Annotated in this window: 55 protein-coding genes, 1 tRNA gene and 1 other RNA gene (1 of these 57 cut by a window edge); 28 read left to right on the top strand and 29 right to left on the bottom strand. The window is 67.5% G+C overall.

The features are described from left to right. The first annotated feature begins 185 nt into the window (after positions 1-185). Entirely contained in the window at positions 186-1,337 is a 1,152-nt protein-coding gene (locus tag K3F48_RS15975) for a PepSY domain-containing protein (protein ID WP_222576430.1), read from the top strand. A 15-nt stretch (positions 1,338-1,352) separates the two neighbouring features. Here the strand turns inward: K3F48_RS15975 and K3F48_RS15980 are convergent, their stop codons facing one another. Both K3F48_RS15980 and K3F48_RS15985 read right to left on the bottom strand, forming a co-directional pair. Beyond that, on the bottom strand, positions 1,353-1,922 hold the full coding sequence (locus tag K3F48_RS15980) for a hypothetical protein (RefSeq protein ID WP_222576431.1): 570 nt from the start codon (positions 1,920-1,922) through the stop codon (positions 1,353-1,355). 106 nt (positions 1,923-2,028) lie between these two features. Then, entirely contained in the window at positions 2,029-2,526 is a 498-nt protein-coding gene (locus K3F48_RS15985) for a copper resistance CopC family protein (RefSeq protein ID WP_255609175.1), read from the bottom strand. Between the two features lie 216 nt (positions 2,527-2,742). Here K3F48_RS15985 and K3F48_RS15990 point away from each other — a divergent pair, with 216 nt between their 5' ends. Continuing rightward, the gene (locus tag K3F48_RS15990; RefSeq protein ID WP_222576432.1) at positions 2,743-3,879 is read left to right on the top strand and encodes a HupE/UreJ family protein; all 1,137 of its coding nucleotides are present in this window, start codon (positions 2,743-2,745) and stop codon (positions 3,877-3,879) included. Positions 3,880-3,899: 20 nt separating this feature from the next. Here K3F48_RS15990 and K3F48_RS15995 read toward each other — a convergent pair whose 3' ends face one another. Beyond that, a complete protein-coding gene (locus K3F48_RS15995; RefSeq protein WP_222576433.1) occupies positions 3,900-4,229 on the bottom strand; it encodes a TfoX/Sxy family protein in 330 nt (109 codons plus the stop codon). Between the two features lie 109 nt (positions 4,230-4,338). Next, positions 4,339-4,428: transfer RNA gene (locus K3F48_RS16000), tRNA-Ser, on the bottom strand. A gap of 221 nt (positions 4,429-4,649) precedes the next feature. On the opposite strand from K3F48_RS16000, the gene K3F48_RS16005 reads away from it, so the two are divergent. The 4 genes from K3F48_RS16005 (at position 4,650) to K3F48_RS16020 (ending at position 10,597) form a co-directional block, all read left to right on the top strand. Further along, positions 4,650-5,990 (top strand): M23 family metallopeptidase, encoded by a 1,341-nt coding sequence (locus K3F48_RS16005; protein WP_222576434.1) that lies wholly within the window; start codon positions 4,650-4,652, stop codon positions 5,988-5,990. A 169-nt stretch (positions 5,991-6,159) separates the two neighbouring features. Further along, a complete protein-coding gene (locus K3F48_RS16010) occupies positions 6,160-7,230 on the top strand; it encodes a hypothetical protein (RefSeq protein ID WP_222576435.1) in 1,071 nt (356 codons plus the stop codon). Positions 7,231-7,506: 276 nt separating this feature from the next. After that, the gene (locus K3F48_RS16015) at positions 7,507-9,315 is read left to right on the top strand and encodes an ABC-F family ATP-binding cassette domain-containing protein (RefSeq protein ID WP_222576436.1); all 1,809 of its coding nucleotides are present in this window, start codon (positions 7,507-7,509) and stop codon (positions 9,313-9,315) included. Positions 9,316-9,457: 142 nt separating this feature from the next. After that, entirely contained in the window at positions 9,458-10,597 is a 1,140-nt protein-coding gene (locus K3F48_RS16020; RefSeq protein ID WP_255609176.1) for an acyltransferase, read from the top strand. Positions 10,598-10,601: 4 nt separating this feature from the next. Here K3F48_RS16020 and K3F48_RS16025 read toward each other — a convergent pair whose 3' ends face one another. After that, positions 10,602-11,372 carry a helix-turn-helix transcriptional regulator gene (locus K3F48_RS16025; protein ID WP_222576438.1) on the bottom strand — a complete coding sequence of 257 codons (771 nt, stop codon included), beginning with the start codon at positions 11,370-11,372 and terminating at the stop codon, positions 10,602-10,604. Between the two features lie 701 nt (positions 11,373-12,073). Between K3F48_RS16025 and K3F48_RS16030 the strand changes: the two genes are divergently transcribed. Next, a complete protein-coding gene (locus K3F48_RS16030; RefSeq protein WP_222576492.1) occupies positions 12,074-12,730 on the top strand; it encodes a DsbA family protein in 657 nt (218 codons plus the stop codon). A gap of 50 nt (positions 12,731-12,780) precedes the next feature. Here K3F48_RS16030 and recR read toward each other — a convergent pair whose 3' ends face one another. The 5 genes from recR to K3F48_RS24435 all read right to left on the bottom strand — a co-directional run bounded on the left by recR (position 12,781) and on the right by K3F48_RS24435 (position 16,037). Continuing rightward, on the bottom strand, positions 12,781-13,386 hold the full coding sequence (gene recR, locus K3F48_RS16035) for a recombination mediator RecR (protein ID WP_222576439.1): 606 nt from the start codon (positions 13,384-13,386) through the stop codon (positions 12,781-12,783). A gap of 90 nt (positions 13,387-13,476) precedes the next feature. Continuing rightward, entirely contained in the window at positions 13,477-13,800 is a 324-nt protein-coding gene (locus tag K3F48_RS16040; protein WP_222576440.1) for a YbaB/EbfC family nucleoid-associated protein, read from the bottom strand. A gap of 28 nt (positions 13,801-13,828) precedes the next feature. Beyond that, positions 13,829-15,640 (bottom strand): DNA polymerase III subunit gamma/tau, encoded by a 1,812-nt coding sequence (locus K3F48_RS16045; protein ID WP_222576441.1) that lies wholly within the window; start codon positions 15,638-15,640, stop codon positions 13,829-13,831. A gap of 54 nt (positions 15,641-15,694) precedes the next feature. Beyond that, an RNA gene (ffs, locus tag K3F48_RS16050) (signal recognition particle sRNA small type) lies at positions 15,695-15,792 on the bottom strand. A 113-nt stretch (positions 15,793-15,905) separates the two neighbouring features. Beyond that, positions 15,906-16,037: a hypothetical protein gene (locus K3F48_RS24435; protein WP_255609177.1), complete on the bottom strand. Its 132-nt coding sequence runs from the start codon at positions 16,035-16,037 to the stop codon at positions 15,906-15,908. Between the two features lie 102 nt (positions 16,038-16,139). On the opposite strand from K3F48_RS24435, the gene K3F48_RS16055 reads away from it, so the two are divergent. Next, entirely contained in the window at positions 16,140-16,796 is a 657-nt protein-coding gene (locus tag K3F48_RS16055; protein WP_222576442.1) for a glutathione S-transferase family protein, read from the top strand. A 130-nt stretch (positions 16,797-16,926) separates the two neighbouring features. Then, positions 16,927-18,087: an AI-2E family transporter gene (locus K3F48_RS16060; RefSeq protein WP_222576443.1), complete on the top strand. Its 1,161-nt coding sequence runs from the start codon at positions 16,927-16,929 to the stop codon at positions 18,085-18,087. Here K3F48_RS16060 and tolB read toward each other — a convergent pair. The 5 genes from tolB to ybgC all read right to left on the bottom strand — a co-directional run bounded on the left by tolB (position 18,078) and on the right by ybgC (position 22,580). Next, positions 18,078-19,394, bottom strand: a complete 1,317-nt coding sequence (gene tolB, locus K3F48_RS16065; protein ID WP_222576444.1) for a Tol-Pal system beta propeller repeat protein TolB — start codon at positions 19,392-19,394, stop codon at positions 18,078-18,080. The genes K3F48_RS16060 and tolB overlap by 10 nt on opposite strands. Positions 19,395-19,435: 41 nt before the next feature. Next, positions 19,436-20,677, bottom strand: coding sequence for a cell envelope biogenesis protein TolA (locus K3F48_RS16070; protein ID WP_305080294.1), 1,242 nt, complete (start codon positions 20,675-20,677; stop codon positions 19,436-19,438). An 18-nt stretch (positions 20,678-20,695) separates the two neighbouring features. After that, positions 20,696-21,145 carry a biopolymer transporter ExbD gene (locus K3F48_RS16075; RefSeq protein WP_222576446.1) on the bottom strand — a complete coding sequence of 150 codons (450 nt, stop codon included), beginning with the start codon at positions 21,143-21,145 and terminating at the stop codon, positions 20,696-20,698. A gap of 12 nt (positions 21,146-21,157) precedes the next feature. Then, positions 21,158-21,895, bottom strand: a complete 738-nt coding sequence (tolQ, locus tag K3F48_RS16080; RefSeq protein WP_222576447.1) for a protein TolQ — start codon at positions 21,893-21,895, stop codon at positions 21,158-21,160. Positions 21,896-22,148: 253 nt separating this feature from the next. Beyond that, positions 22,149-22,580 carry a tol-pal system-associated acyl-CoA thioesterase gene (gene ybgC, locus K3F48_RS16085; protein ID WP_222576448.1) on the bottom strand — a complete coding sequence of 144 codons (432 nt, stop codon included), beginning with the start codon at positions 22,578-22,580 and terminating at the stop codon, positions 22,149-22,151. Between the two features lie 227 nt (positions 22,581-22,807). On the opposite strand from ybgC, the gene K3F48_RS16090 reads away from it, so the two are divergent. Together K3F48_RS16090 and K3F48_RS16095 are read left to right on the top strand one after the other, a co-directional pair. After that, positions 22,808-23,632 carry a hypothetical protein gene (locus K3F48_RS16090; RefSeq protein ID WP_222576449.1) on the top strand — a complete coding sequence of 275 codons (825 nt, stop codon included), beginning with the start codon at positions 22,808-22,810 and terminating at the stop codon, positions 23,630-23,632. Positions 23,633-23,729: 97 nt separating this feature from the next. After that, positions 23,730-23,978, top strand: coding sequence for a hypothetical protein (locus K3F48_RS16095; protein ID WP_222576450.1), 249 nt, complete (start codon positions 23,730-23,732; stop codon positions 23,976-23,978). Positions 23,979-24,290: 312 nt separating this feature from the next. On the opposite strand, the gene K3F48_RS16100 is transcribed toward K3F48_RS16095, so the two are convergent. Together K3F48_RS16100 and K3F48_RS16105 are read right to left on the bottom strand one after the other, a co-directional pair. Then, a complete protein-coding gene (locus tag K3F48_RS16100; protein WP_222576451.1) occupies positions 24,291-25,049 on the bottom strand; it encodes a hypothetical protein in 759 nt (252 codons plus the stop codon). Beyond that, entirely contained in the window at positions 25,046-25,360 is a 315-nt protein-coding gene (locus tag K3F48_RS16105; RefSeq protein WP_222576452.1) for a hypothetical protein, read from the bottom strand. Before K3F48_RS16105 ends, K3F48_RS16100 begins: the two co-directional genes overlap by 4 nt. A 260-nt stretch (positions 25,361-25,620) precedes the next feature. Between K3F48_RS16105 and K3F48_RS16110 the strand changes: the two genes are divergently transcribed. Next, complete coding sequence (locus tag K3F48_RS16110; RefSeq protein WP_222576453.1) at positions 25,621-26,160, top strand: hypothetical protein; 540 nt, start codon at positions 25,621-25,623, stop codon at positions 26,158-26,160. A gap of 145 nt (positions 26,161-26,305) precedes the next feature. Here K3F48_RS16110 and hisG read toward each other — a convergent pair whose 3' ends face one another. The 4 genes from hisG to K3F48_RS16130 form a co-directional block, all read right to left on the bottom strand. Beyond that, on the bottom strand, positions 26,306-27,289 hold the full coding sequence (gene hisG / locus K3F48_RS16115; RefSeq protein WP_222576454.1) for an ATP phosphoribosyltransferase: 984 nt from the start codon (positions 27,287-27,289) through the stop codon (positions 26,306-26,308). Beyond that, on the bottom strand, positions 27,286-28,437 hold the full coding sequence (locus K3F48_RS16120) for an ATP phosphoribosyltransferase regulatory subunit (protein ID WP_222576455.1): 1,152 nt from the start codon (positions 28,435-28,437) through the stop codon (positions 27,286-27,288). The genes hisG and K3F48_RS16120 overlap by 4 nt, the downstream gene beginning before the upstream one ends. Before the next feature lie 102 nt (positions 28,438-28,539). After that, on the bottom strand, positions 28,540-29,112 hold the full coding sequence (locus tag K3F48_RS16125; protein WP_222576456.1) for a hypothetical protein: 573 nt from the start codon (positions 29,110-29,112) through the stop codon (positions 28,540-28,542). A 330-nt stretch (positions 29,113-29,442) separates the two neighbouring features. Beyond that, positions 29,443-31,458, bottom strand: a complete 2,016-nt coding sequence (locus K3F48_RS16130) for a thioredoxin domain-containing protein (protein WP_222576457.1) — start codon at positions 31,456-31,458, stop codon at positions 29,443-29,445. 172 nt (positions 31,459-31,630) lie between these two features. Here K3F48_RS16130 and K3F48_RS16135 point away from each other — a divergent pair, with 172 nt between their 5' ends. Next, on the top strand, positions 31,631-33,250 hold the full coding sequence (locus K3F48_RS16135; protein WP_222576458.1) for an FAD-dependent oxidoreductase: 1,620 nt from the start codon (positions 31,631-31,633) through the stop codon (positions 33,248-33,250). Here K3F48_RS16135 and K3F48_RS16140 read toward each other — a convergent pair. Then, positions 33,226-33,510: a hypothetical protein gene (locus K3F48_RS16140; protein ID WP_222576459.1), complete on the bottom strand. Its 285-nt coding sequence runs from the start codon at positions 33,508-33,510 to the stop codon at positions 33,226-33,228. The two genes, K3F48_RS16135 and K3F48_RS16140, sit on opposite strands and share 25 nt — an antisense overlap. 267 nt (positions 33,511-33,777) lie before the next feature. Between K3F48_RS16140 and K3F48_RS16145 the strand changes: the two genes are divergently transcribed. From K3F48_RS16145 to K3F48_RS16160, 4 genes are all read left to right on the top strand, one after another. After that, positions 33,778-35,316, top strand: coding sequence for a diaminobutyrate--2-oxoglutarate transaminase (locus K3F48_RS16145; RefSeq protein ID WP_222576460.1), 1,539 nt, complete (start codon positions 33,778-33,780; stop codon positions 35,314-35,316). Between the two features lie 82 nt (positions 35,317-35,398). Then, positions 35,399-35,779: a PRC-barrel domain-containing protein gene (locus K3F48_RS16150; RefSeq protein ID WP_222576461.1), complete on the top strand. Its 381-nt coding sequence runs from the start codon at positions 35,399-35,401 to the stop codon at positions 35,777-35,779. A gap of 133 nt (positions 35,780-35,912) precedes the next feature. Then, positions 35,913-36,290 (top strand): hypothetical protein, encoded by a 378-nt coding sequence (locus K3F48_RS16155; protein WP_222576462.1) that lies wholly within the window; start codon positions 35,913-35,915, stop codon positions 36,288-36,290. 222 nt (positions 36,291-36,512) lie between these two features. Continuing rightward, positions 36,513-37,070: a prepilin peptidase gene (locus K3F48_RS16160; RefSeq protein WP_222576463.1), complete on the top strand. Its 558-nt coding sequence runs from the start codon at positions 36,513-36,515 to the stop codon at positions 37,068-37,070. 116 nt (positions 37,071-37,186) lie between these two features. Here the strand turns inward: K3F48_RS16160 and K3F48_RS16165 are convergent, their stop codons facing one another. Genes K3F48_RS16165 through K3F48_RS16185 form a run of 5 tightly spaced genes read right to left on the bottom strand, consistent with a single transcriptional unit; the run spans position 37,187 to position 41,719 of the window. Further along, a complete protein-coding gene (locus K3F48_RS16165) occupies positions 37,187-37,795 on the bottom strand; it encodes a type II secretion system protein J (protein ID WP_222576464.1) in 609 nt (202 codons plus the stop codon). Beyond that, positions 37,792-38,310, bottom strand: a complete 519-nt coding sequence (locus K3F48_RS16170) for a prepilin-type N-terminal cleavage/methylation domain-containing protein (protein WP_222576465.1) — start codon at positions 38,308-38,310, stop codon at positions 37,792-37,794. Before K3F48_RS16170 ends, K3F48_RS16165 begins: the two co-directional genes overlap by 4 nt. Next, positions 38,295-38,759 (bottom strand): GspH/FimT family pseudopilin, encoded by a 465-nt coding sequence (locus K3F48_RS16175; protein WP_222576466.1) that lies wholly within the window; start codon positions 38,757-38,759, stop codon positions 38,295-38,297. The genes K3F48_RS16170 and K3F48_RS16175 overlap by 16 nt, the downstream gene beginning before the upstream one ends. Next, entirely contained in the window at positions 38,756-39,973 is a 1,218-nt protein-coding gene (locus K3F48_RS16180) for a type II secretion system F family protein (protein WP_222576467.1), read from the bottom strand. The genes K3F48_RS16175 and K3F48_RS16180 overlap by 4 nt, the downstream gene beginning before the upstream one ends. A gap of 3 nt (positions 39,974-39,976) precedes the next feature. Further along, positions 39,977-41,719 carry a GspE/PulE family protein gene (locus tag K3F48_RS16185; RefSeq protein ID WP_222576468.1) on the bottom strand — a complete coding sequence of 581 codons (1,743 nt, stop codon included), beginning with the start codon at positions 41,717-41,719 and terminating at the stop codon, positions 39,977-39,979. Between the two features lie 150 nt (positions 41,720-41,869). On the opposite strand from K3F48_RS16185, the gene K3F48_RS16190 reads away from it, so the two are divergent. The 5 genes from K3F48_RS16190 to gspD all read left to right on the top strand — a co-directional run bounded on the left by K3F48_RS16190 (position 41,870) and on the right by gspD (position 47,907). Beyond that, entirely contained in the window at positions 41,870-42,508 is a 639-nt protein-coding gene (locus tag K3F48_RS16190) for a DUF1190 domain-containing protein (RefSeq protein ID WP_222576469.1), read from the top strand. A 501-nt stretch (positions 42,509-43,009) separates the two neighbouring features. Continuing rightward, entirely contained in the window at positions 43,010-44,149 is a 1,140-nt protein-coding gene (locus K3F48_RS16195) for a PilN domain-containing protein (protein ID WP_222576470.1), read from the top strand. Between the two features lie 13 nt (positions 44,150-44,162). Further along, positions 44,163-44,774, top strand: a complete 612-nt coding sequence (gene gspM / locus K3F48_RS16200) for a type II secretion system protein GspM (RefSeq protein ID WP_222576471.1) — start codon at positions 44,163-44,165, stop codon at positions 44,772-44,774. After that, the gene (locus K3F48_RS16205) at positions 44,771-45,424 is read left to right on the top strand and encodes a hypothetical protein (RefSeq protein ID WP_222576472.1); all 654 of its coding nucleotides are present in this window, start codon (positions 44,771-44,773) and stop codon (positions 45,422-45,424) included. The genes gspM and K3F48_RS16205 overlap by 4 nt, the downstream gene beginning before the upstream one ends. Positions 45,425-45,516: 92 nt before the next feature. Further along, positions 45,517-47,907 (top strand): type II secretion system secretin GspD, encoded by a 2,391-nt coding sequence (gspD, locus tag K3F48_RS16210; protein ID WP_222576473.1) that lies wholly within the window; start codon positions 45,517-45,519, stop codon positions 47,905-47,907. Between the two features lie 27 nt (positions 47,908-47,934). Here the strand turns inward: gspD and K3F48_RS16215 are convergent, their stop codons facing one another. Both K3F48_RS16215 and gspG read right to left on the bottom strand, forming a co-directional pair. Next, on the bottom strand, positions 47,935-48,879 hold the full coding sequence (locus K3F48_RS16215) for a general secretion pathway protein GspK (protein ID WP_222576474.1): 945 nt from the start codon (positions 48,877-48,879) through the stop codon (positions 47,935-47,937). 16 nt (positions 48,880-48,895) lie between these two features. Then, positions 48,896-49,396 carry a type II secretion system major pseudopilin GspG gene (gene gspG / locus K3F48_RS16220; RefSeq protein ID WP_222576475.1) on the bottom strand — a complete coding sequence of 167 codons (501 nt, stop codon included), beginning with the start codon at positions 49,394-49,396 and terminating at the stop codon, positions 48,896-48,898. A gap of 520 nt (positions 49,397-49,916) precedes the next feature. Between gspG and K3F48_RS16225 the strand changes: the two genes are divergently transcribed. From K3F48_RS16225 to rseP, 6 genes are all read left to right on the top strand, one after another. Next, positions 49,917-50,783, top strand: coding sequence for a heme-binding protein (locus K3F48_RS16225; RefSeq protein WP_222576476.1), 867 nt, complete (start codon positions 49,917-49,919; stop codon positions 50,781-50,783). A gap of 358 nt (positions 50,784-51,141) precedes the next feature. Next, entirely contained in the window at positions 51,142-51,702 is a 561-nt protein-coding gene (frr, locus tag K3F48_RS16230; protein ID WP_222576477.1) for a ribosome recycling factor, read from the top strand. 118 nt (positions 51,703-51,820) lie between these two features. Further along, positions 51,821-52,600, top strand: coding sequence for an isoprenyl transferase (locus tag K3F48_RS16235; RefSeq protein ID WP_222576493.1), 780 nt, complete (start codon positions 51,821-51,823; stop codon positions 52,598-52,600). Further along, entirely contained in the window at positions 52,597-53,463 is an 867-nt protein-coding gene (locus K3F48_RS16240) for a CDP-archaeol synthase (protein WP_222576478.1), read from the top strand. Before K3F48_RS16235 ends, K3F48_RS16240 begins: the two co-directional genes overlap by 4 nt. A gap of 7 nt (positions 53,464-53,470) precedes the next feature. Then, positions 53,471-54,715, top strand: a complete 1,245-nt coding sequence (gene dxr / locus K3F48_RS16245) for a 1-deoxy-D-xylulose-5-phosphate reductoisomerase (protein WP_222576479.1) — start codon at positions 53,471-53,473, stop codon at positions 54,713-54,715. Between the two features lie 77 nt (positions 54,716-54,792). Then, positions 54,793-55,042 carry the 5' end (the start) of an RIP metalloprotease RseP gene (rseP, locus tag K3F48_RS16250; RefSeq protein WP_222576494.1) on the top strand. The gene runs 893 nt beyond the window's last position, so 250 of the gene's 1,143 nt are visible here — the first part of the coding sequence; it begins with the start codon at positions 54,793-54,795; its stop codon lies beyond the right edge, outside the window.

Raw genomic sequence — 55,042 nt, forward strand, 5'->3', positions numbered from 1 at the left:
TGAACCGGACAGCCGTGCGACAAGCGCGGCCATGACGCTGAAAACTCTCTGCTCGTTAACCCGAATTCGGAGCCCTGGCGTTCGCACGCGGGCAAGTTGACAATGCGAAGCGAAGTCGCTCCCATGGAATGGATCGGCGACGCCCGATGCGATCGGCCGTCCCATGTTGCGGTGGAGTCTCCCTCATGCGTCGGCGCGAGATCGCGCGCAAAATCTTTCTGTCGATCCATCGCTGGATCGGACTGTTCGCCGGCGCGATTTTCGTAGCGATCGCGCTGAGCGGCGGCGTTCTCGCCTTTCGCGAGGACATCGACGAATGGCTGAACGCTCCGCTGATGCAGGTCGATGCGCACGCCGGGGAGTCGGCGCGTCCGCTCGACGAGATTTTCGCAGCGGCGGTCGCCGCAATGCCGCCAGACGCAAAGCCGGAGCGCCTGACGACGCCGCGTCATCCGCGCGCGGCGGCGGCGATCAATTTCATGATCGAGACCGACGATCTCGACACTCGGGCGCATCAGATCTTCGTCGATCCCTATACGGCGAAGGTCACCGGACAAAGGCTCCTTCTTCACGGCGAGGATCAGTTCTCGCAGCCGCTCGTGCCGATCCTCATGGCCTTTCATTGGACGCTGCTGCTCGGCGTCGCCAACGCCTATCTGATCGGCGCGCTCGGCATTCTCGTCTGCGTCTCCATCCTCGTCGGCCTCTATCTGTGGGCGCCGCGCAACGGCGATTGGCGGCCGGGACTGAAGATCAAATGGGGCGCGAGCCGGGAGCGCATCATTTATGATGCGCATCGCAGCGTCGGGATTCACCTCTGCGCCATTCTGCTGGCGCTGCTGCTCACCGGCGTGGCGATGATCTTCAAGCCGGCGACGCGGGCGGCGACGAGCCTCGTGTCCCCGGTGCGCGCCGATCCGGATTTCGGCCGCTCGACCTTTGTTCCCGATCATCCGCCGATCGGACTCGACGCCGTCGCCGCGGCGGCGGATAAGGTGTTTCCCGATGGGCGGCTGCATTGGATCCTGCTGCCGAGCGGACCTGATGGCGTCTATGTCGTCGGCAAGCAATCGGAGGGCGAGCCCAATCGCACGAGGACCTATCGAAACGTCGGCGTCGACCAATACAGCGGCCGCATTCTGCATGTGCAGGATCGCGGCGATTTCAGCGCCGGCGAGCGATTTCTGGAGTGGCTGTATCCGCTGCACACGGGCGAGGCCTTCGGCGAGATCGGCCGGCCGCTGATGCTGCTGATCGGATCGACGCCGCTCGTTCTCTACATCACCGGCTTTCTGCGCTGGCGGCAGAAGCGCCGCGCGCGGCGCCCGGCGGCGTGAACGCGCGGGCTGCGCTCACTCACCGACCGAAATGGGCATCTCGATCTTGTCCTCCGCGCTCTTGCCCTCGTTGAAGGCGAGCTCGAGGAGATATTTGCCCCGATAGGAGACCGGCGAGTCGAGGGTCACGAAGCCGGTCGGATGAGGCTTGGCGGGCAGCGAGGTGAGCAGCGCGCGTGCGCCCTTCTGGTCGAGCTTGTAGAACGACAAGGCGACCGGCATGCCGCGCACGTCCTCCTCAATCAGCGTGACGGAGAAGATCACGCGTCCGGTCCCGGGAACGCGGTCGCAATATTCGGCATATTTGCTCATGTCGTCGATCCGTCCGCCGGCGCTGTCGTCGGAATCGGCGCGGAAATAGGTGGTCAGCCGCGCCGAATAGAAGTCGTTGACCTTCAGGCAGTCGGCCATGGTGCGGTCGCCCGCCTTTGCCGCGGGCCGATAGAAGTGCGCGTTCAGGAAATCATTCCAGAAGAGGTCGAACGAGGAGGCCCAGTACGAATAGGAGAAGGCCGCGACATTGACGCCGATGATCAGCACGACGCCCGCGAGCAATAAGAGATTGAGCCGCAGATTCGAGTTCATCGCCGGTGCTTCCTTCCCCGCTGACGAGCGTTGTCGCTCTCGTTCTATTTTCGTGGCCACTTCAGAGTCGTTTATCCGAAATCGGAGCGCGAAAGCGCATCGCTTCTCAGCGCACCTCGAACTCCCAGGCGCCGCTGACGATATGGCCGTCGGCCGAGAGCGCGCGATAGCGCGCGGTGTATTTGCCGGGCGTCAATCGATCGACGCTCACCAAGACATGGCTCGCATCCGATTTGTCGATCGCGGCGTCGCGCTTGTCCACGCGATCGCCCGAGGCGGCGATGACGGCGAGCGCGGCGAAGGCGTCGCGAATGCCGGCGTCGTACCAGACTTCCACCTTGCCGATGTCGCCGGCGGAGACGCCGTTCTGCGCCGGCGAGGTGCGCACGACGATCGCATGGGCGAGAGCGATCGCGGAATCGGCCGTCGGCGCGGACGGCGCAGCGGGAAGGCCGAAAGCCGGAGCGGCGTCGCGCGCGGCGCCCAACGCCATCGCCGAGAAGAACAGCGCGAGCGCGCGTCGCGAGGCGATCCTGCATGAAGGAGGGAAGAGATTGTCGTCCAGAAAGCTCTGCGCAGATTGCCGCTGTTCGGCTCGTTTCATGCTCGGCGCGCCCTGCTCGTCATTCGATGAAGCCGAAATCCGGGATGATCGGGTCGATGCTAGGCGGCTCTCGGGACATCGGCAAGGCGTGTCGCGTTCCATTCCCGGGCCCGCTCGGCGACTGCGGCCGCTTCTTGTGTTTCGGGCTTCGATATGCACTATTCACACTTCTTGCATACGCCGCGCGATTGCGCCGCGTCAAGGGAGATGGCGGGAATGGCGCGGCGGGCCGGATTGCTCTTTGTTTCGCTGATGGCGGTCATCGGCTTCGTATCGTCGGCGCGCGCGCATACCGCCGATATCTCCAGCAGCCGCATCGTGCCGGAGGGCGAGCGCGCCTATCGCGTCGAAGTCGGATTTCTGGGCGCCGATATCGAGCGCATGTTCGCCGAGAACAAGCCCGGCGCCGATGTCGATCTCACCGAGCCCGGCGTGATCGAGCGGATGATCGGCGAGTTCATCCGCGGCCGCGTCGATCTGCGCAACGAAGCGGGCGACACATGTGCGAGCGCCGTCGTCTCAGTCGGAGCGGATCCGAGCAATCCTTATGATTCGAAAGTCGTGCTGCGCATGGACTGCCGCGCGGTCGAGGGACCGATCTTCTATGATCCGTTTCGTCTGCTCGCGGCGCAGGGGCGCCGCGCCAAGCACCTCGTCGGCATGGGGGAGGGGGGCGACGAGTCGGCGTTGACCGACGCGCAGCGCGCGGGTCGCGAGCCGGCGCCGGGACAAGTGATGATCTTTCCCGGCGACGCGCCGATCGATCTCTCCAAGCCCTTGCTGGGTCCGTGGGAGCTCGCGCCGAAATTCTTCGCCGCCGGCGTCGAGCACATCATGACCGGCTTTGATCATCTGTGCTTTCTCGTCGCCGTGATGCTGTGGGCGACGCGCGTCCTTCCCGTCGTGAAGCTGGTGACGGCCTTCACCGTCTCGCATTCGGTGACGCTGACGCTCGCGGCGCTGCAACTCGTCGAGCTGCCGAGCCGCTTTGTCGAGATCGCGATCGCTCTGTCGATCATTTATGTCGCGCTGGAGAATTTCTTCGTCTGCAAGGTGGACGGCCGTTGGCGCGACACTTTCGTCTTCGGCTTCGTCCACGGCTTCGGCTTCGCGAGCGGCCTCATCGAGCTCGGCGTGCCGCAGCGCGCGATCGTTCCGGCGCTGGCGAGCTTCAACATCGGCGTCGAGGCGGGCCAGATCGGCGTCGTGCTGGCGTTTCTGCCGATTTTGCTGGCGGTCGACAGAATATTCACGCGAGGAGTGCGCGATCCGCGCCTCGTTCGCGCGCTCTCGGGGATCATCGCCTGCTTCGGCGCCTATTGGCTGGTCGAGCGCAGTCTCGGGGCGGGCTGAGAGCGGCCGAGGGGACGGCGCTATTTGGACGGCAGCGTCCGCACGAAGGTCGAGGCCGCGTCGAGCAGCCGCGCCGCCAGCGCATCATCGGCAAATGCTTCGGGGGCGACGCGCACCCAACCCGACAGCGCCCTGCCGCGCGAGATCATCGGCGCGACGCCGTCGATCGCCAACGCCCATTGATCGTTGCCTTTGCCGAGCCGGACGAGCACTCCGTCGTCACGCGCGCCGCAGAGGAGATGTCCGTCGAGCAGCCAGGCCCACCCGCCGAACATCGGCCGTTCGGCGAGTCCGGGCCTCGCCTCGAGATGCTCTCTCAGCAGTTGCTCGAGCCCTGCATCCCGCGCCATTCACGTCATCCACAAAAGCCGAGCGCGAGCAAAGCCAGAACCGCCGCGCGATCCGCCAGGGCGCCGCAACCTCGGCATTTTCAACGAAGTGAGGACTTGAAGCGAGCCTTGGCGGAGAGGGAGGGATTTGAACCCCCGATACGGTTGCCCGTATGCCGCATTTCGAGTGCGGTGCATTCAACCACTCTGCCACCTCTCCGGGGGCGTAGCGAAGGCGCGCCTTCGCCGCGGTCGCGCCAGATAGCACGTGTCGGCGCGCGCGATCAAGACCGCGGCTCGCGTCTTTGCTCGCCGCCTCGGGCGTCGCCCCTGAAGCCGCATTTGCAGAGCGTTAACCTTAATGATGTCTATTCGCCCCGCAGCCCGCGCGGCCGCGAGTTCGGATCGATGCGCCGGGATGAGCCCGGCCGGAACATGCGCATGCGAGACCAAGATCAATCGCCCCGATCCGTCGCTCTCGCCTTCGATGTCTCGCTCGGCTCCCGCCGCAAGCGAATCGAGCTCGGCGCGGGCCCGGCGATCGCCCTCGGCGTCGCGCTGGCCGCGGCCTTGGTCGTCTTTCCCTGCGCCGCCGCCTTTTTCGCCTTTCGCGACGACATGCTCGCCGATCTCGGCGATCGGCAGGCGCAGATACGATACTCTTACGAGGACCGCCTCGCGGCGCTGCGCCTCAAGCTCGATCAGGCGACCAGCCGCCAATTCGCCGATCAGGACGATGTCGAGAGCAAGCTGCGCGCGCTGGTGCTGCGCCAGGCCAAGCTGGAGACGCGCGCCGCCGTCGTCGCGCGGCTGGTCGAGAGCGTCGCCGCCGAAGACAAGCTCGCGGCAGCCCCGGTCCACTCGCGCGCCGCCGCTCCGCCGCCCGCCGCCAGCGCCTATGCGGCGCCGAGCGAGCCGCGGCCCGCCGCCTTCTCGGGCTTCGGCAAGCCCGAGCCCGCCGGCATGGAGCTGCGCCTTAGCCATGAAGACGAGGGGCGCGCCGCCCGCGCCCCGAAACAGCCTGCCGATAAGGCCGCGACCGGGCCCGCGGCGGACGCCGGCGCGCCATTGCAGGGGCGCATCGATCGGCTGTCCGCCGCGATGGACCGGGTCGAGCGCGAGCAGACGACCAGAGTGGCGCGGCTCGTCGAGCCGATGCGCGCCGCCGCCCGCCGCTTGCGCGGCGCTTTCGACGCCGCCGGCCTCGCGACCGAGCGTTTCGTCCGTAAGAGCGCCCCCGCCTTCGTCGGCGGCCCCTTTGTGCCGGCGGAGCGGCGGTCGAGCGATCTTCTGTTCGAGCGCGAGCTCATCGCCGCGCAGGACGCGGCGGCGACGCTCGACGGCCTGCGCAAGGCGCTGCCGAGCGTGCCCTTGCGCAAGCCGCTCGCCGGCGAGCTCGAGCTCACCTCGAGCTTCGGCTATCGCACCGATCCCTTCTTCGGCCGTCCGGCGCTGCACACGGGCGTCGATCTGCGCGAGGATTACGGCGCTCCGGTGCGGGCGACGGCGGCGGGCGTCGTCGCCTTCGCGGGATCGAGCGGCGGCTATGGGCAGATGGTCGAGATCGACCATGGCGCCGGCCTCGTCACCCGCTATGCGCATCTCTCCAGCATTCTCGCCAGCGTCGGCCAGCCGTTGGAGGCCGGCGCCGTCGTCGGCCGCATCGGCTCGACCGGGCGTTCTACCGGGCCGCATCTGCATTACGAGGTGCGCATCGACGGCGAGCCGGTCGACCCGACGCGGTTTTTGCGCGCGGGGGCGGTGTTGGCGGAGGTAAGGTGAGGGGGCAGATCGTCTGCTTGTGACCCATAGCCGTCATTCAGATCCGAACAAACGCTCTTGCAAAAGCTCTGATTAATACACAATGTCGCCTGTCCGGCTCCGGCCGTGTTATTCTTAAATGAATGGATATCGTATGAACTCACGCGCCACAAAACGACCTTTGCTTCCCGTGACCTACAACGTTGCGCATGATCTCTGCTTCATCGTTCATGACGTGCTCGTTCAGTTTTTGGTTTCCGGCGAAGCATCCGGCGCATTCGTTGCGAGCATTTCGCTTGATGGACCGGCTGAAGCGCATGCCCTGAAAGCCAGCACTGATATCTTTGAGTGGCTCGACGTCTCCGGCCGTGTGAAAGACCGCGCAAATATACTCAAGACAATCATCCTACCAGCGGTACTCTCGGACATGCTTCATTGCATCTATGAAGCACTTCAGTCGTCGCGGAAGGGCAAACTCAATGTCTCCTACATCCTTCTAAGAAAGCCGCTCCAGGAATCATTGTTTGTACTTGAATCAATTGCGCTCGATGAGATGGAGTTCGCATCGAAGCTCACGACGGATCCGCTTCGGTTGAGGCCAAAAAACGCCGGGGGACCGGAAGGGCAGGCCAGTAGGATCAAACTCGTCCTCGAAGCCATTGGGGCGACAAACCTATTCGATGCCAACTATATCGCACAGTTACGATACGTGAAGACGGATGATGGGTTTGACGGAGTTTGCAACAAGGCGATGCATCTATTCACTGAACACCCTGCCATTAAGACAGAGATTTTAAACATCAATTTCATTTTCTCCGACTACGAATCAAAGCTTAGCCAGTGGTCCTACCTCTACACGCGCCTCCCTTACCTGCTGATCTACACGCTGCGCCTTGTCGAGCACATAGCAGCTGGGATTGTGCCCACGCACCCTGACTATTTAGATGACATTTCACGAAGGATCGCAGCTGGGGTGCTGCTATGGGGGCGCACCTTGCCGTCGGGATACGAGACTGCTCCGCTTATTCAATTCATCGCGGAAACAGCGCGGCAATTGGAGACGGAGTGTGCGTCGAAGGGGTGGCGCAGTCCAACTAGGCGTGATTTGCGTCGCATGGCCTTTTCGGGTGCGGTTCCTGGCGAATCTGCTGCGGATGTAAAGGAGCGCTACGCGTCTTTCGCACGGCTCGCCGAGTTGGATCGAGAAGCGTTTTTGAAAGCAAGCGCAGCGTCTCTCAAAACCCCAACAAGCACCCGATGATGTTCGAGCCCGCTTTGTGGGCTAGGGCCGATGACAAAGCGTTAAGGCGCCGTTCTCGGTCTATCTGAAAATTCATGGGCGACGTCCGGCATCGCGTAACCCGCGAATAGACTACCTGCGTTCCAATGTCCGCTCCTGGCGCTCTGCGGAGTTCCTGCCTTGTCTCCTCCACCGTCGCTCCCATCCGTCCCCGCTGGCCTTTGCGCCCACATCCTATAAAACACTGCCCAGCCGAACGCCCGCTTTCGGCCTCGCTTCGCTCAACGCCAGGGACCAATGGCCGCTCCTCCGCTTCTGTCGCTCCAAGCCATCGCGCTCACGCTCGGCGGCAAGCCGCTGCTCGAATCTGCGGACCTGGCCGTCGCGCCGGGCGAGCGCGTCTGTCTCGTCGGCCGCAATGGCTCGGGCAAATCCACGCTGCTGAAGATCGCCGCCGGCGAGGTGGAGGCGGATGGCGGAACGCGCTTTTTGCAGCCGGGCGCGAGCCTGCGCTATCTGCCGCAGGAGCCCGATCTCTCGCGCTTCGCCACGACGCTCGATTATGTCGCCCAAGGGCTGGGGCCGATCGATGACCCGCATGTGGCCGAGGCGCTGCTGCTCGAGCTCGGCCTCACCGGCGAGGAAAATCCGCGCCAGCTCTCGGGCGGGGAGGGGCGGCGCGCCGCGCTCGCCCGTGCGCTCGCGCCCGAGCCCGATATTCTGCTGCTCGACGAGCCGACCAATCATCTCGATCTGCCGGCCATCCTCTGGCTCGAGGAGCGGCTCGCCGCCTTGCGCTCGGCGATCGTCGTCATCAGCCACGACCGCCGCTTCCTCGAAAATCTGACGCGCTCCACCGTCTGGCTGGATCGCGGTCGCACGCGGCATCTGTCGCGCGGCTTCAAGGAGTTCGAAGCCTGGCGCGACCGCGAGCTCGAGGAGGAGGAGAAGCAGCAGCACAAGCTCGATCGCAAGATCGTGGAGGAGGAGCATTGGCTGCGCCATGGCGTGACCGGGCGGCGCAAGCGCAATCAGCGCCGCCTCGCCGGCCTCGCGGAGCTGCGCGTGGCGCGGCGGCGCCATGTCGGCGCGCAGGGCGATGTGAAGCTCGAGGCGAGCGAGGCGCAGCTCTCCGGCGCTCTGGTGGTCGAGGCGCGCGGCATTGCGAAAGCCTTCGGCGAGCGCGTCATTGTCGAGAATTTTTGGGCGCGCGTCATGCGTGGCGACCGGCTCGGCCTCGTCGGCGCCAATGGCGCGGGCAAGACCACTCTGGTGAAGCTGCTCACCGGCGCTCTCGCGCCGGATAGCGGCTCGGTGAAGCTCGGCGCCGCGCTGGCGATGGCGACGCTCGATCAGAGCCGCGCCAGCCTCGATCCGCAGACGACGCTGAAGGATGCGCTCACCGGCGGCGGCTCGGATTTTGTCGAGATCAATGGCGAGCGCAAGCATGTCGTCGGCTATATGCGGGATTTTCTGTTCGCGCCGGAGCAGGCGCGCACGCCGATCGGAAAGCTCTCCGGCGGCGAGCGCGGCCGCCTGCTGCTGGCGCGCGCGCTGGCGCTGCCGTCGAATCTTCTGGTGCTGGACGAGCCGACCAACGACCTCGACCTCGAGACCTTGGACATGCTCGAGGACATGCTCGCGGAATATCCGGGCACGCTGATCGTCGTCAGCCATGACCGCGATTTCCTCGACCGCATCGCCACATCGGTGCTGATGTCGGAGGGGAGCGGCCGCTGGGTCGAATATGCCGGCGGCTATTCGGACATGCTGGCGCAGCGCGGCGAGGGCGTGCAGGCGCGCAGCGTCGCGGCGCCGCGCGCTGAAGAAAGGGCGAAGCCCGCGCCGAAGCCGAGGCCCGCCGCCAAGGCGCGCCTCTCCTTCGCCGAGCAGCATGCGCTCGCGACCTTGCCGGCCAGGATGGAGGAGCTTCGCGCCAAGAAGGAGAAGCTGCAGAAGCTCATCGACGATCCGAGCCTCTATGCGCGCGATCCGGCGAAATTCTCCGAGGCGACGAAGCTGTTCGCCAAAATGGAGGCGGAGCTCGCGGCGGCGGAGGAGAGCTGGCTCGAGCTCGAGATCAAGCGCGAGGAAATCGGGGGGTAGGAGGCGTCGAAGGCAGGGGAAGCGAGCCTCTGAGGCTCGCTCTCGAGAGGCATCGAATTCGTCGACGCCGGCCGATAGGGACTGAAGCTTGCGCCGTCTGCCTGCCGTGTGATTGTTTAGCTAGGGGGGAGGCATTCGGCAAATGCGATGCGGCGACGCAACTGAAAGAAACGACAGTCTCGACGTTGCGCGCGGCCTCGCCATGATCCTGGTCATCTATGGCCATGTCTTGCAGATTTTTTTTCACGCGAGAGCCGATGGCGAGTTCTCGCAAATGGCTTTCCTGCAATGGCAAGCCATATACAGCTTTCATATGCCGCTCTTCTTCTTGATCTCGGGCGCTATCCTGGATCAGTTTTCCGGAAAATCCTGGAAAGACGTGGCGACGCGCTCGGCGTATTTGATCGCCCTGGCCTATATCGTCGACGTCATTGGTATTTTCTTCGCCGCCGTGACGCAGGGCGTTTCGTCAGAAACGATACCAACGCTCGAGAATTATGTCGTCGACCATCTTCTTCTCGCGGAGAGTTTCAGCACGATTACTCCCTGGTTCCTCGTCGCCTTCGCAATCGTGCGCCTCCTGGCTTATGCATTGACGAGATGCGACGGCGCGAAGCGATGGCTCATCGGCGCCGCGCTGGCAATCGTTTTTGCCGCGTCCTATCGCTACCCGCAGGCGTTCCATCTCAGGGCGGTCCCGCCGGGAGTGGCGTTTTTCATGGTGGGCCGCTATCTCTCGGCGCATAAGATCGACATTGGCGCATGGGCGGCCATTGCTCTCCTTGCGACGGCTCTCTGGCTCGCGCATTCCAATGGCGGATGCACATTCGCATGGCAGATCACATGTGAAAATGCGGAGTTGCCGGGGCGTTTCGCCGTGCTGATGATCTTCGGGCTTTTCGGCTCTCTGCCGCTGTTCTTTTTAACGGCGGCAATGGGCGCCGCAGGAATAATGGGACTGAGCGGTCCGCTCGGGTGTATATGGATTGCTCGTCCGGTCCGCTTCATCGGAAGAAACTCACTGGATTTCCTCCTCATAAACGGCTTTTATCTCGTTTTCGGCAATCCCTATCTACGAAATCACGTCGGTATCGACGACAGCCTCGTGTTCTTTGTCGCCGTGGCGCTGCTCGCTACTCTCGTCCATGTCGCCACCTTTCTGCTCCTGAAGCGAGCGCTCTTCCACATCAAAGCCTTCGCGCAAGGCGTCGGCCGCTTCGCAACTGGCGCGGTCTGGAACGCGGTCGAACGAATGCGAGGCGCGCCGACAGCCGCGACGTGACGGATTAGTCCCGGCTCCACAATGGCGGCGCTGAGGTCATCACCAGATTGATAAGCTGGCCCTGCCGCCCCGTTCCGGTCTTGGAAAACACCCGTTTCAGATGCGTTTGCGCGGTGGCGACCGTCACGCCCATCTCCTCGGCTGCTCGCGCGAGCCCCGCTCCGGACAGGATCGAGTCCAGCAGGCGGGTTTCCGCGGGCGTCAGACCATAGTTTTGCGCGACGGCCCGCGAGCGCGAGGTTTGGAGAGCGTCGGGGTCGCTCACAAAAATCGCGCAGCACGCTGCGTTCTCGGCGAGCGGCGTGAAAGGGCCTTCGGGGGCGATCGGGAGCACGGTGGCGAGCAATGGCCGGCCGTCTTCGCGTTCGATGCCGATCTCCGCGCCGGCTCCGGGTTCTCGCCCGATCACTTCGAGAATCGCTTTCTGCAATTCCCGGTGGGAGCGCGCCGCTCGGGCGGCCAGGGCGCCATTGGCCAAGGTCAACGCCGTTGCGGACGCCAGGAGCTTTTCGGCGGCCGGATTGGCGAACACGACGCGCTTGCGCCGGTCCAGCAATAGGACGGCGATGGCGATCCGCGCCAGCGACTGTTCCATTGCGCCGCGCTGATGCCGCGCCAAATCGAGTTCCAGAGATATCCGCATCGCCCGGGTCAAGTGCGGCGCGAGCCTCGCCAATAAGGCGCGATCCGCATCCGTCGCATCGCCGGTGCCGTCCGGACGCACCAAGGTCAGCGGATAATACACCGACTCCGTGCGATGCAGCACCAGCGTCAACGGACAGCAGAGATCCTGAGGACAGGACCAGCCATTATAAAATTCTGTGCGCCGGAAGGCGTCGAGGGGGACAATGTCGCTATTGGCGACGATGAACCCCGGTTTCATCAGCGGCGCGATCCTGTGAAGGGGATTCATCGGCAGGAAATAGTCGAAAGTCTTCTCCACATGGCCTTTGTCGAAGCCGAAATAGGTGATCGGCGTTCCTTCCCCGGTTCGAGGATTTTCGATCGTGAGCCCGCCCGCAGTGCAATCGGTCAGCCTCGCCAATCGACGCAGGACTTTTTCCCAGGCGGCGGGTTCGAGCGCCGCCTCCTGGATAAGCTCGACCAAGCCTAGATACTCTATCTCCGAAACGTCCATTCGAAGCACCGATCTGAAATCCGACTGGCCACCCCGCCTGCCGCGCTCCGGCGGAACGCCGAGGCATGCCCATGCCTCGAGACGTCAAACGCGCCATCTCGCTGTCGAACGCTGCGCTTTCGAAGATATAAATCGTCGCCGCATCGTTATCCATATTGGATACGAGGGGGGCGGGGGAACGCGGCATGGTGACGGATGTCTCGACGCATATGCGGATCGTGCCGGACCGCCGCATCTCAGGCGCGGCGATCTATGCGCTGGCCGATCGCGGCCGTATGATTTCCCGACGCGAAAAAATGCTTTATGATTGCGCCGTCCCGCGACCCAACGGAGCCTCCATGTCCATTCTCGACTTCCGTATGTCCCGCCGCGCCGGGCTCGCCGTCGCCGCCTCGGCGCTGATCGGCTTCGCCGTTCCGGCCGCAGCCGAAAAGGCCGCCAGCGGAAAAGTTCCGGTCGACGAGCTGATGGCGGCCAATGCTCTGCCGGACGTCGTCGAGGGCAAGGCCGACGCGCCCGTCACCATCGTCGAATACGCCTCGATGACCTGCAGTCATTGCGCCGCTTTCCATCGCGACGTCTATCCGACGCTGAAGAAGAATTACATCGACGCCGGCAAGGTGAAGTTCATCCTGCGCGAATTCCCGCTCGATCCGCTGGCGACGGCCGCCTTCATGCTCGCCCGCAACGCCGGCGAGAAACGCGACGCTGTGGTCGATTTGCTGTTCTCCCAGCAGAAGAATTGGGCGTTCGTGGAGAAGCCGCTGGACGGCCTGGCCAATGTGCTGAAGTTCACCGGCGTCGGCCAGCAGGCCTTCGAGACGGTGCTGAAGGACGAGAAGCTCTACGAGAATGTGAACAAGGTGCGCGACCGCGCCGCGGAAAAATTCGGCATCAATTCGACGCCGACCTTCTTCATCAATGGCGAGCGCTATAGCGGCGAGATCAGCGTCGCCGATCTCGACAAGATCATCGCCGAGAAGTCGAAGTCCTGACGGCTTTCCGTCAGCTGCGCGGAGGATGACGCCTCGGTCTGGAGCGGCGCTCAGAACGCGGTGCGCCGCTCGAGCGCGGCGGCGAGCGTGCCCTCGTCGAGATAGTCGAGCTCGCCGCCGACCGGCACGCCATGGGCGAGGCGCGTCGTCTTCACGCCGAGCGGCGCCAGGAGGTCGGCGAGATAATGGGCCGTCGTCTGGCCGTCGACCGTGGCGTTGACGGCGATGATCGCCTCGCGCACGCCGCCGTCGGCGATGCGCTGCACGAGGCTGCCGATGTTGAGCTCGTCCGGGCCGACGCCGTCGAGCGGCGACAGCACGCCGCCGAGCACGTGATAGCGCGCCGCCAGCAGGCCGGCGCGCTCCAGCGCCCAGAGATCGGCGACCGTCTCGACGATGACGATGATGCCGGGATCGCGACGGGGATCGCGGCAGATCGCGCAAGGGTCGCTGGTGTCGATATTGCCGCAGGCCGTGCAGGTGAGAATGCGCTCATGAGCGACGCGCAACGCTTCTCCGAGCGGGCCGAGCAGCTCCTCGCGCTTGCGGATGAGATGCAGCACGGCGCGCCGCGCCGAGCGCGGCCCGAGCCCGGGCAGGCGCGCCAGCAATTGCACGAGGCGCTCGATCTCGGGGCCGGCGATGCGTTCGGCCATTGTGTCCCTCGGGCGAATAGCGAATAGCGAGTAGCAGCGAGTAGGGACAGCCATTCGCTACTCGCTACTCCCTATTCACTACTCCCTCGCTCAAAACGGCAGCTTCAGCCCCGGCGGCAGCTGCAGGCCGCCGGTGACGGCTTTCATCTTCTCCGCCACGGCCTCGTCCGCCCTGGCGCGCGCCTGGGCGTGGGCGGTGACGATGAGGTCCTCGAGGATGTCGCTCTCCTCGGGCTTCAGCAGGCTCGGGTCGATGGCCACGCGCTGCAGCGCGCCCTTGGCGGACATCGTCACCTTCACGGCGCCGCCGCCGGCCTCGCCCTCGACCGCCACCTGATCGAGCTCGGCCTGCATCTCGGCCATCTTCGTCTGCATGGCTTGCGCCTGCTTCATCAGTCCCATGAAGTCGAGCATGTCGGTCTCCTAACCTCGTCCGCAGCGCTCACCAGCTCTCGTCGGGCTCGACGTCGTCATAAGCCAATTCGGCGCCGGGCGCGTGATTCGTTTCGCTCTCGCGTCCACGCACCGCGACGATCTCGGCGCCGGGGAAGCGCGCCATGATCGCCGCGACGACGGGATCGGATTCGACGCCGGAGCGCTCCTCCTGTCTGCGCGCGGCCGCCTGCTCGCTCACGGTCGGCGCGCCGCCGGAGGCGGCGAGCGCCACCATCCACCGCGCGCCGGTCCATTCCTGCAGCCGCTGCATGAGCTGCTGGGGCAGGCGGGCGGAGCCGCCCGGCGCGAGCTCGAACTCGATCTGTCCCTGCTCGAAACGCACGAGGCGCACATCGGTCTCGAGCGCCAGCTTCAATTGCATGTCCCGCTTGTCCGCGGCGAGCGCGACGAGCGCGGGGAAGTCGGCGATGGTCGCGCCGGTCGGCGGGGGCTCGGGCCGCGGCGCGGCGAAGCTCCGCGCCGCCGCCTGCGGCGCCGCGGCGAGCGACAGCGAGGGGCCGGGCCGTTCCGACGGTGACGCGGCGGGCCGGGAGGCGCGCTCCGGAGGCTGCGGCTGGCCGAAGCCGAGCTTGCGCAGCGCCTCCTCCGGCGAGGGCAGCTCGGCGGCGTGGGTGAGGCGCACCAGCGCCATATCGGCGCTGGCGAGCGGCCGTGGCGAGCCGCGCAGCTCCTCCACCGCCTTCATCAGAATTTGAAAGGCGCGGGTCAGCGCCGACACCGAGAGCGTCTGCGCCGCCACGCCGCCACGCCTCTTCTCCTCCTCGGTCAGCGCCGAGGAGCGCTCGGCGCCGGGGGCGAGCTTCAGCCGCGTCACCAGATGGGTGAATTCGGCGAGCTCCAGCAGCACCTGCCCGGGATCGGCTCCGCCGTCATGCTGCTCCTGCAGCAGAGCGAGCGCCGTCGCAATCTCGCCCTTCATCGCCGCCTCGAACAGATCGATGACGCGCGACTTGTCGGCGACGCCGAGCATATGGCGCAGATCCTCGGCGGCGATCGCTCCCCCGCCTTGCGCCGCGCCATGGGCGATCGCCTGGTCGAGCAGGGACAGAGCGTCGCGGGCCGAGCCCTCCGCCGCCCGCGCGACCATGGCCAGCGCCGCGTCCTCGATCTCGACGCCCTCGAGATCGCAGATCTTGCGCAAATGGCCCGCGAGCAGGCCGGCGTCGATGCGGCGCAGATCGAAACGCTGGCAGCGCGAGCGCACGGTGACCGGCACCTTGTCGATCTCGGTCGTCGCGAAGATGAACTTCACATGCTCCGGCGGCTCCTCGAGCGTCTTCAACAGGCCGTTGAAGGCGGCCTTGGAGAGCATATGCACCTCGTCGACGATATAGACCTTCACCCTGGCCATCACCGGGCGGTAGCGCGCGTTCTCGATGATCTCGCGAATATCGTCGATGCCGGTGTGCGAGGCGGCGTCCATCTCCAGCACGTCCGGATGGCGCGAATCGATGATCGCCTGACAATGAGCCCCGAGCGCGTCCATATGGATCGTCGGCCGGTCGACGGCCGGCCGTCCGTCCGTTGCAGGCAGCTCGTAGTTGAAAGCGCGGGCGAGAATGCGCGCGGTGGTGGTCTTGCCGACGCCGCGCACGCCGGTCAGGAGGTAGGCCTGATGGATGCGGTTCAGCTCGAAGGCGTTCTCGAGCGTGCGCACCATCGGCTCCTGGCCGATGAGATCGGCGAAGCCGGAGGGACGGTATTTGCGTGCCAGCACGCGATAGGCGCCGCGCGCCACAGGCTTTTCCTGCGCTTCGGCCGGAAACAGCGCCGCGTCGCGCGAATGCTCGTCGTCCATCGCGTCGCCCGAGAGAGAAAAAGGCCCGTTCGATTCGGCGCCCGGGCGCAGCGCAGTGGGAGGCTGGACGAAGACCCGCCCGGAACTCGTTAGGGCTGCTTCCTTCCGGACCTGACCCGGTTGGCGAGTGGAGCGTCCACCGCCAACCTCCCGCGCCCTATGTGGCAAAACTCGCCGTCCGGCGCAAGGGCGAGCGGCGAAGAAGCCGAGGGCAGGGCGCAGATTCGCCGCGAGGCCTTCGACGAATGTCTTGTGCTCCCTGCGGCTATTGCGCCGATTTCGGCTGCGCCGGCTTGGCGACGAGCGTCAAGTCCTCGTCGGTGAGGACGACCTCGAAGCAGGCGAGAAAGGACATGCTCAGCAGTCCGTCGACGCCGCGTGCGAACGGCTTGTCCATTATCACAGCGGCGACCGCGTCGGCATGCGTCGCAGGGGCTAGACATTTTGTCCTGCATATGTTCCTTTTATGTTCGCAACGCCTCGGCGCTCGGAGAGCCGCATGTCCGATGACAAACTGACTTTCTATCATTCGCCCGACACCCGCTCGACGGGCGTCTTCACCCTGCTCGAAGAGCTCGGCGCGCCTTACGAGCTGAAGGCGTTGAACATGAAGGCCGGCGAGCAGCGACAGCCGGCCTATCTCGCGATCAATCCGATGGGCAAGGTCCCGGCCATCGTCCACGGCGAGGCGCTGGTGACGGAGCAGGGCGCCATCTACATCTATCTCGCCGATCTCTTCCCCGCGGCCGGCCTCGCGCCGGCGATCGGCGATCCGCTGCGCGGGCCTTATTTGCGCTGGCTGGTCTTCTACGGATCGAGCTTCGAGCCGGCGGTCGTCGACCGCGCGCTGCAGCGCGAGCCGGCGCGCCTTTCCACCTCGCCCTATGGCGACTTCGACACGATGCTGGCGACGCTGGCCGGCCAGCTGCGGCACGGGCCCTATTTGCTCGGCGAGCGCTTCACCGCCGCCGATATTCTGTGGGGCTCGGCGCTGCGCTGGACCACGGCATTCAAGCTCGTGCCCGAGCTTCCCGAGATCATGGCCTATGTCGAGCGCGTGACGTCGCGGCCGTCCTTCGCCACGATCGCGGCGCGGGACGCCGAGCTCGCCGCGCGCCACGCCGTCGCGGCGCAGGCTGTCGAGGCGCAGGCGTGAACCGCGATCCGATTCGCGCTATGTTGCCCCCGCGGAGGGCGCGCGGCGGCGGCATGCGCTCCTGCTTTCTTTGAGCGAATTCTGATCGATCGATTCCGTTCGATCGGAAAGCGCTAGCGAGGATGATCGAGTGAGCGAGGGTCAGCGCGAGGTTTTCGGCCGCAGGCGTCTCAATTCGATGCTGATCGAGCTGATCGTGAGGCTCGCCGCATTGGGAGCGCTCGCCTATTGGTCTTTCCAGCTGGTCCAGCCCTTTCTCGCCATCGTCACCTGGAGCGCGATCCTGACGGTGGCGCTCTATCCCGTCTTCGAATGGACGGCGAGCGCGCTCGGCGGGAGGCGCAAGCTCGCGGCCTCGCTCATCACGCTCGTCGGCCTTCTGGTGGTCATCGGCCCGGCGACCTGGCTCGGGCTCGGAGTCGTCGAGGGGCTGCGCAGCCTCGCCGACCGGATCGAGAATGGCGGCATATGGGTGCCGCCGCCGCCCGAGGCCTTGCGCTCTCTGCCTTTCGTCGGCGAGTCCGCCTATGAGTTCTGGGTGCTCGCCTCGACCAATCTGCGCAGCGCCGTCGCGCAGATCGCCCCGTCCTTGAAGCCGCTCGGCGAATTCGCGCTCGACGCGACCAAGAACGCCGGGACCGGCGCGTTCAAGTTCCTGCTGTCGGTGATTATCGCCGGCTTCATGTTCGCGCCGGGGCCGTCGCTGGTGCGCGCCATGAAGACCGCGGCGACGCGCATCGATTCGAAGCGGGCCGAGCATTTCATCGGGCTCGCCGGCTCGACCATCCGCACCGTCTCGCGCGGCGTGATCGGCGTGGCGCTGCTGCAGGCGGCCATCGGCGGCCTCGGGCTGCAGCTCGCCGGCGCGCCCGGCGCCAGCCTGCTGACGCTCTGCATATTGGTGCTGGCGATCATCCAGGTCGGACCGATGCTGATCGTCATTCCCTCCGTCATCTGGAGCTGGACGGAGCTGCCGAGCATTTCGGCCGTTCTATTCACCAGCTGCATGCTGACGGTGACGCTGGTCGACAATGTGCTGAAGCCGCTGATCATCGCGCGCGGCCTGACGACGCCGCTGCTGGTCATCGTGGTGGGCGTCATCGGCGGCGTGATCGCGCATGGCATCATCGGCCTGTTCGTCGGGCCGGTGGTGCTGGCGGTCGCTTGGGAGCTGCTCGGCGCCTGGCTCGACGGCTCCGGGCCGAGCGGGGCGATGGCCGCCGAGCCGGCGATCGCGGCGCGTCCCGAGGCCGAGCGCATCGCGCCGGCCCCAGGCTCGCTTCAGTCCTGAAGCGGTCCCCACGACGGGTCGGAGGCGTAGGAGGGGGTCGGCACCGGGAATTCGGAGCGGCCGAATATGTCCACCATGTAGATTTTCGCGCCCGACTGCCCGCCCGGCTCGCGGAAGAACATCAGGAACAGCCCGTTGGGCGCCCAGGTCGGGCCTTCATTGTGAAAGCCCTCCGTGAGGATGCGCTCGCCCGAGCCGTCCGGCTTCATGACGCCGATGCCGAAGGAGCCGCTCGACTGCCGGGTGAAGGCGATGTAATCGCCCTTCGGCGACCAGACCGGCGTCGAATAATGGCCGGGGCCGAAGGAGATGCGCCGCGCGCCGCCGCCGCTGGCGCTCATCACATAGATCTGCTGCGAGCCGCCGCGGTCCGATTCGAACACGATCTCCGCGCCGGTCGGCGAATAGGACGGCGAGGTGTCGATCGCATTGGTGTCGGAGAGGCGCGTCGTGGTGCGCGAGCGCAGGTCCATCGCATAGAGATTGGTCGAGGCGCCCTGCGACAGCGACATGATGATCTTCTGCCCGTCGGGCGAGAAGCGCGGCGCGAAGGTCATTCCGGGGAAATTGCCGACCACCTCGCGCTGGCCGCTCTCGATGCTCAGCAGCAGCACCTTGGGGTCGCCGGCGCCGAAGGACATGTAGGTCACGTCCTGCGAGGAGGGCGAGAAGCGCGGCGTGACGACGAGATCGTCCCCGCGCGAGAGATAGCGCACATTGGCGCCGTCCTGGTCCATGATGGCGAGCCGCTTGCGCCGCCGTTCCTTGGGCCCGCTCTCGTCGACGAAGACGACGCGCGTGTCGAAGAAGCCCTTCTCGCCGGTGATGCGGGTGAACACGGCGTCGGAGACGAGATGGGCGACGCGGCGCGCATAGGCCGTCTCGGTGACATATTGCTGGCCCGCCGCCTGCTGGCCGGTGGCGACGTCGAACAGGCGGAACTCGGTCTTGAGCCGCCCGTCGGGACCGCGCTGCGAGCGGCCGGTGACGACATATTGCGCGCCGAGCGAGCGGAACAGGTCGAGGTCCGGCGCGCCCTCCGCGGCCGAGGCCTGCTCCGGATAGCCGCCGGGCTCGAGCGGCCGCAGGAACACCGAGCGATTGAAATTATTGACGATGACGCTGGTCATCGTGCGCGCCGCCTCGTCTCCGGCAAAGGGCGCGACGGCCACGGCGACGGGCTGGAAGCCGCCGCCGGCGCGCAGGTCGAGCACGCGTCCGGCGCGGGCGGGCGGCGCGATGAGGGGGGCGAGGGCGGCGCCGGCGATGAGGCCGGCGGCGGAGCGGCGGGTGAGGTCGAGCGTCATTGGATGATCCGGGATGTTGCGAAAGGCGGAGACGAGCGGCGCTACATGTCGTCGGTCATGTTGAAGGTCGTGACATGCCAATGTTCGTAGTAGGGGGCGAAGAATTCCGGGACCGTCATCGGACTGCAACGCCGGATCGCGGCGAGCGCCTGCTCGCCGCGGCTGCGCTCGACGGGATCGGACGAAGGGTTGAGCAGCTTCGGCGGCCCCTCCAGAGCGCCGCCGCGCGTCAGGCGGAACTCGACCAGCGGCACATAGGCGCGCGCATTGTTCACGAGAGCGGCCGCCCAGCACCGGCGATAATTCTCGATCAGATAGGCGTCTATTCTCGCTTCCATCGTCGGCGACATATGCGCGCCGGTCGCGGTCGGGGCGCCCAGCGAGGCGGTCTTCGTCATCTCCCGCCCGGTCGCGGCGCGGCGCTGCGGCGCCTCGCGGCTCAGGAGATTGGCGATATTGGCGGCGTCGAACTTCGACTTGGGCGCGGTCTCGTCGCCAGATTTCGGCTTGGCGGCCGGCTTGTCGGATTTGCTGTCCTGCGGGCCGTCGCCGGCGATGGCCTTTTCGGCGCTCTTCTTGTGCTCGAGGAGCTTTGCCACCTCGTCGATCTTCAGCCGCGGCTCGTCCTTGGCCTTGGGCCGGTCCGCGGGCTTGGGCGGCTCCGGCTTCGGCTGTCTTTCGGCCTGTTTCTCGGGCTCGGGCCGCTCCGCCTTTTCCGGGGCAGGGCGCGGCGGCGGCTTCGGCCGCACGACCTCGGCCTCTTCCGGCTCGCGCTCGGGCGGCGTCGGAGCGGGCTTGGCCTGCGGCTTCGGCGGCTCGGGCTTCGGCGGCTCCGGCTTGGCGCGCTCGATCGGCTTTGGAGGCTCCGGCTTGGGCGGCTCCGCCTTCGCCGGCGCGGGCCGAGTGGGCGGCTCGGGCTTCGGCGGCAGAGCCGCGACGCGCTTGGGCGGCGGCGGCGCCTCCGACCTGTCCTCGGGCTCCTCCTGGCGGCGGCGCAGCGGCGGCGGCGGAGCGGCGATATCTTTTTTCGCCTCGGCGAGCGGGGGCAGCGGCTTGGTTTCGGCGACCTCCGCGAGCTTGTCGGCCCGCTGAACAGGCTTCGCCTCCTTGGCGGTCTTCTCGCCCTTCATCACCTCATTGACTTGGGAGTCCGAGACGACGTCGACCGGCACGGCCTCCTGCGCGTCCTCGAATTTCCGCGCGTCCGGAAAGGCCAGCAAAGCCGCGAGCAGCAGCCCCACATGGGCCGCCGCCGAGACCGGAAGGCCAGGCTGCGGACGCATCTTCTTCAATGCGAGCCCTCACTTTTTATCGGACTCGGTCACCAGGGCGACCTTCTTGTAGCCGGCGGTCGTCACCAGCGACATGATCTCGGCGACGCGGCCGTAATTCACCGTCTTCGACGCGCGCATGTAGATTCGCTCGTCGAAGCCGGCCTTGGCCGTCTCCTTCAGCCGGTCGAGCAGCTTGTCGAGCTCCACCGGCTGATCCATCAGAAACAGCTGACCCTTGTCGTCGACGGCGATGGACAGGGGCTTCTGATCGATGTTGAGCGGGCCGGCCTTGGTTTGCGGCAGGTCCACGGCGACGCCGGTCGCGAGCAGCGGCGCCGCCACCATGAAGATGATCAGCAGCACCAGCATCACGTCGATGAAGGGCGTCATGTTGATGTCGGCCATGGCGCCATAGCGCGGCGTTCCGCGCCGCCGCCTGCCGCCGCCCTTGCGTCCCGCCGCCGCGGACATTCCCATGCCGGCCTCCGCTCAGGCTGCGCGGTCGCGGCCGGATTGGCCGGCGTGCTGATCGATCTGGCGCGAGAGAATCGCGGAGAATTCGTCCGCGAAGCTCTCGAGCCGCGCCTGCGTGCGCGCGACGTCGCCTTGCAGCTTGTTGTAGGCGACGAGCGCCGGAATGGCGGCGAAGAGGCCGATGGCGGTGGCGAGCAGCGCCTCGGCGATGCCGGGCGCGACGACGGCGAGCGAGGTGTTCTTCGAGGCCGCGATGGAGCGGAAGGAGGTCATGATGCCCCAGACCGTGCCGAACAGGCCGACGAAGGGGCCGGCCGAGGCGACGGTGGCGAGCACCAGGAGATTGGCTTCGAGCTTCTCGACCTCGCGGGCGATCGACACGTCGAGCACTTTGTCGATGCGCGCCTGCAGGCCCATGAAGGAGGCGCCGGCGGTCTGGAACGAGCGCTTCCATTCGCGCATGGCGGCGACGAACAGGCTCGCCATGGCGCCGGCCGGCCGGTCCTGGAGCTTGGAGTAGAGCTCCTCGAGCGAGGAGCCGGACCAGAACACTTCCTCGAAGCGGTCCATGGCGCGCCGCGTGCGCGTGAACAGGATCGCCTTGTCGACGATGATCGCCCAGCACCAGATCGAGGCGGCGAGCAGGCCGACCATGACCAGCTTCACGACCATATGGGCGCCGAGGAACATTCCCCAGATGGAGACTTCGGCGGCGGCGCCGGCGACCGGCGCGGCGACTTCGGCTGGGTTCATCGATCAATGTCCTCGAAACGCGCCTGAAAGATCGAGACGATGGCGCAAGAGCCAGGCCGTTCGCGCGACTCGCGCCGAATTGTCGAGCGCGCATGCGGCGACGCCTGGCCGCCGCCCAATCCGCATATGGCCGTCAAATCCGCCTGGATTTGGGCCTGGATGCGATGCACAATCAAATTTGAACGAAAGGATTAAGGCGAAGTAAAGGACCGTTTCGCGGCGTTTTGCGCAAAAGCCGGGCAAAGTCCGGGACTCACGCGGTCGGCGCCGGAGCGAGCGCCGATTCGAATTTTTGCCGCACGTCCGGCGGCAGGCGGCGCGCCTTTCCGCCCTCCACGGCGGCGACCTTGACGAGCGCCGTGACGAGGGCGTCTTCGCCCCGCAGGATGCGCTGGGCGAGATCGGCCGAGGCGCCGGCAACGGCGGCGACCCTGGTCTCGACAGTGACGAGATCGTCCATCAGCGCCGGGCGGCGAAAGTCGATGGTCATCCCGCGCACGACGAAGAACAGGCCGCCGCCCGGCCCCTCGCGCAGCGCGCGTTGAAAAATGCCGAGATCGCGCAACAATTCGGTGCGGCCGCGCTCCATGAATCGCAGATAGGAGGCGTGATAGACGAGGCCGGAAAAATCCGTGTCCTCGTAATAGACGCGGACGGAAAGACGATGCGGGGCGGGATCGATCATTCGGCGCGGTGCGTGTGGAAACGGGGCACCGACCCCCTTCGGCCGGAGCGCCTGCTCCGCTATACAGCAAGGCGGCGCGGGGCGCAGCCGCTTTTCTGAAGGCGCCGCGGGGCTCCCGCCGGCGGCGCGGGATGGACGAAGAGGATCGCGATCGATATGTATTCGTGTTATATATTGCAAAAGCGCCCGCACACCTGCGGGCGTGGTCCAGCGCGAGTCGTGACGCGATGAACAAGGAAAAATGCGTGCTGGTCTGCGGCGTCGGCGAGCGGGCCTCTGCGGTGGCGCGGCGCCTGCTCGGCGAAGGCTACGCCGTCGTGCTCCATCAGGAGGCGCCGCCGCGCGCGCTGCGGCGACGCATGTGCTTCGCCGACGCCTGGTTCGACGGGGTCGCGACGCTGAATGCGGTGGAGGCGCGTCTGGCGGGCTCGTCGGCAGAATTTCTGCGGGGGATGCAGACGCGGCAATTCATCCCCATTCTGCTGCGTCCCTTCGGCGAGGTGGCGAGCCGCTGGCCCTGGGATGTGATCGTCGCCGCGCCGGACGAGCATGATCCGCCGCCGCCACGCCTCGCCGATCTCGCCGAGCTCACCATCGCGGTCGGCGATGGCGCCATCGCCGGGACCGATTGCGATGTCGTCGTCGTGGCGGACGGGCCGGACCCCGGCGCTGTGCTGCGGCCGGGCGAAACGCGCCCGAACCGGCCTCCGCAATATGATCGTCGCGCCTTGGAGCGTTGGGACGTGATCGCGCCCTGCGCCGGACGACTCGACGCGATGGCGACGATCGGCGCGCGCGTGCGCGCCGGCGAGGCGATCGGATGCCTCGGCGGGGAGGAAGTGCTCGCGCCGGTCGGCGGACGCGTGAGCGGTCTCGCGCGCCCGGAGCAGCAGGCTTTCCCGGGCATGCCCATCGCCGAGATCACCGTGGCGGACACGGCGCCGGTCATCGGCGTGACCGAGCGCAATAAGCTGATCGCCCGCAGCGTCGCCTTCGTTCTGGAGATGGAAGGGAGCGGCTGGACGCCCGCCCGCTTCGGCGTGGGCTGCTGAGCCGATCCGACGAGAGCGGGGCCGTCCGCCGTGGCGATGGAACGATCGCCAGCGGCGGGGATTAGCTGCAAGGGCAGGCCGAGACGAGGAGGACATAATGCGCAAGCCCGTGGCTTCTCTTGCATTCGCCCTCTCGCTCGCCGGCGCGACACCGCTGACGGCGGCCCCTCTGGGCAGTTATTACAATCCGATTCCGGACGTGAAGGGCGGCGATCTATCGGTCCCGGTCCATCGCGGAATGTATTGCGCGAACGGCGCATGGCATTACGGATGGCTGCGTCCGTGGGAGCATAGCCCGGTGATCAAGGCCAGTTGTGGCGGCGCCGCCGCGCAAATGCCGCGGTGAATCGATTCGCTCCGAGCAAGACCTGCCCGCGCGGCGGGCGTCTCGAAGGGTCACGCCGACGCGCCTCCCGGAGCATCCTTCGAGGCTCGGTGCGTTCCGCTTGCTGGAGGTTCGAAGAGCGAGCCTGAAGGCACGCGGTCCGAGCGCGCCCCTGGACTGCGAGCCTTCAGGCTCGCTCTCGAGGCCCATCAATTTCGATGAAGCATGCCTCTAGAGCGCTTTCCGATCGAACGGAATCGTTGGATCGCTCAGAATTCGCTCAAACGAAAGAATGCTGGAGCGCTATTCGATCCAATCGGATCGGATAGCGCTCTAGGCGTGGCGAGGCGCAGAGGCAGGGATGGAGTCGAAGATCGCCGCCGCCTCGGCGGCGTCGAAATCGGCGATGGCCGCCGGCCGCAACGGATCGTCGCCTTCGTTCCAGCGCAATTCGGCCTCCGGCGTCGAAAGGGCGAGCGCGACCGCGCCATTGAGCTCATAGAGGCCCCAGGCGAGGCCGGAGGAGCGTAGCGACGACATCATCGCATTCTGCACCAGGCTGCGTACGACGAGATGGGGCGTCGAGATCGCCGTCTCGACCGCATGGCCTGCGGTCGCCTCGCGGCAGGCCGCCTCGTCATAGGAAGCGTGGCCGCGGCAGGCGAGGGGACGCACGCGATAGGCGAGGCAGAGGCCGTTCTCGATGAACGGGCAGATGCGCTTCAACGCCATGCGCTCGATCTCGCCGAGGCCGGCCGCCGCCGCCGCGGTCGCCTCGATGCGGGCGACGAGATCGATCCCGTGCTGCGCGAGGAGAGCGGCGTTGGCCGCGACGAAGCGGGCGACGAGGAAGATTTCCGGCGCCGACGCGACGACACGCAGCACGCAGCAGGTGGGGCAGTCGCCCTTGCAGGCGAGCGCCGGCGTTCCCTCCGCCTGAATAGCGACATTGCCGTCGAAGCTGTCGAAGGCCTGCGCGCAGAGGGCGCCGACGAAGTCATGCCGCCCGCGGCGCGCGCGGATCGTCGCGTCGAACGCCTGCGTCATCGCCGCGAAGAAGGCCCCCGGCCCGCGGTCATCCGGTCCAGTCATCGAACGCGCCTCGCCTGCTCGAGTTTATCGTTATATAATGTATTTACATATATGAAGGCAAGCGCGAGCTGCTCGAAGAGGCGCTTCGTCTCCCGCGCGTGGGAGAAGCGGCGCGTCGAGATTCTCGTTCTTCTTTTTTCCCGCACGCCTTCACAATCTTCTCGGCGACGACGCCGCGCCGCGCATAGACATTGCGGCTGTCGACCACCACCTCGACATTGATCGAGGATCGCATCGTAATCGAGATCGTCGTGGTCGGTGACGATCACAGCTGCGGCGAAACGTCTCTCCGCAATCTCGGCGAGCGCCACGCTCTTGGGCGCCGGCGTGCTCTTGGGCGCCGGCGCGCTCTCGCGATGTTCCGAAGGCGTCGTGCTCATGCTACTCTTTGCGCGAGACAGGTTCGATTTTCGCGATTGCGTCGAGCCGCCGTGAGGCGGCCTCGTCGGAAGAGAGAAAAAACCGCAATGAGATTGGCATTTTCCGTCATTGCTTCGACCATGGCTGCGGCGAGCGTGGACGTGTCGCTCAGTCACATCGGCTCGCAATGACGGCGCGTCGATAGCGGCCCGTGCGTCTCGTCCCGATCGCCTGCGCGGTCGCCCTCGCGACGTCGCTCGTCTATTCTCTCCTGGACCATCCGCTGCGCATGCCGGCGTTGGCGGCCGTCTTCGCGCTCTGCGCCGCCGGTCTCGTGACGCTCGCCGGCGAGCGCGTGCAGGCGTTCGAGATCGTCGAGGATTATGGCGGGACGCTCGCCGCCTATCGCGAGGAGGCGCGCCGGCTCGACGCGTCGCGCGAGGAGCTGGCCATCCGCGGCGTCTGCGCCTCCGCCTGCACCATTTTCCTCGGGCTGCGCAGGGTCTGCGTCGCGCCGCGCGCCGTGTTCTGGTTCCATGCGGCGCGGCTGCCGGGCGCCGCCGCGCCCGACCCGCTCGCCACGCTCGAAATGCTGTCCCTTTATCCGCCCGCGGTGCGCGATTGGGCGATTCGCACCCATGCGCTGGAGCGGCTCGATTTCGACGAGGCGGCCTCGCTCACCGGCGAGGAGCTCGTCCGCATGGGAGCGCGGCGCTGCCGGCGGCGCGAGGCCCCGGCGAGTCGCCGGTGAGGCGGCGTCCGCGAAGGGCGGCAGCCGCCGCGCGCAGGCCCGACCTCCGGCGAAGCCGGCGAAATCGCGCAGGAAGCGCAGAGCGCTGCGCAGGATGGCGGCGTCCTCGGCGGCTCGCTCCTCGGACACGCGTATCAAGTCCCCGTCAGGCTCGGTCGATCCGCGCCGAGAGGCGGCTCCAGAGGGCGTTCTCGGCCGCGAACACATAGTCGAGCCTAGCGCTCGTCACCGTCTGCGCGCCCTTGCCGATCAGCCAATCGGCGAATTGCGGCGCGGCGTCGGCCGGCGCGCTGAAGCAGGCGAACCCGCCGTCGCCGCGCTCGCGCAGGCTCGCGCCGAAGCTTCGAGCCGCTTCGCTCAGCAGCGCCTCGTCGAGCGTGGGCAGGCGGGCGCGCAGCTCGCGCGTCGTGCGCGCCAGCTCCTCGGCGGCGATGCGCGAGAGGATGATGCGCGCCGACTCCTTGGCGCGGGGCGTCCAATCGGCTGTCAGCGAGGCGACGAGATTGGCCTGCGAGCGCAGGATCACGCCATCGTCCAGCGTCTTCAGCGCATTGGCGACGAGCGTCGCGCCGGTCGTCGTGATGTCGACGATGAGATCGGCCGAGCCTGCCGCCGGCGCGCCCTCGGTGGCGCCGGAGCTCTCGACGATGCGATAGTCGCCGATCGCATGGGCGGCGAAGAAGCGGCGCGTCGTGTGCACATATTTGGTGGCGACGCGCAGGCTGCGGCCGTGGCGGGCGCGAAAGCCCGCGGCCACATCGGCGAGATCGGCCATCACGCGCACGTCGATCCAGGCTTGCGGCACGGCGACGACGACATCGGCGCGGCCGAAGCCGAGCGGGGTCAGCAGCTCGACGCGGCTCTCGGCGTCGGGGATCGTCTCGCGCACCAGATCCTCGCCGGTGACGCCGAGATGCACGTCGCCGCTCGCGAGCCGCGCGGTGATCTCGGAGGCCGAGAGGAAAGCCGCCTCGGCGCCCTCGACGCCCACGAGGCTGCCGCGATAGTCGCGCGCGCCGCGCCCCTGCGTCACCTCTATGCCGGCGCGGCCGAAGAAGGCGTTGGCGTTCTCCTGCAGCCGGCCCTTGGAGGGCACGGCGACGATGAGTCTGTCGGTCGGGGCGGTCATTGCGCCTGTCCTCGCGCCTGTCCTCGCGCAGCGAGCCGGTCGACCCAGATGGCGGCGCCGACGGCGGGAATATCGGCCTTGGCGCCGAGCGTCTTCAGCAGCCGGTCGTAGCGTCCGCCGCCGATCAGCGGCGGGCCGGCGGCGCCGTCGGCGCGCGCCTCGAACACGAAGCCGGAGTAATAGTCGAGAAGGCGGGCGAAGCCGGTCGAGAAGCGCACGCGATCGATGTCGATTCCGCGCGCGGCGAGGAAGCTCGAGCGCGTGTCGAGCGAATCGAGCGCGTCGGAAAGGTCGATCGAGGTGTCGGCGGCGAGGCGCCGCAGCGCCGCAGAGGCCTCGTCGACCTGCCCCTCGATGGAGAAGAAGGCGTCGACCAGCGCATGAGTCTCGGCGCTGACGCCGGCGCCGTCGGCGAGCGCCGCCTGATCGAGGAAGCGCTCGGCGATCTCGCCGGCGCTGCGGCCGCCGACCGCGGAGATGCCGGCGATGGAGAGCAGATCCTCGACGAGGGCGCGCGCTTCCTTGGCGTCCATCTTGGAGAGCGCCGCCAGCACGCCCGCCTGCTCCTTGCCATTGGCGGGCGGCGCGAAGATTTTGGCGAGCGGCTCGCCGCGCGCGTGGCCGATCTCGATGCGGCGGCGCCAGACGGGCGGCAGATCGAGACGGTCGAGAAAGGCCGAGACGAGGCCGGCGTCGCCGGCGCGGATGACGAGGTCCTTCGCCCCTGCGCCGGCCGCAGCCTCGAGCGCGGCGGCGAGAATCTCGGCGTCGGCGGCGTCGCGGTCCTCGCGGCCGAAGCTCTCGAGCCCGGCCTGCAGCAATTCGCCGGCGCCGCGCTCGCCCTCGGAAGGGAAGCGGAACACCGGCCCGCCATAGGCGTAGGAGGCCGCTTCGCCCGCTTGCGCCGAGGCGAGATAGGCGCGGCAGACCGGGATCGTATATTCGGGCCGAAGGCAGAGATCGGCGCCGCCGGCGTCGCTGGTCTGATAGAGTCGGCCGCGGAAATCCTCGCCGGAATGATCGAGGAACAGGCCCGCCGGCTGCAGGATGGACGGCTCACAACGCGCAAAGCCGGCGCGCGCGAAGGAGGCGAGGATCGCGCCGAGCGCGTCGCCGCTCTCGAGATCTGGTTTCGCCGGCTGGTTCACGGCCTTGGTCCCTCCGTTTCGGCCCTCCTTTAGCAAGCGGAGGTGACAGGCGCATCCGCTTTCGGGCGGGAGCGTGAACGAAAAGGTCGAGAGGGAGCCGGCTCAGAAACGGCACTCTTTCGGCAGCGTCTCGCCATCGGCCGACCAATCGGCCAGCAGGATGGTCTGCGGCCTGATCTCCACCTTCTTCCCGTTGCGGGTTCCCCTGCCGGTGAGGAAATTGAGGTCGCAGGCGCCGCCGCCGTCGGGGTTCAGCGTGTCGCGCGCGGTGAAGGTGAGGCCGGCGACGACGAGCGCGCCATTGCGGCGCACCACGGTCACGGTCTCGCTCCAGCGGTCGCGGCCGATGGCGTCATTTTCGGATTTGATCAGCAGCGAGCCTTTGTCGCTCACGGCGAGAGAGGGCAGCGTTCCCGCCCCGCCGCCGACCCAGGCCGCATTCTTCTTGACGAAGCTCGGCTTGGTCGTTCCTGCGGGCGCGGCGGGGTCGACGCCGAAATAGAGATAGAGATCGGCGCCGGCGTCGCGATTGTCGACGAGAACGGCGAGATCATAGCCGCCGCTCTCAGAGAGATAGAGAGTTGTGGCCGAGAGCACGCGCTCGAGGCCGGGCGTTTCGGCGAGGGCGGGAGAGAGCGACGAGAACAGCGCCAGCGCGGCGAGACGGAGAGTCATTGCGCGAAACTCCGGAGCGAAAGGATCGCTTCACGATCCGCAGCGGCGACACTCCTGTCAATCGTTTCCCGCGAGCGGGACGAGGGGGATTTTATCCTCACCCAGGCCAATCGGGTGAAGGACTATATCCCTGCCCCTCGTCCGGAGGAGCCCGCGAAGCGGGCGTCTCGAAGGACGGCAACGGGAAGAAACCTGAAGATTTCGCCCCACGGCCGCCCTTCGAGACGCCGCCTGCGGCGGCTCCTCAGGACGAGGGTTGGGGATCTTATCCTTCGCCCGAATCCCCTGATCCTTCACCCGATTGCCCTGGCGAGCAGGAGAAGACGCTCGCTAATCCCGCAGCGCTGTAGCGAGCGAGTCCGGCTCGACGATCGGCAGGGAGCAGGTCGCGCCGCGGCAGACATAGGCGGTCGCCCTGCCGTCGATCTCCGTCTTGCCGGCGGCCGGATGGCCGGATGGGAGCGCGGCGCCGGGCGCGACCACGGACAGCGAACGGCCGGGCCGCGACGCGCCGTGAACGACGCGCAGCAGCGCCGCCGTGTCGGGCGCAGAGCGCGCGCCGATGATGACGATCTGCAGCCCGTCGCGCAAAGTCTCGGCGCCGGAGAGCAAGGTCGAGTAGCCGAGCAGGCCGCGCCGCACCGTTCCGGCGAAAGCGTCGAGGATCGACTCGGCGCGCGCGCGATAGCGATCCTCGCCGGTCAGATGATAGAGCCGCGCCAACACTTGCAGCATCGTCCCATTGCCCGAGGGCAAAGGCGCGTCCTCGGCGATCTTGGCGCGGCGGATCAGCGCCTCGGCGTCGTCGGCGGTGAAGAAATAGCCGCCCGCCGCGTCGCGATAATGCGCCTCGACGATCTCCGCCCAATCGCGGCAGCGCGTCAGCAACGCTTCCTCGCCGGTCGCCTCGAAGAGAATCAGCGCAGCGCGGCAAAGATCGGCGTAATCGTCGAGCACGGCCATGTGCTTGGCGCGGCCGGCGCGATAGGAGTGCAGCAGGCGGCCGTCCGCCGTCGTCAGCCTCGTCGCGATGAAATCGAAGGCGCGTCTCGCCGCCTCCAGCCAATCGGGCCGCTCGAAGACCTGCGCGGCGGCGGCGAGGGCGGCGATCGTCAGCCCGTTCCAATCGGCGAGCGCCTTGTCGTCGCGGCCCGGCCGCACGCGCGTCTCGCGCAGCGCCAGCAGCCTCGCGCGATCCGCGGCGAGCGCCGCCTCCTCTTCGGAGGAGCCGAGCGACAGGCGATCGAGGCGATTGGGGATGTTCCTTCCTTCCCAATTGCCGCCTTCGGTCACGTCATAGGCGGCGCGGAACGCCGGAGCGCGCTCGCCCAGCGCCGCGTCGATCTCGGCCGCGGACCAGACATAGAACTTGCCTTCCTCATGCTCGCTGTCGGCGTCGAGGCTGCTGGCGAACACGCCCTCCGGCAGGCGCATCTCGCGCAGCGCCCATTCGATCGTCTCGCTGATCCGAACCGCATAGAGCGGCTTGCGCTCCTCCTGCCAGACCAGCGTCAGCAGTTCGACGAGCTGGGCGTTGTCGTAGAGCATCTTCTCGAAATGCGGCGCGAGCCAGCGCTCGTCGGTCGAATAGCGGGCGAAGCCGCCGCCGATATGGTCGTAAATGCCGCCCTGGCAGATGTGGTCGAGCGTCGTCAGCACGGCCTCGCGCAGGAAGGCGCGGCCGCTGCGCTTCCACGCGCGCCACAAGAATTCGAGGCTCGGCGGTTGCGGGAACTTGGGCGCGCCGGCAATGCCGCCGTGCTCGCGGTCGATCAGGCCTTCCAGGCGCTCCGTGATCGTCTCGATCAGGGCCGGCGAGATCGGCTCGGCCGGCGCGATCTCGGCGAGGCGATCGAGCCCATTGCCGATGGCGGCGACATTGCGCGTCACCACGGCCGGCTTCTCCCGCCACAGCTCGGCCACCGCCTTCAGAATATCCGCGAAGCCCGGCATCCCATGGCGCGGCTCGGGCGGAAAATAGGTGCCGCCCCAGAAGGGCTCGCCGTCCGGCGTCAGGAACATGGTCAGCGGCCAGCCGCCGCGGCGGCCGAGCATCTGCAGCGCCTGCTGGTAGAGATGATCGATGTCCGGCCGCTCCTCGCGGTCGACCTTCACATTGATGAAATGCGCGTTCATCAGCGCGGCTATGCCGACGTTCTCGAAGCTCTCGGCCGCCATCACATGGCACCAATGGCAAGCGGCGTAGCCGCTGGAGAGGAGAATGGGCTTGCCCTCGGCCTTGGCGAGCGCCAGCGTCTCGGCCGACCATGCCCGCCAATGGACGGGATTGTCCTTGTGCTGGAGGAGATAGGGGCTCGTCTCCTCGGAGAGGCGGTTGCTGGTCACTGTCGAGTCTCCAAAGGCCCGCGTCCCCTTACTCCCGCGCGCGGGAGTAAGGGGACGCCCTTCTCATCCTGCACGCCGGGCGCCAAAAACCGGGACGCAAAAGCGACAAAATGCGCGGCACGCCCTTTGCGTTCCCTTTTGTCCAAAATCCTTTCGGCCTCGGAGCTGAACCATGCTGGATGTCGTGATTGTCGGAGGCGGAGCGTGCGGCCTGGCGTTGGCGCGCGATCTCGCCAAGGCGGGCGTGAGCTTCGCGCTCTATGAGGCGCGCCCGCGCCTCGGGGGCAGGGTGCTCTCGGTGGAGGACCATAGCTCGGGATTGCGCGTCGATCTCGGGCCCACCTGGTTCTGGCCCGACACGCAGCCGACGATCACCGCGCTCGTCGCAGAGCTCGGCCTCGCCGATTTCGCGCAATATGATCCGGGCACGGCGCTGCTGCTCGCCGAGGGCGACAAGAAGCCCGAGACGCGGATGACGCCGAATCTCCATTCCGGCGCGCGCCGGCTCGCGGGCGGCATGGCCTCGCTGATCGAGGCGCTGGCCAAGGATGTCCCCGCCGAATCCATTCATCTGAATGCGGTGCTGCGTGACGCCGCCGAGCGCGGCGACCATGTCGAGATGCGCTTCGACATCGGCGGCGAGCCGGGGATCGTGGAGGCGCGCCGCCTCGTGCTGGCGCTGCCGCCGCGCCTGATCGAGGAAAGAATAGCCTTCGATCCGCCGCTCGACGCGCTGACGCGCAACGCCATGCGCAATGCGCCGACCTGGATGGCCGCGCAGGCCAAGGCGGTGGTCGGCTATGAGGGCAAGCCCGCCTGGCGTGCGGACGGGCATTCCGGCAATGCTTTCGCCACTCACGAGCAAGCGGTGCTCGGCGAGATTTTCGACGCATGCGACGCCTCGGGCGAGCAGGCGGCGATCGGCGGCTTCTTCGCCCTGTCGATCGAATGGCGCGAAGCCTTCGAGGGCGGCATGCCCATGCTGCTCGCTAGTCAGCTCGTCCAATTGTACGGCAAGCCGCTCGAGGGCCTGGGCGAGCAGCATGTGCAGGATTGGGCGCGCGAGCCCTTCACCTGCTCCAGCCTCGACAAGACGCCGCCGGCCGACCATCCGGACTATGGCGATCCGCTGCTGCGCCAGTCCTTCTGGGAGGGCAAGCTGTTCCTCGGCGGCGCGGAGACGGCGCGCGAGGGCGGCGGCTATGTCGAAGGCGCGCTGAAGGCGGCCAGACGCATCGGCCTGCGGATTCTGGACAAGAAGGAGGCGCCGATCATGATTGCCGGAGCCAGCGAGGCGGCGTCGCCCGAGGCGCTCAACGAGGCGAGCCTGGCGCGCTTTCGCGAATGGGTCCAGTCGAAGCGCGGGCCGGCGTTCGCCAGCTATCGCCAGCGGCTGAATTTCGGCCTCTCCAACGGCCAGCGCGAGCAGATCACCCAGCGCGCCATGCTGGGCGCCATGGAGGCGGTGCTGAAGGAGGCGATCGCCGTGCTGGAGGGCCTGCCCTTCGATCATTCGGCCGTCGCCGTGGAAAAGGGCCGCTCCGATCTGACGCCGCTGGTGCAGGCCTCCTTCGACGGCTTCATCCAGGAGCTGCTCGACGGCGTCATCGACTATAACCGCACCTCCTGCGCGCTCTCCAACTTCCCCGAGGAGCACAAGCCGTCGAAGGATTATCTCAGCGCGACCCTGCGCGACATAGCGGCCGCCTGGCGCGAATTCTCGCTCGACGCCAATCAGATCCTGCTCGACAAAAGCGTTGCTTCCGATCAGCAGGCGACGCGCAGCCTCTGATAGCCGCGGAAGACGCCCCAATCGTCGTACATCGCCGCGTCCACCAGGCAGCCTCTGGGGGCGTAGGCGTAAGGATAGGGATCTGGGTAGCGGTAGTAATAGGAGTATGGCGCCGCCGTCGGAGCGCCGAGCAGGAGATGCGAGGTTCGCGTCTCCGCTCGCTTCGTCCAATCCGGAACGAGGAAGCCGTCCCATTGCGCCGCCGCGGGCGAGGCGGCGGCCGCGATCATTATGACGAGGCCCGCGCGAAAGGCTCGCATCGGCGCGTCTCCTTGGTGTGTCGACGCGCCATTGTGCCGGCGGCGGCGCAGGCTGTCGATCCGCAGCTTTCCCCATGTCGGCGCCTGGGCGACAAACAAGATCGCTGCTCGATCTACCGACTCTCGACGCGCTCCCTTCTCCCGCAGGGCGGGAGAAGGGAGCGCCCTTTCGGTGGGACTCTTGTCAATTATTTCGCCATGCGCTGGCGCGCCGCCGCGATCTCGATCGTCTCCCTCGATAGGCTGAATGGACGGACGAGGCGCGACATGCTCGAATCGGCGAAGACGCATCCCGGCGGCGGAACATGGCCGGACGGCCGGAGGCTCGGCGTCGCCGACGGCTATTCGTCGATCCCCTTCTACGAATCCTTCGGCAATGATTATCTCGCCCGCCAGGCCGAGATCGAATCCAATGCGCGCAGCTATCCGCGCAAGCTGCCGATCGCGCTGCGGCGCGGGCGCGGCGTGTTCGTCGAGGACACGGACGGCCGCCAATATATCGATTGCCTCGCCGGCGCGGGCGCGCTGGCGCTCGGCCATAATCACCCCGTGGTCGTCGAGGCGATCCGCGACGCTCTGGCGCAGGAGCCGGTGCTGCAGACGCTCGACCTGCCGACGCCGCTCAAAGATCGGTTCACGCGCGAATTGTTCGACAGCCTGCCCGAGGCTTTCGCCAAGGACTTCAAGATTCAATTCTGCGGTCCCTCCGGCGCGGACGCGATCGAGGCGGCGTTCAAGCTGGTCAAGACCGCGACGGGTCGCCGCGGGCTTCTTACCTTCGGCGGCGCCTATCACGGCATGACGCATGCGACGCTCGGCGTCACCGGCGAGCCGGCGCCGCGCCGCGCGGTCTCCGGGCTCGGCGGCGAAGTGCAGTTTCTCCCCTTCCCGTCGGACTATCGCTGTCCTTTCGGCGTCGGCGGCGCGGCCGGCGCGGAAATCGGCGCCAACTATATCGAGTTCCTGCTCGACGATCCCAACAGCGGGGTGCTGCCGCCGGCGGCGATGATCCTCGAGCCGGTGCAGGGCGAGGGCGGCGTCGTTCCGGCTCCGGACGCTTGGCTCGAGCGCATTCGCGAGATCACGCGGGCGCGGGCCATTCCGCTGATCGTCGACGAGGTGCAGACCGGACTCGGCCGCACCGGGCGCCTCTACGCCTTCGAGCACGCCGGAATCATTCCCGATGTCGTCGTTCTGTCGAAGGCGGTCGGCGGCGGGCTGCCGCTCTCGGTCGTCGTCTATCATCGCGATCTCGACCAATGGAAGCCGGGCGCTCATGCGGGAACCTTTCGTGGCAATCAGCTCGCCTTCGCCACTGGCGCGGCGACGATCCGCCATGTCGTCGAGGAGGGACTCGGAGAGCACGCCGAGCGCATGGGCCTGCGCCTGATGCGCGGGCTCGAGGCCGTCGCCGCCGATTTTCCCTGCATCGGCCATGTGCGGGGGCGGGGGCTGATGATCGGCGCGGAGATCGTCGAGGCGCGCGACGCTCGCGACGGCGCGCCGCCGCCCTCGCCGGAACTGGCGCGCGGCGTCCAGCACGAGTGCCTGCGGCGCGGGCTGATCGTCGAGCTGGGCGGACGCTTCGGCGCCGTGGTCCGCTTCCTGCCGCCGCTCGTCGTCGCGCCGCAGGAAATCGACGCGATCCTCGAGCGCTTCCACAGCGCCGTCTCGGCGCTGCGCGGCGTGGACGCGGCCTCGCGCCGCCTCGAGGACTCGGCGGCGGTCGGCTTCTGCGATAGAGCGCTTTCCGATCGAACGGAATCGTTCGATCGACCAGAATTCGCTCAAACTAAAGAATGCTAGCGCCCGCCCGCGCGGAACCTTTCGCGGCGCGGGCGCGTTCCCGCGAGGAGAGCGCGACGGGAGCGAGCCACAGGAGCGAGCCATGGCCTCCGCCGAATTCGGATTCAACCTGATCTCCAGCCAGGATCTGGAGGGCGTGACGGTCTTCGATCCGAGGGACGACGAGATCGGCGAGATCGATCATCTGATGATCGATTGCGTCTCCGGTCGCGTGCGCTATGCGGTGATGGCCTTCGGCGGCTTTCTCGGCCTCGGCCACAGCCATTATCCGCTGCCGTGGAGCTCCTTGAGCTACGACCGCGACAGGGGCGCCTTCGTCGCCGACATCACCGAGCAGCAGCTCCATGACGCGCCGGAATTTTCCGACGAGAGCTGGTCGGATCGCGAATGGGAGCGGCGCGTGCACGAGCATTATCACGCGCGACCCTATTGGGAAGAGCTGCCGGGCGGCCAGGCGGGCTGACCTGCGCTCTCGTCCTGAGCTCTGTATTCCTTCGCCGATCGCCCGGATCTTCACTTCGCTCCTTCACTTCGCTCGTTGCTTCCGCGCGCCGCGTCGGATAGATTGCCGCTGTCGTCTGGAGCGGAGTTGACGCATGCGTGGTGGGGCGTTGTTCGGGCTCGGTCTGCTCGTCATGGCCGCGTCCGGGAGCGATCGTCCGGCGAGCGCCGATGTGAGCATGGATCCGCATGCTCTGCAGCATTATTCCTTCTGCGTCGGCGCAGCGAGGGACGATCATGCGATCGTCGAGATGGATCGCTATCGCGTCTATCGCTGCCATGGCGACATCGCCATCTCCTATTTCAATTATCTCGGCCGTCGCGGCGTCGCCGACCAGCGCGTCGAGGAATATAACGGCGTGTTCCTCTATCGGCGCATCGCCGGCGGCGTCGGTCGCTGCTGGAACAGGATCGCCGACGAGGCCTTCCGTCCCGTGTCCGAATATGGATGCGATATCCAAGAGGAACTCTAGTGGCGCGCTTCAGCCGATTTGACAGGGTGAAAGGGCGAGCCTTCAGGCTCGCTCTCGAAGCCCATCAAATTCGATGAAGCAGACCACGAGTAACGTGCCACGAGTGACGTGCATGGGGGGCGAGCCTTTCGGCTGGCGTCTCGAAGCATGACGCACGCCGCTCGGGCCGCCCTGGGGAGGAAGGGCTTGCGCCGCTGCGCGCGTCTGGCGGCGCCCGCGCGCATGATTCTTTTCGCGCGAGGGGAAGGGCGATCGCTCGCCCATGTCGCCTGGATCGCGCTCGCCGGCGCGTCGCTGCTGCTCGCCGACGCCGGATCGCTCGGCTGGTGGGGCCTGCCGACCCTCGCGCTGTTCGCGTCCCTCGCCCTCGTCGCTCTGTTCGACGCGCGCTATCTGCTGATCCCCGACGGACCGCTGCTCGTGCTGCTGCTCTGCGGGGCCGCTCTGCTGCCTGTCCTCGAGAGCGGCGCGGTTCTCGACCGTCTCGCCGCCGCCGCGGGCGGCTATGCAGCGCTGCGCGGCGCCGATCTCGCCTATGAGCGCCTGCGCGGCCACGCTGGCCTCGGGCCCGCCGACGCCCGGCTGCTCGGGCTCGCGGGACTATGGCTCGGCGTCGCGGCTCTGCCCGGCTGCCTGCTCATTGCTTGCGCCTCGGCGCTGGCGTCGGCGCTGATCGAGGGGCGCGCGATCGCGAGCGCGCGGCAGCCCATTCCCTTCGGGCCGCATCTCGCGCTGGGGTTCTGGCTGTCCTGGTGCCTCGGGCCGTTCGAGATCGGCTGAACCAAGAGCGTTATCCGATCCGAATGGATCGGATAACGCTCTTGGTTTCTTTAGTTCGAGCGAATTCTGATCGATCGAACGTTTCCGTTCGATCGGAAAGCGTTCTAGCCTTTCCATCAATCCGGCCGCTGGCGGATCGCGACGGTGAAGGAGACGTCGATGCGCTTGCGATTGCGCAGGGCGACGAGCTTCACCGCGACGAGCTGGGGCGCCGCGTGCTGGTCGTTCCACGAATTGGTCCAGCGCGGCGGCGCCTCCGGGTTCGGGGAACCGAAATAGGAGAGCTGAAAGGTCTCGACGCCCGTGAGCGCTTTCACCGGCAGCCCCCGGGCCGAGGAGCGCCAGCCGTCGGCGCGAAATACTTTGGTCCAAATCGAGAGATCGCGGCCGGACAGGCCGATTTCCGTCAGCATCAGGCCCGCCCAGCTCCCCCCGCCCTCATAGATCGTCACCAGGCGCACATCGTCGCCGCGTCCGCGGAACGCTGCCGGCTGGCCCTCGTCGCCCGACGCGACGGCGACTGAGCTGGCGCGCGACAGGATCGCGGCGATCGCATTCGCCGCCTCCTCGACTTCCCCGACGCTCTCGTAATCGCGGCCGGTCTCCCAGGCGCGCTTGCCGAGATGCAGGCCGCCCAGAATTGCCGACGTGATCATCGCGAGCAGAGTGACCGCGAGCAGAACCTCGAGCAGCGAGAAGCCGGCCCGCCGGCGCGCAATTCTCATTGGCGTGGCTTCGCAATGGCGAGTTTGATCGCCGTCAGGGTCAGAGAGTCCCGCCCGGCCTGCGCGCCGCCGGGCCGCCGCACGGTGAGGCGCGCGAAATAGGCGGTGGTGCGCCCGTTTCCGTCTGTCGCGGCGACCGAGCGATAGGGCGAAACGATCAGGCGCCAGACCAGCCCATCGGCGTAGCGGCCCGAGGATTCGCCGGCCGCGAGCGGCGTCGCGACGCCGAGCGCCTCGATCTGCGAGCGTCCCTGTCGCGCCGCCCGCAGCAGAAAGTCGCCGCGCGCCTCGTTGCGCGCGCCGCCGCCGAGTCCCTGCATCAGCGCGCCCATCGCCAGAGTGAGGATGACGAAGGCGACGAGCGATTCGATCAGCGTGAAGCCGCCGCGCGCAGCGCGCGCGCGCGAGCCTGAAGGCTCGCGGTCCAACGCCGCTCCAGGACCGAGAGCCTTTCCCGGACCGCGAGCCTTCAGGCTCGCGATTCTCGCGAAGCAGGCCGTCAGAATATGGCGCATCGCGTCGCTCCGGTCAGCCAGTTCACCGCGATTTGCGCGCGCACGCCGCCGAGGGCGATGGTCAATTCGCCGCCCGACGAGCCGCCGGTCGGATAAAAAGCGAAATTCGCTTTGTCTTTGCTGCGCCTTTCGTTGGCGGAGACGGAAAGATCGATGCGCGCATCATTGGGCAGCGGCGTCTCCGCCACGGTGGGCGAGGCGAAGGACTTGCGGCGCAGATCGATGGTCAGCGCCAGTTCCTCATTGGCGGCGATCGCGCGCATGCGCGTCTGCCGCAGCGCGGCGCAGAGCGAGCGCGTCGCGCTTTCGACGCGCAGACGCGGGGAGGGGCGGCCGCCGAGCTGAGTGGCGGCGCCGGCGATGAGGCCGAGAATGGCGAGCGCGGCGAGCATCTCGATCAGAGAAAACCCCGCGCGCGCGCTGCTTCGCGTCGGCGGCCTGCGGCTCATTGGCCCGCGAGCTCGTTGATCCCGAGCACGGCGTCCATCACCGTCATCACGAGGCCGCCGACGACGGCGGCGATGAGGATGGTGAGCATCGGGGTGATCAGTCCGACGGCGCGCTCGATGCCGCGCTGAGTCTGACGCTCGAACATTGTGGCGAGGCGCAGCAGCAGCTCGTCGAGCTTGGCTACTTCTTCGCCGATGCGCGTCATCTGCGCCGCCGCGACGGGAAAAGCCTCGATGCGCTCGAGCGCGGCGCTGAGCGCGCCGCCGCCGCGCACCGATTCGATGGCGCCGGCGAGCTCGGAGCGGAAATAGGCGTTGGAGACCACCGAGCGCGCGCTCTCCAGCCCCTGCAGCAGCGGCACGCCGGCGCGCGACATGGCGCCGAGCGTGCGCGCGAAGCGCGCCGCCTGGAATTTCGCGATGATGTCGCCGGCGTAGGGAAGGTCGAGCAGGGCGCGATCGAGCTTGATCTGCAGCGGCGGATTGACCGCGGCGTAGCGCTTCAGTCCGTAGAGTCCGGCGCCGAGGGCGACGAAGCCCGCCGCGATCATCGGCCAGGCGCCCTGGAGATCGATGATGAATTGCAGGCCCTTGGGCATGGGCTTGCCATTGTCGGCGAAGATCGGCGCGATGCTCGGCACCAGAGTGCCGAGCACGACGCCCGTCGAGATGATGGCGAGCACGATGAGCAGCGCCGGATAGACGAGGCCGCTCTGGATTTTCGCGCGCATCTCGAGCCGCCGCTCCAGCATGTCGGCGATGTCGACGAGCGCCTGCGCGACATTGCCCATCGTCTCGCCGGCGCGAATAATGTTGAGGTAGTCCGCGCCGAACAGTTCCGCGCGCGCGCTCAGCGCGTCGGAGAGCGAGGCGCCGTCGACGACGCGACGCAAAATCTCTTCCGCCAGCGCGCGCACGGCGGGCGCGGCGCTCTGCTGCGCCAATATGCGCAGGCTGTTGTCGAGCGGGAGATCCGCCTCCTCCAGCGTCGCGAATTCGCGCGTGAAGGAGGCGATCTCGGCGGCCGACGGCCCCGATTTCGAGAACAGGCCGGCGAGCGAGAAGCTCGCCTCGGCGCGCTTCTCCTGCACGGCGAAAGGCGTGACGCCGCGGCCCCACAGCTGCTCCTCCGCCTCCTCGCGGGAGCGCGCCTCGATCTCGCCTTCGACGAGATCGCCCTCGGCCGAATAGGCGCGATAGCGGAACATCGACATGGATCAATCCATACGCGTGACGCGCAACACTTCGTCGACAGTGGTCTCGCCCCGCCAGGCCTTGGCCATGCCGCATTGATACATCGTCATCATGCCCGCTTCTTTCGCCGCCGTCGCCATCACCCCGTCCGGCGCGGAGTCGCAGACCAGCCGCCGCATCGGCTCATCGAGAATCAGCAGCTCGGCGATGGTGGAGCGGCCGGCATAGCCGGAATTTCGGCAATGGCTGCAGCCGACCGGGGCGCCCAGTCGATCCGGCCCGCGCGCGAAAGCTTCGCCGGCGAGGGTCTCGCGCCATTGCCGGCGCGCGTCCATGGGCTTCGCGCAATGCGGGCAGAGCCGGCGCACGAGGCGCTGCGCGAGGACGGCCTTGACGGTCGATGCGATGAGATAGGGCTCGACGCCCATGTCGATGAGGCGGGTGATCGAGCCCACCGCGCTATTGGTGTGCAGCGTCGAGAAGACGAGATGGCCGGTGAGCGAGGATTGGATGGCGATCTTCGCCGTGGCGGCGTCGCGAATCTCGCCGATCATGATGATGTCCGGGTCCTGGCGCAGCATGGCGCGCAGGCTCGCCGGAAAATCCATGCCGATCGCCGGCTGCACCTGCACCTGATTGACGCCGACGAGCTGATATTCGATCGGGTCCTCGACGGTGAACACCTTCACTTCCGGATTGGAGAGCTCCTTCAGCGCGGTATAGAGCGTCGTCGTCTTGCCGCTGCCGGTCGGCCCCGTCACCAGCACGATGCCGTTGGGATTGTGCATGACGTTGCGCAAGGAGACGATGGTCTCCGGCTCGAAGCCGAGCGCCTCGAAATCGAGCGAGACCTGGCTGCGGTCCAGAATGCGCAGCACGATGCTCTCGCCATGCGCGGTCGGAATGGTGGAGACGCGGAAGTCGATGTCGACGCCGCGCACGGCGAGCTTCACGCGGCCGTCCTGCGGCAGGCGCCGCTCGGCGATGTCGAGCCGCGCCATGATCTTTATGCGCGAGGTGATGGCGGCTTTGAGGCCCGGCGGCAGCGTGTCGGTGGTGCGCAGCACGCCGTCGATGCGATAGCGCACCTGCACGGCGTCGAGCCCCGGCTCGATGTGAATGTCGGAGGCGTGCGCCTCGATCGCGTCGCCGACGATCTGATTGACGCGGCGGATGACCGGCGCCTCATTGGCGATGTCGCGCAGGCGCTGGAGGTCGTAATCGCTCGCGTCCTGCGCGCGGTCGTCGTCGACGAGCGAGACGCCGTCGGCCTTTTGGCCATAGAGGCTCGACCACGCCTTCTCGAACAGAGCGGGGGTGACGATGCGCAGATCGATCGAAAGGCCGGTCGAATAGGCGAGCGCCTCGACGGGGCCGAGATCGAGCGGATCGGTGACCGCGAGAGTGAGCGCGCTCTCGCCGGCGGCGAGCGGCAGCAGCCCGTTCGCGCGCAGGAACTTTTGCGGAATCTGCTCGGCGAGCGCGGCCTCCTCCGGCAGATCGGCGGGCGCGATCACCGGAATGCGCAGGAATTTTCCGAGATGCGCGCAGAGGTCGGTCTCGGAGACGAGGCCGAGCTTCGTCAGCACGCGGTCGAAGCGCTCTCCGCTCTGGCGCGCCGCACGTTGCGAGCGCTGCAGAGCGAGCTCGTCGATCGCCTTCTCCTGAACGAGATAGGCGCCGAACTCCTGCAGAAAGGCGCCGTTGCGCGCATTGGCGCGATCCGGATCGATACTCTCCCGCGATGACGGATCGACATGTGCCATTGGGACGAACACCTGCTCGAGACATGCCGGGAGAAGCCGGCGGGCCGCCGTCGCGGCGCGCCGTTTTTCACTGGCGCTTCAGGTCGGCGGATGGTAACCGTGCTTGTTGTCGCGCGCAATTGCGCTGAGTTGTTCGGGTAGGGTGGCGGAGTGCGTGCTGGTCGACGCATATCGCCTTTTTCCGGCGAGGGAAAGGCCGAAGGGCGAGCCCTGCAATGCGGGCTCGCGGCGCTGTTGTCGATCCTCTGCGCCGTCGCCGCGCCTGCGCCCGCAGCGGCCGGCGGCTTCTTCCTCTATGCGACCCCGCACGCCTGCGCGTCGTCGGGAATTTTCCGCCGGCGCGAATGCGAGATCGCTTTCACCAATGCACAGACGGATGTGCGCGCGCGGACCGAGACATTCTCGTCGCGCGGACGCTGCGAGGCGCGCTATCGCCTGTGCGAGAAGCCGGAGGCCGAAGACGGAGGCTGGCGCGCGGCGCTGCTCGGGATCGAGATCGTCGGCGGACCCGATCATTGGTCGGCCATGCCCGTCCTGGGAGCCGAAATCCCGCGGCTGTTCGTCAATCGGCCGATTTCCCGGCTCATCGAGCCGATGACCGATTCCTGGACTCCGATCCTGGCGAGCGGCCGATTTCGCGTCGGCGGGCCGGCGCGGGTGACGGCGAGCGCGGAGCCGAGCGCGGCGCTCGAAGGCGAAATCGACGAGCCGCGGCCGGCGATGCGCTCGACCCGGGAATCGGAGAGCGCGCGGCGCGAGCGTTTGCGCTCAGCGCCCTTTATCCAGTGAGCCCGTGCGATTTGCCGCGCGTCCCGCGATTTGCAACGAGCCGCGCAACTTGGAGACGGGGGCGGAGGCGTGTTAGGCTGAGCGCGCGAGAACCGAGCGGGTGGCTCGCGTCGACGAATTCGAAGCCTCTCTAGAGCGAGCCTTTGGGCTCGTTCTAGAGGCCCATCGATTTCGATGACGCGGGTCGCCGGAGCAGCTTCCGGTCCGAGTGGATCGAAAACAGCTCCAGCTTGTTTTGATCTGGAGCGAATTCTGATCGATCGATTCCGTTCGGTCGGAACGCGCTCTAACGTCATCGGCTTGTTGCAATCGCAATGGAGAAAGCGCACGGCGAGCGTCGCTCGCGCGAATGTGGCGCAATCGATTTTCGCGCGCGGCGCTCGGGAGCGCGTGGCGCAGATGGGCGCTCGGCGCCCGAACCTGGATGGGCGCCCGGCGCCAGAACCTTAAGGTGGCCGCGCGAGTCGTGCGTGGCCGCGCAAGTCGCGCGTGAAGGTGTCGATGTCGTCGTCGATCTGGCGTAAGGAACTGTTCGAGGGCTCGGCGGCCGAAGCCGCGGCTCGCCTGTGGGCGTGGTGGCGCGGCGAATTCTTCGCGCTGTTCTCGCCCGCGACGCTCGCCTTCCTGCTCGATCGCGGCGAGCGCCGCCTCATGCTGCGCGTCGGCGAGACGCCGATCGCTCTGCACCTCGTCGCGGCCGAGGACGACGAGCCGGCGCCGCCGATCCTGCCCGACGAGATCGCCGCCTCCTCGCTCGACGCGGTTCTCGCCGCGCGCGGTGTGACGCGCGAGGCGACCAAGATCGTCGTGGAGCTGCCGCGCGAATCCTTCTTCGTCCGCCGCTTCGACGCGCCGGCCGCGGCGCTCGCGGATCTGCCGCGCCTGCTGACCATGGAGCTCGAGCGCAAGACGCCGTTCAAGCCGGCCGACGTGCTGCATGGACATGTCATCGCCGGGCGCGCGGGCGCGTCGCACGGGGGCGCCGAAAAGATCGGCGTCGAGCAATGGATCCTGCGTCGCGATCTGATCGCCCGCGCCGTCGAGGGCTCGAGCCTCTCGGTCGAGGACGTGGATCTCGTGCAGCCGCGATGGCCTCACGGCGAGCCGACCAGTCCTCCGGCGATGCGCGTGCGCGATGCGGCGACGGAAGGCCCGGATCGGGAAGGCCGGATCGCGCTCGGGGCCGCCGTGCTCGCTCTGACGTTGTTCGCCGTCGGCGTCGGCGTCGCTTTCTGGCGTCAGGAGCAGGAGATGGCCGCCGTGGAAGAGGCGATCGCCGCGGCGTCGACGCGCGCCGCGGGCGCGCGCCAGATCGCCGACCGCGCCGCGACCGACAGCCGGCTGCTCGCCACGCTGCGCGAGGAGCGCGCGAAAAATCCCACTTTCGCGGAGCTGTGGGAGGAAGTCTCGCGCATCCTGCCGGACGGCGCTCATGCGGCGGAGCTGCGCCTCACCGACCGTCGCGAGGGCGGCCGCTCGATCGAGCTCAACGGCTTTGCGGATTCCGCCGCGAGCCTTCCGGCTCTGTTCGACCGCTCCGCGCTCTTTTCCGACGCCAAGCTCACGGCGCCCATCACGCCCGATCCGATCGAGAAGCGCGAGAGCTTTTCGCTGCAGGCCAATATTCGCAGCTCGAAATGACGAGGACGAGCCGATGCCCTTGAACGCCGGAGCGCTCTCGGACCCGCAGCTGAAGCGGCGGGCGCTGTTCCTCGGCGCCAATCTGGCGCTGCTCCTCGTCGCCTATCTGGCGGCGGTGGCGCCTTTGTTCGGCTTTCTGGCGGAGCGCTCCGAAGCGATCGCCGAGCGCCGCGCGACTCTCGCCGGCTATGAATCCATCGCCGTGCAAGAGGATGCGGTGAAGGAGTATGCGCGGCAGGTGGAGGAGAGCAATTCGCGCGGCGAGCTGCTCACCGGAGAGAGCGAGGGCGTCGTCAACGCCAATCTCCAGGCGCGCTTGAAGAGCCTCGCCGAGCAGTCCGGCGCCACGGTCGTGTCTTTGCAGGCGCTGCCGGCCAAGGTGGCGAGCGGCCAGTCGCTGATCGGCGCGCGGCTCGATGTGATGGGCTCGCTCGATGCGCTGAGCCGGCTGGCGCGCGCGCTCGAGAGCGACCCTCCTTTGCTGCTGGTCCTCGCCGCATCGGTGCGCAAGCAGTCGTCCACCTGGACGGAGCAGCCGGACAGCGGCGGCGGCCCCGGCGGCGGCGACAACACGCTCGAAGGGCAGTTCGACGTCTTCGGCGGCGCCTCGAAGGTCCATTCATGAGCGGCCGGATCAGAGAGCTCGCCGGCGCCCGCTTGCGCGCGCTCGCCAATGGCCTGGGGCTGTCGCCGCTCTCGGTTCTGCGCTTCGCGCTGCTCGCGGCGCTGGACGTCGCGGCGCTCGCCTTCGCGATCGGCGCGACCATCGGCGGAGGGGAGGACCGGGCGGCTCCAAAGACCGAATGGCGCCCGCCTCAGGCGCTCACGCCGCCGCAGGAGCGCGCCGGCCTCGCGGGCGAGGAGCTCGCGACCCTGTCGCGACCGATTTTCTGGCGCTCGCGTCGCGCGCCGCCGCCTTCGCGCTCGAGCCGAAAGACCGATGGGCGCGGACAAGCCATGGGGGCGGCGACCGGCCTCACGCTCGGCGGCATCGTCAAAATCGGCGAGCGCGCGCGCGCCTTTCTCGTTGTTCCGGGCGCATCCGAAGGACGGTGGGTCGAGAAAGGCGAGACGGTCGAAGGCTGGACGGTCGAAGAGATCGCCGCCTTCGCGGTCACGGTCAGCGACGGCGGGCAGTCCTCGCGACTGCAGCTCTATGCCGAAGCGTCGGAAAAATCCTCCGACAAGGCGCCCGACAAGGAAGCCGAACAAGAACCCGAACAACAGCCTGAACAAGAGTCCGAGAAGGAAGCCGACAAGGAACCGGAGAAGTAGGAGCCGCGCGCGAAGTGGCGCGACGCCTCGTATCATGATAGTGCCTCAGTGACAGCGTAGCTCGAGGCGTTGCTCGAGAAGTCGGAGTGGTCGTGTTTATCCGTCGTGTTCTGTTGACGTGTATCGCCGTCGCCGTCGCCGGGTGCGAAAGCACTGGCGATCCGCCGGTCTCCGAATGGAGCCGCGCCCCCCTTCGTCCCGACGATGCTCGCAGCGATGCGCAGATCGCCCACGGCTCCGGCCGCAACGGGCTGCGCCTCGGCGGAGGCGGCGCGGGGCGGACGGAAACGGTCGTCGGGAGCGGACGCTTCGTCGGCTCGTCGCGCGCGCGCCGGAAGGCGGAGGACGCCGCCGAGGATGAGGGCGTCACTCTCAATCTCGCCAATCTGCCGATCGCCGAGGCCGCCAAAGTCGTGCTCGGCGACATTGTCGGCGCCGATTATGTCGTCGATCCCCGCCTCGAGGGCAAAGTCACCGTCCACACGTCGCGGCCGGTGAAAAAATCCGTCGCGATCGAGCTGTTCCAATCCTCGCTGCGCGTCGCCGGCGCTGCGGTCGTCGAAAGCGACGGGATCTACAAGATCGTTCCGGCCGATCAGGCCGCGACCTCCGGCGCGCCGCTCAGCATCGGCGCCGGAGCGGCGCCGCGCGCGTCGGAGCAGATCGGCAATGGCGTTCGCGTCGTGCAGCTGCGCTATGTCTCGGCCTCCGAGATGAAGCGCGTGCTCGAGCCGATTTCCCAGCGCGGCGGCATCGTCCAGGCGGACGAGAGCCGCAGAATTCTCACACTGAGCGGGAGCGCGCACGAAGTCGCCGCGCTCGAGGAGGCGATCACGATCTTCGACGTGGACGCGATGCGCGGCATGTCTTTCGCCATGGTGCCGGTGCGCAGCGGCGATCCGGACACGCTCGCCGAGGATCTGCGCAAAGTGTTCGGCTCCGAGAAGGAAGGGCCGATGAACGGAATGATCCAGTTCGTCGGCAACAAGCATCTCGCCGCCATATTGGTGATTTCCCCGCAGCGCGCCTATCTCTCCCGCGCCCGCGCCTGGATCGATCGTCTCGACGCGCGCGCCGAGAGCACGGAGAAGCAGTTCTTCAGCTATCGTGTGCAGAACCGTCCGGCCAAGGAGATGGTGCGCGTGCTCTCGACCATGTTCGGCCGCGACTCGGGCGGCTCGGGCAATGACGCCTCGCCACGCTTCGGACAATCGTCGACGTCTTCCGGCGGCGCTCTGTCGCAGAGCGGCTCCTCGGGCGGATCGTCGAGCGGCTTGGGCTCCTTGGGGTCGAGCTCGGGCTCCGGCGGATTGGGCTCGGGCGGGTTCGGCCTCAATTCCAGCTCCAATTCGAGTTCCGGTTCGAACTCCAGTTCGAGTTCCGGCTCCGGCTCGGCAAGCTCCGGCGGCGTGTTCGGCGCATCGAAGGCCGGCGCGGCCGGCTCCGCCTCCGGCGATCAGAACGGCTCGCAGTCGGGGTCCGGCCAGGACGCGGCCAGCAGCGACGACGGCCGCTTCAAATTCGCGGTCGACGAAGCCAAGAACGCGATCGTGGTGATGGCGACGCCGGAGGACTACAAGCGGCTGCTGAAGGTGGTGGAGACGCTCGACGTCCTGCCCAATCAGGTGTTCATCGAGGCGACCATCGCCGAAGTGACGCTGACCGACGATCTCACCTTCGGCGTGCGTTGGTTCCTGCAGAAGAATGCGTCGGCCGGCGCCTTCTCGGACGGCGACACCGGCACGCCGGGCGCCAACGACGCCACGACGGGCTCCAATCTTCTCGGCGCGGCGGTCGGCGCGACGTTCCCCGGGTTCAACTATGCGCTGCGCGCCGCCAATACGCAGGTCACGCTCTCGGCGCTCAACAAGATCACCAATGTCAATATCATCTCGACGCCCTCGCTCACCGTGCTCGACAATCGTCAGGCTGTGCTGCAGGTCGGCGATCAGGTTCCCGTCCAGACCTACTCCGGAACCAACACGTCGGGTGGCGTGACGACGTTCAATTCCGTCACTTACCGCGACACCGGCGTCATTTTGTCGATCACGCCGCATATCAACGAAAGCGGTCGCGTGATGCTGGAGCTCGAGCAGGAGGTCTCCAATGTCGCGGCAGGAACGAGCGCGACCTCGACGACGCCGACGATCAAGCAGCGGCGCGTCAAGACGCAGGTGGTCGTCAACGACAGCGAAGCGCTGATGCTCGGCGGCCTCATCCAGGATTCCAGCAGCCGCGGAGCCAGCCAGATTCCGATCGTCGGCGACATTCCGATTTTGGGCAATGCGTTCAAGAGCAAGTCCAATAACGCCAGCAAAACCGAGCTGCTCATCATGATCACGCCGCATGTCGTGCGCTCGCTCGCCGAAGCGCGCGACATCACCGACGAGTTCAAGCGCAAGATGCTGCGCATCTCCACCAAGGCCATCGTCCGGCCGCACGGCATGGAGAACACCGCGCGGCGGATCCTGCTCGACCAGTGAAGGTCGGCGCGTTGCGCCGGCGCCGGGTCAGCAGGGCGGCAGGCCGCGCCCCGCCATGGCGCGCAGCCGCGCGCGCTCGCGCGATTCGCCGCGGCGCATCTCCAGGATGGTGAAAGGCTCGGCGCCGGCGGCGCCGATTCGCACGAGGGTTTCTCCGACGCTCGTGTGGCCGCTCGGCTGCGCGACTTCCACATGGACGAGATAAGCGCCGGCATGGGCGCCTTCCTGCGCGAATTCGGCGGGAAAGCGCGGGTCGCGACGGTCAACCGCGCGCGGGTCTGGACGCGCAGCGAGGTCGAGCACGATATCGGGGCGATAGCCGGCGAGAGCGGCGAACAAAGCGGGCGGCGCGAGCTTCGGGTCGACGCTCGGGCTGCGCGAATGCACGGTGACGAACGGAAGCAGGCGGCGCAACAGGGCGGGCTCCATGCGGTCGACCTGATCGAGTTCCAGCGCCGTCTGGAACGGGGCGCGCTTGGGACCGAACGGACGGTCCGAGTAGGAGGATGACGAGGCGGAGGCCTCGACCTCATTGGAAGGCTGCTCGCGAAATTCGACGATGGCGTGAGCGATCGCGTCGGCGTCGCGCGATTCGACGCCGAAGCCGATCATCATCGCTTTCAGCAGATGTTCCGAGGCCGCGTTGAGATCGACCTTGCCCTCCTCGTCCTCGATGGCGACCGCCACGGCGGCGCCGGCGAGCGAGCAAAACGAGGGCGCGCCGTCATGCAACGGATGCTGGTTGGCGATGGACGAGCTCTGCTCCGACAGAAGCGTCATGATCGCGAGATTGCTCGCCGCCTCCGCGAGGAGCTGCGTCTGCGTCGCGCCGGCGCCGTTGAACGCCGCCTGCAGGCGCGAGCGCGCTGTCGTCATGAACGAGACGATCAGCAGCGTGACGACGCCGACGCCCCAGATGACGACGAGAAGGGCAAAGCCCCGCCGCGCGGGGCGGGGCGAGCGCGGCGCCATGCGAGCGGAACGCCTTTCAGCGCGCGGCGGCGGCGTCGCGATTGCGCGAGACCGTCGCGGCCCCGCCCGGACGGCCCTCGGGGCCGAGCGAGCCGAGATCGAAGGGGCCGTTCTGGCCGGGCGCGCGATAGAGATAGTCATGCCCCCACGGGTCTTTCGGCACATTGGCCGATTTCAGATAGGGGCCGTTCCAGACCGCGACGCCCGAGGGGCGGCGCGCCAGCGAGCCGAGGCCTTCTTCCGAAGACGGGTAGCGGCCGGTGTCGAGATAGAACAGATCGAGCGCGCTGGAGATGTTCTCCATTTGAATCTGCGCGGTCTTCACCTTGGATTCGGAGAGATAGTTGAGCACGCGCGGTCCGACGAGGCCGACGATCGATCCGATGATCGCCAGCACGACCAGCATTTCGACGAGCGTGAAGCCGGCGCGCCGGCTCGCGGTTCGCCGCGTCGCGCGGCGGAGGCGCGTTGCGCGCGCGGCGAAGGAGGTCGACGGGGCACGGTTGCTGCGCGTCATGTCATGCTCTCGAATGTGTCGTGGAGACGGTCGAATGAGTCGTGGAGACGGTTCGCCTCGACCGGAGTCGATGCGAGGCGCGCGCATTCTGGACCAGTCGCGCCGCGACATCAACTTTTCGCAAGGCCGCGGCCGGCGTCTACGCCGCCCGTCGGCAAGATTTTTTTGAAGGCGTCGTCACACGCGCGTCATCGAACGCGGATTCGCGTGGCCGCCGACGCCGCCCCTGCAACATGGCGACACGAGGCCGCGCAGGAGATCAGCGCGAGGCCTCTCACTCTCGCGCCGCAGCAGTCGGAGCCGAGAATCGATCACAGACAATGTGTTCGGCGTTCGTGCGAAAGATTTGGCGCAACGACGCGCAGTTTCTCTCATCGTGGCGCGTCGTCGAGTTGCGTGATCGAGAGAGTTATGATTGAGTCCGCACGCAACATTCCGTTGCACTTTTTCAACAGCGACATCGCTTATTGCGAATGGCTGAAGCAATTCGACATCGGCCATTCGCAGGGGAGGGGCCTTCATGTTTCGTAAGATGCTGATCGCGGCGGTCGCCGCAACTTCGTTCTCGACGGGCGCCTGGGCCAATGCCGCCTGCCCGAATGTGTCGCTCACCCGACTCCAGGCGGCGCTGAAGAAGGCGATCGCGGACACTCAGGGCCAGCTCGGCCTCGGCCTCAACATGTGGGCGACAGTCGTCGCGGCGGACGGCGCCGTGTGCGTCGTGGCCAATTCGAGCGGCGACCCGATTCAAGGGCAGTGGCTCGCGAGCCGCGTGATCTCCGCGCAGAAGGCGTTTACCGCGGCGACGCTCAGCCTCGGGCCGACCGCGAATTCCGGCTCGGGCACAGGGCTCGCCACCGGCAAGCTCGCGCTCTCCACGGCCAATCTGTTCTCGGCGGTGCAGCCCGGCGGCAGCCTGTTCGGCCTGCAGCACAGCAATCCGGTCGCCGCGCCGGAGGCCTATGGCGACAAGATCGGCGCCGGCGGCGTCGCGGCGGGGCCGACCGACACGGCGAACTATGGCACGGCCAGCGATCCGATGATCGGCCTCGTGATCGGCGGCGTCAATGTCTTCGGCGGCGGACTCGCGCTTTATGGGACCGGCGGCGTGAAGGAGGGCGCGGTCGGCGTCAGCGGCGACACCTCCTGCGCGGACCATCTGATCGCTTGGCGCGTGCGCAAGAACCTCGGCCTCGATCATCTGGGCGCGATCGGCGGCGTGTCCGGCGACGCGAGGCGTCCCGACAACATCGTCTTCGACATCACCCCCAACGCCGCCGGCGGAACCGGCGTGAGCGCCAAGGGCTGGGGTCATCCGGCCTGCGGCGGCGCCACCAACGCCGCTGCGACCGCGGCCGCCAAGACGCTGCCCATCGTCAGGGATTGATCTGATCCGGAATTGATCTGATCCGGGATTGATCTGCTTCTCGCCGCCGCCGGGAGCGAGCTTGGTTGCTCGACCCGGCGGCGGGACTTTGCACAGTCGATTTGAATAGAGCATTTTGAAATTGCGGGGCGTCCACACGAACAGGACGAGCCCCGATCGAAGGATCGCCTCTGATTGCGCATCCTGACGATCGAGCCTGCCGATCGAGAGTCGCGCCGGTCGTCGGCGCGCCGCCGCGGCGAAAAACCTCCGGGGCGTATTTCCCCTGCGGCCGGTTTTGGTCTATGGGAGGCGATGCTGTCCGATGGCGCGGCGCCACCCGCGGCGATCGACAGACCAGACAGGCGATTCAGAACTCATGAGCCAGACTTTCGATCTGCCCGAATTGAAACGCCGCATGCAAGGCGCCCTGGCGACGCTCAAGCACGAGCTCGGCGGACTGCGCACCGGGCGCGCCTCGGCCGGCCTGCTCGAGCCCATTCATGTCGAAGCCTATGGACAGTCGACGCCCTTGAATCAGGTCGCGACGATCAGCGTTCCGGAGCCGCGCCTGCTCTCCGTGCAGGTGTGGGACAAGGGCCTCGTCTCGGCTGTCGACAAGGCGATTCGCGATTCCAATCTCGGCCTCACGCCGACGATCGAGGGGCAGGTGCTGCGCATCCGCACGCCCGAGCTCAACGAGCAGCGCCGCAAGGAGCTGGTCAAGGTCGCGCACAAATACGCCGAGGATGCGCGCGTCGCCGTGCGCCATGTGCGCCGCGACGGGCTCGACATACTGAAGAAGCTGTTGAAGGATCACGCCCTGCCCGAGGACGACGCGAAGCGTCACGAGACCGAGGTGCAGAAGGCGACCGACGACGCGGTGCGCGAGGTCGACGCCGCGGTCGCGCAAAAGGAAAAAGAGATTCTGCAGGTTTGAGTTTTTCGTCGCGTCCCCCTCCCGCCGGACTTTGGCCCGGCCGCCGGGGCCGAGAGAGAGGCGTTTCGCGTGTTAGAGTGAGATTTTTTCCAAGACAGCCATGGTGTGGGTCGAAACGATGGGAGACGGCGGAGTTCTCGAATTCGGCGCAGCGGCGCTCGCGCCGAGGTCCGCGCCGCGTCATGTCGCGCTGATCATGGACGGAAATGGTCGTTGGGCGGCCGCGCGCGGTCTGCCCCGCTTCGAAGGTCACAGGCGCGGCGTCGAGGCGCTGCGCAAGACGGTGCGGGCCGCGATCGAGCTCGGCGTCGACTATCTCACGGTCTATTCTTTCTCCGTCGAGAACTGGACGCGCCCGGCCGAGGAGGTGCGGAGCCTGCTCGCGCTGCTGCATCGGTTCATCCGCAATGATCTCGCCGAGCTTCGCTCCAATAATGTGCGGGTGAGGGTGATCGGAGACCGGGTCGACTTGTCCGAGGACATCGCCGCCCTGCTGCGCGAGGCGGAGGAGACGACCGCCGCAAACACCGGCCTGACCTTGATCGTCGCCTTCAACTATGGCGCGCGGCAGGAGATCGCCGCCGCCGCGCGCGCGCTCGCCGCGGAAGTGGCGGCCGGGCGGCTGCGTCCCTGCGACATCGACGCCGGCGCGATCTCGGCGCGGCTGGATACGGCCGATGTTCCGGATCCGGACCTCATCATCCGCACCTCGGGCGAGCAGCGCTTGTCGAATTTCATGCTGTGGCAGGCCGCCTACGCCGAACTTTTGTTCGTGCCGGTGCATTGGCCTGATTTCGATCGGGCGGATTTCGAGGCGGCGATCGACGATTACGCGCATCGCGACCGCCGCTTCGGCGGGCTCGCGCCGGTCGGACGCCGCGCGAAGACAGCTTCATGAGCGAACCACTGCGGTCGGGCCCCGCCCTTGCCGGCGAGAGGGACGGAAAATTCGGGGATCTCGGTCCGCGCCTGCTCTCCGCGGCGGCGCTGATCGCGACGGCGCTGATCGCGCTCTATGTCGGCGGCGACGTCTTTGCATTGTTCTGGCTGCTCGCCGCTTTCGCCGTCTCCTGGGAATGGCAGGGGATCGTGGGCGGCGCGTTCGGCCTCGCGCGCACGGCGCTCGGCGGCGCCGCGCTCGCGGCGGCCGCGGCCTTCGCCGCGCATGGCGCGGGGCCGTTGGCGCTCGCCGCGCTCGGCGCCTTCGCCGCTTTGTTCGCCGTGCTGGCCGGACCGGGGCGGCGCTTCTGGGCGCCGCTCGGGCTCGTCTACGCCGGCTCGCTCGTCGTATCGGCCAATGTGCTGCGCCGCTCGCCGGATTTCGGAGCGCTTTCGATCGCCTGGCTGTTCGCCGTCGTCTGGGGCGCCGATGTGATGGCCTATTTCGGCGGCCGGCTGATCGGCGGGCCCAAGCTGTGGCCGAAGGTCTCGCCGGGCAAGACCTGGTCCGGGGCGATCGTCGGCCTCGTCAGCGGGGCGCTGTTCGGCCTCGCGGTGGCCGTGTTCGGCCCTTGGCCGCAGGCGGCCTCGCGCGAGCTATTGTTCGTGGGGCTCGTCGCGGCGGCGCTCGCGCAGCTCGGCGATTTGTTCGAATCCTGGATCAAGCGCCGCTTCGGCGTCAAGGATGCGAGCCGGCTCATTCCCGGCCACGGCGGCGTGATGGACCGGGTCGACGGCTTCATCTTCGCCAGCGCCTTCGCGGCGCTGCTCGGCGGATTGCGCGGCCAGGAGTCCCTGGCCGCGGGACTTTTCATCTGGTAGGCGCGTCATGGGCACAGGCATCCGAATCGACGATTTTTCCACTGTGGCCGGGTCCGCGCGTCCGCGGCGCATCGTCCTGCTCGGCGCGACGGGGTCGATCGGCCGCTCGACCGTCGATCTCCTGGAGCGCGATCGGCAAGGCTTCGAGGTCGCGGCGGTCGCAGGCGGGCGCGATGTCGAGGCTCTGGCGCGCGTCGCCCGCTCCGTGCGCGCCAAATTCGCCGCCATCGCCGATCCGAACGCGCTCGGCGCCCTGAAAGAGGCGCTGGCGGGCAGCGGGATCGAGGCCGGCGCGGGCCACGCGGCCGTGGTCGAGGCCGCCGAGCGCGAGGCCGATCTCGTCGTCAGCGCCATCGTCGGCGCGGCCGGCGTCGCGCCCACGCATGCGGCGCTGCGGCTCGGCCGCGACGTCGCCCTCGCCAACAAGGAATGCCTCGTCTGCGCCGGCGTCCCCTTCATGCGCGAGGCGGAGAAGGCCGGCGCGCGGCTGCTGCCGATGGACAGCGAGCACAACGCCATCTTCCAGGCGCTCGGCGGGGCCGATCCGGCGACGATCGAGCGGATGACGCTGACCGCCTCGGGCGGCCCGTTCCGCACCTGGACGCGCCTGGCGATCGCCGAGGCGACGCCGGAACAGGCGCTCGCCCATCCCAATTGGGCCATGGGGCCGAAGATCACGATCGACTGCGCCGGCATGATGAACAAGGGCCTCGAGCTGATCGAGGCCCATCATTTGTTCGGCGTGCCGGCAGCGCGGCTCGACGTCGTGGTGCATCCGCAATCCATCGTCCACGGGCTCGTCTCCTTTTCCGACGGCTCGGTGACGGCCGGGCTCGCGGTGCCCGACATGCGCGTGCCGATCGCCCATTGCCTGGCTTATCCCGAGCGGCTGACGACGCCCGCGCGCCGGCTCGATCTCGCGGCCATCGGCCAGCTCACATTCGAGCGGCCGGATTTCGAGCGCTTTCCGGCGCTGCGGCTCGCCCTCGACGCGCTCGCCGAGGGCTCCGGCCTGCCGACGGTGCTCAACGCCGCCAATGAGATCGCCGTCGAGGGCTTCCTGTCCCGGCGCATCGGTTTCGACGGCATCCATCGCCATGTCGCCGACGCCTGCGACGCCGCGCTCAAGGACGGCACGGCCCGCGAGCCCGCGAGCGTGGAAGAAGCGCTCGATATTGACCATATTGTCAGAGAAAGGTCGCGCGCCGCCTTGGCGATGACCGCGGCTTCGGGCATGTTAACGCTTCCGTAACCAGGATGCCGCCCGCAGGGCGAAACTCTTGGTCGAGTCACGCGTTCGCCGGGAGTATCGCTTTGCTGGACGTCATCATGTCGATCCTCACCTACATCGTCCCCTTCATCTTCGTGCTGACGGTCGTGGTCTTCTTCCACGAGCTCGGCCATTTCCTGGTCGGACGCTGGTGCGGGGTGAAAATCGACGCCTTTTCGATCGGCTTCGGACCCGAGCTCTGGGGCCGCGACGACCGCCGCGGCACGCGCTGGCGCATCGCGGCGATTCCCCTCGGCGGCTATGTGAAGTTCCACGGCGACGCCAATGGCGCGAGCGTCCCGGATCCGG

It is taken from the genome of Methylosinus sp. Sm6, assembly GCF_019802345.1.
Lineage (GTDB): Bacteria > Pseudomonadota > Alphaproteobacteria > Rhizobiales > Beijerinckiaceae > Methylosinus.

Excerpts from the sequence above, each read along its gene's own strand:
- K3F48_RS16240 (WP_222576478.1), top strand. The coding sequence starts at position 52,597 with ATGAGCGAACCACTGCGGTCGGGCCCCGCCCTTGCCGGCGAGAGGGAC.
- K3F48_RS16070 (WP_305080294.1), bottom strand. The coding sequence starts at position 20,677 with ATGCGTCCGCAGCCTGGCCTTCCGGTCTCGGCGGCGGCCCATGTGGGG.
- ybgC (WP_222576448.1), bottom strand. The coding sequence starts at position 22,580 with ATGATCGATCCCGCCCCGCATCGTCTTTCCGTCCGCGTCTATTACGAG.
- frr (WP_222576477.1), top strand. The coding sequence starts at position 51,142 with ATGAGCCAGACTTTCGATCTGCCCGAATTGAAACGCCGCATGCAAGGC.
- K3F48_RS16145 (WP_222576460.1), top strand. The coding sequence starts at position 33,778 with ATGCTCGAATCGGCGAAGACGCATCCCGGCGGCGGAACATGGCCGGAC.
- K3F48_RS16175 (WP_222576466.1), bottom strand. The coding sequence starts at position 38,759 with ATGAGCCGCAGGCCGCCGACGCGAAGCAGCGCGCGCGCGGGGTTTTCT.
- K3F48_RS16225 (WP_222576476.1), top strand. The coding sequence starts at position 49,917 with ATGTTTCGTAAGATGCTGATCGCGGCGGTCGCCGCAACTTCGTTCTCG.
- K3F48_RS16045 (WP_222576441.1), bottom strand. The coding sequence starts at position 15,640 with ATGGACGACGAGCATTCGCGCGACGCGGCGCTGTTTCCGGCCGAAGCG.
- K3F48_RS16100 (WP_222576451.1), bottom strand. The coding sequence starts at position 25,049 with ATGACTGGACCGGATGACCGCGGGCCGGGGGCCTTCTTCGCGGCGATG.
- K3F48_RS16205 (WP_222576472.1), top strand. The coding sequence starts at position 44,771 with ATGAGCGGCCGGATCAGAGAGCTCGCCGGCGCCCGCTTGCGCGCGCTC.
- hisG (WP_222576454.1), bottom strand. The coding sequence starts at position 27,289 with ATGACCGCCCCGACCGACAGACTCATCGTCGCCGTGCCCTCCAAGGGC.
- K3F48_RS16135 (WP_222576458.1), top strand. The coding sequence starts at position 31,631 with ATGCTGGATGTCGTGATTGTCGGAGGCGGAGCGTGCGGCCTGGCGTTG.
- K3F48_RS15990 (WP_222576432.1), top strand. The coding sequence starts at position 2,743 with ATGGCGCGGCGGGCCGGATTGCTCTTTGTTTCGCTGATGGCGGTCATC.
- K3F48_RS16005 (WP_222576434.1), top strand. The coding sequence starts at position 4,650 with ATGCGAGACCAAGATCAATCGCCCCGATCCGTCGCTCTCGCCTTCGAT.
- K3F48_RS16195 (WP_222576470.1), top strand. The coding sequence starts at position 43,010 with ATGTCGTCGTCGATCTGGCGTAAGGAACTGTTCGAGGGCTCGGCGGCC.
- K3F48_RS16150 (WP_222576461.1), top strand. The coding sequence starts at position 35,399 with ATGGCCTCCGCCGAATTCGGATTCAACCTGATCTCCAGCCAGGATCTG.
- tolQ (WP_222576447.1), bottom strand. The coding sequence starts at position 21,895 with ATGAACCCAGCCGAAGTCGCCGCGCCGGTCGCCGGCGCCGCCGCCGAA.
- K3F48_RS16090 (WP_222576449.1), top strand. The coding sequence starts at position 22,808 with ATGAACAAGGAAAAATGCGTGCTGGTCTGCGGCGTCGGCGAGCGGGCC.
- K3F48_RS16165 (WP_222576464.1), bottom strand. The coding sequence starts at position 37,795 with ATGAGAATTGCGCGCCGGCGGGCCGGCTTCTCGCTGCTCGAGGTTCTG.
- K3F48_RS15985 (WP_255609175.1), bottom strand. The coding sequence starts at position 2,526 with ATGAAACGAGCCGAACAGCGGCAATCTGCGCAGAGCTTTCTGGACGAC.
- K3F48_RS16030 (WP_222576492.1), top strand. The coding sequence starts at position 12,074 with ATGTCCATTCTCGACTTCCGTATGTCCCGCCGCGCCGGGCTCGCCGTC.
- K3F48_RS15980 (WP_222576431.1), bottom strand. The coding sequence starts at position 1,922 with ATGAACTCGAATCTGCGGCTCAATCTCTTATTGCTCGCGGGCGTCGTG.
- K3F48_RS24435 (WP_255609177.1), bottom strand. The coding sequence starts at position 16,037 with ATGGACAAGCCGTTCGCACGCGGCGTCGACGGACTGCTGAGCATGTCC.
- K3F48_RS16170 (WP_222576465.1), bottom strand. The coding sequence starts at position 38,310 with ATGCGCCATATTCTGACGGCCTGCTTCGCGAGAATCGCGAGCCTGAAG.
- K3F48_RS16140 (WP_222576459.1), bottom strand. The coding sequence starts at position 33,510 with ATGCGAGCCTTTCGCGCGGGCCTCGTCATAATGATCGCGGCCGCCGCC.
- K3F48_RS16180 (WP_222576467.1), bottom strand. The coding sequence starts at position 39,973 with ATGTCGATGTTCCGCTATCGCGCCTATTCGGCCGAGGGCGATCTCGTC.
- K3F48_RS16020 (WP_255609176.1), top strand. The coding sequence starts at position 9,458 with ATGCGATGCGGCGACGCAACTGAAAGAAACGACAGTCTCGACGTTGCG.
- K3F48_RS15995 (WP_222576433.1), bottom strand. The coding sequence starts at position 4,229 with ATGGCGCGGGATGCAGGGCTCGAGCAACTGCTGAGAGAGCATCTCGAG.
- K3F48_RS16075 (WP_222576446.1), bottom strand. The coding sequence starts at position 21,145 with ATGGGAATGTCCGCGGCGGCGGGACGCAAGGGCGGCGGCAGGCGGCGG.
- K3F48_RS16235 (WP_222576493.1), top strand. The coding sequence starts at position 51,821 with ATGGGAGACGGCGGAGTTCTCGAATTCGGCGCAGCGGCGCTCGCGCCG.
- K3F48_RS16155 (WP_222576462.1), top strand. The coding sequence starts at position 35,913 with ATGCGTGGTGGGGCGTTGTTCGGGCTCGGTCTGCTCGTCATGGCCGCG.
- K3F48_RS16040 (WP_222576440.1), bottom strand. The coding sequence starts at position 13,800 with ATGCTCGACTTCATGGGACTGATGAAGCAGGCGCAAGCCATGCAGACG.
- tolB (WP_222576444.1), bottom strand. The coding sequence starts at position 19,394 with ATGACGCTCGACCTCACCCGCCGCTCCGCCGCCGGCCTCATCGCCGGC.
- K3F48_RS16215 (WP_222576474.1), bottom strand. The coding sequence starts at position 48,879 with ATGGCGCCGCGCTCGCCCCGCCCCGCGCGGCGGGGCTTTGCCCTTCTC.
- gspG (WP_222576475.1), bottom strand. The coding sequence starts at position 49,396 with ATGACGCGCAGCAACCGTGCCCCGTCGACCTCCTTCGCCGCGCGCGCA.
- K3F48_RS16185 (WP_222576468.1), bottom strand. The coding sequence starts at position 41,719 with ATGGCACATGTCGATCCGTCATCGCGGGAGAGTATCGATCCGGATCGC.
- K3F48_RS16160 (WP_222576463.1), top strand. The coding sequence starts at position 36,513 with ATGATTCTTTTCGCGCGAGGGGAAGGGCGATCGCTCGCCCATGTCGCC.
- K3F48_RS15975 (WP_222576430.1), top strand. The coding sequence starts at position 186 with ATGCGTCGGCGCGAGATCGCGCGCAAAATCTTTCTGTCGATCCATCGC.
- K3F48_RS16015 (WP_222576436.1), top strand. The coding sequence starts at position 7,507 with ATGGCCGCTCCTCCGCTTCTGTCGCTCCAAGCCATCGCGCTCACGCTC.
- K3F48_RS16095 (WP_222576450.1), top strand. The coding sequence starts at position 23,730 with ATGCGCAAGCCCGTGGCTTCTCTTGCATTCGCCCTCTCGCTCGCCGGC.
- recR (WP_222576439.1), bottom strand. The coding sequence starts at position 13,386 with ATGGCCGAACGCATCGCCGGCCCCGAGATCGAGCGCCTCGTGCAATTG.
- gspM (WP_222576471.1), top strand. The coding sequence starts at position 44,163 with ATGCCCTTGAACGCCGGAGCGCTCTCGGACCCGCAGCTGAAGCGGCGG.
- K3F48_RS16125 (WP_222576456.1), bottom strand. The coding sequence starts at position 29,112 with ATGACTCTCCGTCTCGCCGCGCTGGCGCTGTTCTCGTCGCTCTCTCCC.
- dxr (WP_222576479.1), top strand. The coding sequence starts at position 53,471 with ATGGGCACAGGCATCCGAATCGACGATTTTTCCACTGTGGCCGGGTCC.
- K3F48_RS16055 (WP_222576442.1), top strand. The coding sequence starts at position 16,140 with ATGTCCGATGACAAACTGACTTTCTATCATTCGCCCGACACCCGCTCG.